The following is a 57,671-nucleotide window of genomic DNA, read 5'->3' as shown; positions in this document are numbered from 1 at the left end:
CTGTCTGCACGCTATGCGGACCATATTTTTGCACTCCATGAAGGACAGCTTGTTGCAGAAGGCCAGCCATCTAAAATTATCACCAGCTCATTGATCGAAAACATCTTCGGTCTGAACTGCACCGTCATTAACGACCCGATTTCCGGATCACCCTATGTCATTCCGATTGGACGGCATCACTCTAAATTGAGAAAGCATTCCTAACTTAAGAAAATCCCGCCATAGAACGTGAAAAAACCCACTATCTTGGGATGGTTCAGCTCTCTAGAAATAAAAGTTGCACGACATCTGCCATTCTTTTTATACTTGAGTGTCGCGAAACAAGTATAGATTGGAGATGCGTGCACTTTTACTGTATTAAGGTGTTTGCCCTGTCTTTTGAGTATGGTTCATGGTCCACCCCCACTTCCATCCTTCCCCCCTTAAATTATATTTTCTATCAATAAGCTTTATAAAGCTCATATTTTTATTCATTTTGTGAACCCCGCGGACATATGTATTTGCTCATTTGTGACACGGTGTCATTTTCAATTGACATATGACACCGTGTCATATAGAATAAAAATATAGAGATGTGACACAGTGTCACAACAGAGGTGAAAAGGATGCAAAAAGAGTTTTCTAATTTGGATCGACTAAAAAAACTGACATTAGAATTACAAAATCAAGGCGTCAAAGCATCTATTTGTAAAAAACCGTCACGAAACCACGCCATGTAAGATAGATTCTTCAGAGAGAGGAATGGAGAAATGGATGTACAAGAAGTAAGCAGCGGGAAACAAATGAAGGAATTAAAAAATGAACTGGTCCGTTTTATGATGCTGTATAAGTTTGCGTTAGATGAATTAAACACAAAGATTGATATCCTAAAACAGGAGTTCCATTACATTCACGACTACAACCCAATCGAGCATGTCACATCACGAATCAAATCTCCTGAAAGCATTATAAAAAAAGTCCATAAAAAAGGATATTCATTTACTTTGCCTCATATTAAGGAAAACATTAAAGACATCGCAGGAATACGAATAACCTGCTCGTTTATTTCTGATATCTATGAGCTCAGCAATATGCTTCAAAACCAGCAGGACATTAAGATATGTGAAGTAAAGGATTACATTAAAAACCCCAAACCGAATGGTTATCAGAGCCTCCATCTATTACTAGAAGTTCCTGTCTTTATGTCTGACAGAGTGGAAAATGTCTGTGTTGAAGTTCAAATCAGAACAATTGCTATGGATTTTTGGGCCAGCCTGGAGCACAAAATTTACTACAAATATAACAAAGAAGTTCCTCAGAAATTAGTTGATGAGCTGAAGGAAGCAGCCCTCTCAGCTGCACAACTGGACCGAAAGATGGAAGGCATTCAAAAAGAAATGAATCAGCTGAAAGACACCGTTAGCACAGAAGAGGATTTGCAGGAGCTGTTAATTGATAAAGAACGATTCTTCCTGCCTCCTGACTTTTTCAGCACAGGATTTATAAAGTAATGCACAAACACTACGTGTAAAAAGCAAAGGAGAATGGTATTGCCAAAATTAACATTTTATAATTTATCCGATGATAAAAAACAAACATTGATTGACTCAGCAAAAAAGGAATTCTCAAGAGCTCCTTTATCAGAAGCCTCAATCTCAAATATCATTAAATCTGCCGGCATCTCCCGCGGGAGCTTTTATCAGTACTTTGAAGACAAAGAGGATGTCTTTTTTTATTTGTTAAATGAGCAAACAAAACAAAGAAAATCAGATTTTTTACTGTCGCTGGCTGAGAATAACGGAGACTTGTTTGGTTCGATGGTTACTTTATTTACATCCGTGCTGCAAAATGAGGAAGACAGCAATTTTTTAAAAAATTCTTTTTTAAATATGACACACAAAATAGAAAACTCCTTTGCAGGAATGATCAGTGACAGCGACCGGACAGAGAATTTCAAAAAACTGAACGCATTAATCAATAAAGATAATCTCAATGTTGAAAATGATAAAGAACTGTATCATCTTCTGCAAATTGTCATTGCGGTGACTTTTCGCAGCATCGTTGAGAAGTTTTCGCGTGATCTGTCTTTCGAAGAAGCGCTAAGCAATTATCAAATGGAAATTCATCTCTTGAAGAAAGGTCTTTGCCGAAATGAATACTAGCAAGCAATCAAAAATAAAACATAGTAAATTATCCCCTGCGGCTATTGTTAAGCGGGGAATCGCCATTAGCATCGGGGCTTTATTAATGGCCGTGGGGCTTGAAATCTTTCTCGTTCCAAACCAGGTTATTGATGGAGGAATTACCGGTATCTCTATAATGCTTTCGCACATAACCGGATTGAAGCTTGGAATTGTTCTCTTTGTTTTGAACCTTCCATTTGTTTATATTGGATACAAACAAATTGGTAAAACCTTTGCCATATCTACTATATTGGGGATATTTCTGCTATCAATTTTTACCGTAGTGCTGCATCCGGTTCCTGCTTTTACCGATGACATACTGCTGGCCACATTTTTTGGCGGTATGGTACTGGGACTGGGGATTGGCCTGGTCATCCGGTACGGCGGTGCGCTGGATGGCACAGAAATATTGGCCATCTTAATTAATAAAAAAGTGCCGTTCTCTGTAGGCGAAATTGTCATGTTCTTTAACCTGTTTATCTTAAGCGCGGCAGGATTTGTGTTTAGCTGGGACCGCGCAATGTATTCCATATTGGCGTACGTTGTTGCCTCCAAATCAATTGACGCTGTTGTTCAGGGAATGGAGCAGTCAAAATCAGCCTGGATTATCAGTGACGAATACCAGGAAATTGGAGATGCCATCAATGCAAGACTTGGAAGAGGCGTTACCTATTTTCACGGTGAGGGCGCTTACTCGGGTGACACAAAGAAAGTAGTATTTTGTATCGTCACCCGGTTGGAAGAAGCAAAACTGAAATCTCTCGTAGATGAACTCGATCCAACAGCCTTTTTAGCAGTCGCAGACATTACCGAGGTGCGCGGAGGAAGATTTAAGAAAAAGGACATCCATTAATTTAATCAAACAATGTATGGTTAACATCTGGATCTTTTCCTCTATTAAAAGCATCTTTTACCTGAATATATCTCTAATCGGACGGCATCACAGCAAAAGGTAAAAGCTCTTCTAACAAAAGAAAATCCCCTGTATATCGTGAAAAGGAGCACTCCTTTTACGATCTATGGGGGATTTTTTAATAAAGCTTTGTTAAAATTTAATGTTGTTTTTTACTATGATGAAAGGACTTCCACATATTTGGAAGTCCTTTTCGTTGTTATTAGTGACTTCTTAAACTAACGCACCCGTTACTTTAAGTACCTTTAGGGGTTCCTGTATCAAAACGCTGAAAACATACGTTAAGCAAACTTCGTGATTTCTTCTCACTTCGAAATTAGAACGGTGTCGAATGAAATTTCTTTTTAAAAAGAGGTTTTTAAGTTCTTAATAAAGAATTCAATTAAAAAGGGATTCAAATTAGGGATGAGTGTTTTGACGTTGTCGATGGGGTTGTTCATTCCTTCTACTGCTTTAGGAAACACTGTAGTGCCGTTAGGTCCAGGAGAGTGGGATATATTAGGGACAAAATCAATTACATTAGGGAATGGTACGGTAACAATATATGATTCTAAACTTTGGTCAGGCGGTGGGGATTATAGATTATATATAACCGGGGCGGATCCCTTGAATGTAATTTCAATAATGGTTTATGAAATGGATGGTGAAAGTAGTAGCTTTGTGGACGGTATTATTAAGAATGGAAACGGAAATGGCGAATTTAAATTTAGTACTCGAAATTTTACCGATGGAGACAATGGTAAAGCAGAATTAAAGTTTCAGATTTCTGGTTCATTACAGCCATCTGATAATATTATTGTTTATTTTAAAGATTGATAAAGCTTAATTTTGAATATTTTTCGGAAGCACTTTAACTGAGAAATTATATTTAGAAAGCTCACTTTTATCTAAAACTTCTTTTGAAATTGTTTTAATTTCTTCTTCTTTTGTTGCGTCTCTATTTACTTTAGGGATATCAATTATAAACACCCAACCATTTTCTACGTTATATTGAATGGCTGTGCTTCCAAGAATTTTATAGTTATTGGCTGTTAACTTATCAGTGATTTGGTTAAAAACCTTTGATTTATTCATCTGTTCCATTTTAAGTTGAATTTCCTCTACTTCTTTAGAGCTTGTTAGTTGTTGTTGAGCAGTGGCGTTATTATTTAATTGGTTTAAAAAATAAAATGTGCTAACTATCACTAATAAACTGATTAAACAAATAAAGATTAGGTTTTTTCTCATACTTGATCACTCCTCTAATACAATTATCAAATAGGATATGTAAATTTTTATCAGGCATGCTATGATCAAGAAAAAGTGTATTAGGGGTTCCGGTATTAAAGCACGTAGAAGCTTTTTAATCCCATCTTAAACAGAATAGGTTCATTGGAGCGGATACAGGGACTCCTGCGTGATGAAGCGGGAAGGGTGAGACCAGGCAGATGCGCTAGCATCAATAGGGCTCACCTCCCGCCACGCGGAAAGCCTCCGCCTGCAGCGCAAATGAACCGGTCCCTCTCTCTTACAAACCTAAGAACGTATATTTTGCTGGTGCAAGAACCTTTTTAATCCCACCTTAAACAGAATAGGTTCATTGGAGCGGAAGGCGGGGACTCCTGCGTGATAAAGCGGGAAGGGTGAGACACTGCAGATGCGGCAGCATCCAAGGGGCTCACCTCCCGCCACGCGGAAAGCCTCCGCCTGCAGCGGAAATGAACCGGTCCCAGTACAGAAGATCACACAGACCCTTTCAAACCGGAAAGCTTAGCAATAATTTCTTCAATCACAATAAAGAAAACCGTTCTTGTTTTTTCAAACGGAAGCAGCTCTGCGTCCTGATCGAATTTAGATAGATGAAAAATATAGTCAGCTGCAGACTCAAGCGTATTTACATACTCTTCAAGCACCAGCATATTCGTTGAACCCTTTTCCTTGGCTTTTTTAAATAAGGACTCAAAGGAAGAAAATTTCCCAGTCACAGAAAGAACGATAAGAAGGGTTTGTTCATCCATCAAGCGTTCTGCAAAATCCTCGCTTTGCGTAACCGTCACCTTTTGATCCGAGACAGCAGCAAGCTTGTACGCAAAATATTCAGCACTGATAAACGAAGGACCGAGACCAAACAAAATGATTTTATCGTATTGCTGGAAAATCGAAACGAAATCATTCACGATCTGCGGATCAAAATTTTCAAGGTAATGCGCCAGACGTTCGATTTCATTTGATTTCTTCTGCTTTTCCAAATTGATCTGCTGCCCGCTGAAGTATAATTTGTATTGCTTAAAATTCGTAAAGCCTAATTTACGGACCATTTTTGACACTTTAGAAGCTGATACCCCGCATAGTTGAGCGGCTTCAATTATTTTAAGTGTCTCGTTTGAGGACACAGCCTTTGACAGCTTGCTGTGCACCTCCTGCTCAAGCGCAGTTAGCTGATCTGTCACGAGTTTAATCATCCTTATCCCCCTTTCATTGGTTTTATAAAAAAGAGGCTGCTTTTCACCCAAAAATGAAGTGAAAAGCACAGCCTTAAAAATGGGTCCCTTATTTAAAAATCGGATACGTAAGCTTTAAAATCGGATCTGTATGGGTTCTTACCTGTTTGATGACCTTATTGTTCAGTTCTTTATAAAACGCATGGTTATTCGGTGCAGGAGAAAACGTCCGCTCTGTTTTCACCATTTTTTCAATGGCTTCATCAAAGCTTTTGTAAATAGACAGATGTGTCGAAACGCAGATCGCTGCGCCTAAGCACGCACTGCTGCTCCCCACCCGTCTGTGAACGGGCAGTCCGAATGAATCAGCGATAATCTGCATCAGGACGTCACTGTTTGAACCGCCGCCGATGACAATAACTTCATCCAGATCCAGGTTGATTTCCTCTGTCATCTCTTCAATATTGTTTTTAATATTAAAGGCGATTGCTTCGAGAATGGACCGGTAGATATGATAGCGTGTGTGGCGCTGGTCAAAGCCGATCATCAAGCCTTTTCGATACGGTTGATCCGGTGAAGCCAGCCAGTCCAGAATGGTGATCAACCCGTCGCTTCCAGGCGGCACTTCCTGCGCTTTTTGATTAAGGAAGTCCTCTTCTGAGATTCCCCGCCTCCATGCTTCATTCACCACTTCTTCTCCGATCAGCTTCTTAAACCAGCTGACCGTCCAAAGCCCACGTCTGATTCCATTGGATTCGTAGACATACTTAAACGGAATGGATGCGAACGTTGGAAAGAAGTTTTTCGCATTCTCCGCGTAGTCATCTCTCAGGATCATCGATGAAATAAACGTTCCTAATGAGATCATGATCGATTGAGCCTGATTGACGCCTGAACCGAGTACTTCTACCGCTTTATCATTGGATGTCGCGACAACCGGGATGCCTTCTGTCAAGCCGAATTCTTCAGCAAGCTCTTTGCGGATCGACCCCAGCTTTTCCCCCGGCTTCACCAGATGAAACAGCATGTCTCTTGTCAGACCGTTTGCTCTTACTACTTCATCATCCTCTGACCAATCCAGTGTTTCACGGTCAATCGGCCAGTGGATTTCACAATTTCCGGCTGCATCATTCTTTTCGCCGGTTAATTTTAAGCCTAAATAGCCAGAAGTAGTCGTCACATATTTTACCTGGTCATCCTGATGATCATACGGCTCGGATAACCTGGCATCCATCCAGCTGATCACTGGATGGGCCAGATTTCCGTCTTCCTTCAAGAGCACTCTGCAGCAGCGAATCGAGCATAACCCGATGCCTTCAATGGCTTTTTTGTCTCCTGTAAAATGGTCCAGGCAATTTTTCATCGCGTCATAGACACTGTCCCACAGATCATCCTCGGGGTGAATGACGACTCCAGGCTCAGGCGTCAGCGGTTCTTTTAAAGTGCGTGAACCGAATGCTACTTCCTTGCCTTCCCGATCAAAAATAGCCACTTTGGTGCTTTGGGAGCCGTTATCGATCCCCATCATATATCGATTGCTCAAAATTCTCTCCTCCTGACTAGCCGCGGATGTATTTCTTCACTTCATTTGGCTGAGGAAAGATGGTTCCGTGGTTCATAATGGCGTTTGGATCAAACGCTTCTTTCAGCTTTTCAAGCATATAGTAAGCAGAGCCGTGCTCCTCTTTTGTCCATTCTGAACGATATTTGCCGATTCCGTGATGGTGACACATAGAACCGCCTAATTTCAGCGTCTCTTCAATGATGATCTGGTGAATCGGGTGGTGATAGATTCGCAGCTCATCTTCAGGTGCACAGTTAATCGTGTAATTGTAGACAAAGTACATATTCGTGCCGTTCAGGTAGCTGTGAGAAGAGTGTCCGCCAAGCATTGTTAAATCCTCTGCACGGTCAAATTCATTTTTGATCCGGTCCATGACATTATGATAGATTTTCACCACGTTTTCCCAATCAGCCGATACTTCCGTTGTAAAGCCATCGTGTGTATTGTGATCGCGCATGTCCTGAATTTCCTTCTCAATTCTGCTTTCATCCCAGTTCAAATTATTGAACCATGTTTCAATTAAAGAAGAATCCACTTTTTCAATGACGCCTTCTGCGAATTTCTCCACAGCCTCATCAATTCCTGCATTCGTTGCTTTCACAATGCCTTCAGGACCTTCTGTTGTAAAAATCAGTACACATTTATCTTTGTAGAAATGTTCAAAATGCTGTCTTGCATCTTCTTCTGAATACACGCGTGCAACGGATGGACGGTACCCGTTTACCATCACTTCTCTTAAGATCTTGATGCCTGTTTCAACATCCTTGATCAAATAACCATGAAAATCGTTGTTTTCAGGTGCGTATTTAAATATTTTAACCGTTACTTCCGTGATATAGCAAAGGGAGCCTTCGTTTCCGATCGCAATATGCCGGATGTCAGGACCACCTGATCTTCTTGGTACATTTTTAATTTTTGAGATCTGTCCTTCCGGAAATACGCACTCCAGGCCGACTACCATATCTTCAATTGCTCCATAAAGCGTTGAAAATTGGCCGATGCTTCGGGTAGCAACAAGTCCGCCAAGCTGTGCGACCGGCTTGGATTGAGGAGAATGCCCTGTCGTATAGCCAAGTTTGCGCAGCTCGTCTTCTAGCTTTTGCAGCTTCACGCCGGTTTGAACGGTTGCCTGCATATTGTACGTGTCGAGCTTAATGATTTCATTCATTTTTGAGCCGTCAATGACGATCGACGTCTCTTTCCAGTTTTCAAGACCGCCCTCTGTACCTGTTTTTCCGCTTCTTGGAATCACATTGATGTCTTTGTCATTACAGAACATAAGAATCGATTTTACTTCTTCGGTTGATAGCGGGTACACAATGGCAATCGGTGCTGGAACCGTCAGTACTTTTTTGGTTTTTGCATATTTTTTATAGCGATCCGCGGAAGCATCGTACAGCGCCTCGTCATTTGTTTCAATCTGCTCCTCTGAAAGAAGTGCTTTTAACTCTTCTAAAATCTGTGCATTCATTGGTCATTCTCCTTTTAAACGTATTTAATATGTACTCTTCCATCTATCGAACTAAAAATCCGCCGTCTACATTGATTAAAGTACCGTTCACATAATTTGACGCATCGCTTGATAGAAAGACAATAGTGCCCATTAAATCCACAATATTTCCCCACCGGTTGGCTGGAATATGATCAAGCACCCGTTGATTGCTCACCATATTGGCTCTTGTTTCCTTCGTGACATCTGTTGCAAAGTAACCTGGCGCAATGCCATTCACTTGGATATTGTATTGAGCCAGCTCATCACAATACGCCTTCGTGAATCCCGCTAATCCGTGCTTAGTTGAGGCATAGGCTGGCGACCACTGTCCGCCAAGATAAGAAAATAACGAGCAGGAATTGATAATCTTTCCGCTTTTTTGCTCGATCATGGTTTTGGCCACTTCATGGGCTAATTCAAACGGAGCAGTCAGGTTGACCGAAACCATTTTGTCCCACTGAAGTCTCGTAAACCGGGTGACATCTTTTTCATTCAAGCTAATGCCAGCATTATTAATCAAAATGTCGATGCGGCCAAAGAGACCCAAGCAATCTTCCACAATCTGCTTGCACACACCTTCTTCAGTGATGTCGCCAATCATCAAGTGGTACTTGACGCCCTCTGCTTCTACCAGTTTTCTAGTCTGATCGTCGTCTTCTCCCATGCTGACGGCAAAAATATTCGCTCCGGCTTTCGCTAGTGCGAGTGCGTATCCCTGACCCAGCCCGGAATTTCCGCCGGTAATGATGGCCGCTTTGCCGTCCAGTCGAAAGAAATCCATCGTAAAATCAGTCATTTTGCTGTATTCAAAACTCATTCTTTCCTGTCCCTCCTTTCGCAATCATTCATTACGTACAGTCTAATTCCTAAAAAATCAGAATGCAACGAATAAGGGAGAAATTTCTGTTATTGTTCTATTAATTTATTGTAAAGAGGAAAATTTTACTCTTGATCTGTTCAAAAGGACGGTTCATTTCCGTGTCAGTCGGATGCTTTCCGTGGGGTGGGAGGTGAGCCACTTCGATGCTGCCGCATCTTCACTGTCTCACCCTTCTCGCTTGCTCCCACTGGAGTCACCGCCTTCCACTCCACTGAACCTGTTTTTATAGTAGGAGAGTTAAAATCTGCACAAAAAAACTGTCCCTGCGAAAAATGGATCGCAAGGACAGTCATTTTTTATTGTAATTATACCCGGTCAAATTCATCCGGATCGGCAAACATGCGCTGATCCTGGTTCAGGGTGCTGATTTTGTCCATGTCTTCCTGTGAAAGTTCAAAATCAAATACATCTGCATTTTGCGCGATCCGCTTAGGGTTTACGGATTTTGGAATGGTGACGACGCCGGTTTGGATATCCCAGCGGATAATGACCTGGGCGGTTGATTTGTTGTGTTTCTCAGCAATTTCAACCAATATCGGATTCTCCAGCAGTCCTCCCTGCATTAATGGGGACCAGGCTTCAAGCTGGATGCTGTGCTTTTTACAGAAATCATGCAGTTCACGCTGGTTAAATTGCGGATGGTATTCCACCTGATTGACCATGGGCACGATGTCACATTTAGCGATGATGTCTTCCAGATGATGCGGTTTAAAGTTGCTGACGCCAATCGCACGGACGCGGCCTTCTTTGTAGAGGGTTTCAAGCGCTTGCCATGTTTCAACATATTTCCCCTGTGACGGGAGCGGCCAGTGAATTAAATAAAGGTCTAAATAATCTAAGCCGAGCTTCTCCATGCTCTCATCAAATGCAGCAAGGGTGGCTTCATAGCCATGATTGGAATTCCACACTTTCGTGGTGATAAATAATTCTTCTCTCGGCACATTGGATTCAGCAATCGCCTGACCGACGCCTACTTCGTTGCCATAGATGGCTGCCGTATCAATGCTTCTGTACCCGGTTTCAAGAGCTGCCTTAACCGAATTCACAACCTCTTCTCCGTCCTTTACCTTGAAGACGCCAAAACCAAGCCATGGCATCTTAATGCCGTTGTGCAATGTCGTTGTTTCCTGAATGCTTCCCATACGAATCTCTCCTTATTTTTAAAGATATTGTTTTACATTCTCTCTCCATTTTTGAACAGGTTCCCAGTTTAAGAGCTTCTTCGCTTTTTTATTGTTTAATAGAGGCTCAAAGCGGGATAAATCCTCCCGGAAATCTTTTACCTCAGGAAAACAGGTCTCCATCAGTTTTCTGCTTTCAATATCCATGCTTGTCTCGTCCGCCCCAATATTCAGTGCAACAGAGCCGAGTCCCTCTGCTTCGACAGCTAACCGGTAGGCGGTGGCTGCATCGCGTGTATCAATATAGCTCCACAAAATCGTTTTGCGCTGCTCAGGCTCGTGGATGAACGAAGGGAAATTTTTATACATTTCAGGAGAAATCACATTTCCCAGCCGGAAGGATACAACCTGCATCCCCGTTCGCTGATGAATCATATCCGCTGTTTTTTCATTCACAATTTTCGATAAGCCATAGCTTTCTTCCGGCAGCTGCGGGTGTTCCTCATCGATTGGTACATATTGAGGGGCTAAATTCTGTTTTGAAAAACAAATCCCATAGGAGGACTCGCTTGAAGAAATAACGGCTTTTTTAATACCGAGATTTCCTGCCGCTTCTAAAATGTTGTAGGTCGACATGACGTTATTTTGAAAGGTGACTTCATTCGGATGAGAATAGGCCACAGGGATCGCTGCAAGATGAACCACTGCATCCGCTCCAGAAAGCACCCCGTACACTTCTCCAAGATTCGTCAGGTCTGTGATGACGGTTTTGCAAAGCGCTTCTTTAGGATGCACTCTGTCTGCATTCACCACTTCATAGCCATGATCTAAAAATTCCTGTATAACTGCTGAACCGAGTAAACCGCTTCCACCTGTAATTACTGCTTTTTTCATGATCAACCCTCCATCTGGTGCTTCCTTTATTCTGCCAAATACGCTCTCTTAGTTTATTCGGTAAACTAAGCATAGGGCAAACTTTTTTAATTTTCAAGTAATTGGATTTATGTATGTGGAATCGATCGTGCGTGAAACATGTCCAGCCCATAAAAAAAGGCATTACTGCACTCAGTAACACCCTCTCTGCTATTAATCTCTTTGTCTCGCAACCTGTGTGTCGCGGATGTTTTTCTGGATCGTAATCGCGGCAAATAAGCACAGAACAAATGCCATAGCGTAAAATCCTTTTTCACTTAAAATAATGCTTCCTGCGTTATAAAGACCGATTGCCATCAACGCGATCGCTGTTACAACGGCAAACCAGCTGAGGCCATAGTAAATACCTGAAACCGGGATATCCTCTTCCTTATCCCGCACCGCTTTTTGCAGGGAAACCGCTGCATACAGTCCGAAGATCAGTACAGCAAAGTAATACCCCTTTTCATTAAGCTCCATTGCAGCATTAAACAGCCCGATTAAATAAGCGGATAAGCCAATAATAAGCGCAGCCCAGCTTGCCCCTTTAAACGCGGCGGTCGGTTCTCCTTCTTTACGTTCCACCTTGTTTTTCGGCCTCTTTTCCTCATCATGATTCAAAAACGCCTGTTCATTCACATCAGCCATTTAGTCACTCTCCCTTCCTGTTGCATGCTATCCTCCACTATTATAGCAATTATTGTAAGAATCAGGACATTCGAATGATATTTTTATTATATTTTTACAGTCATACCAGGAACTACGATTGATATGCACCTGTCTTTAAAAACAAAGCAGAATAGAAATTTAATAAAAATTCGGAATTTATGGTTTTAACACGCTATATCTGAGACAATGGACGAATAACGTTTTGGAAGGAGACCCTATTATGAAGGCATCAACTGTTTTAATTACCGGGATTGGGGGTCCTACAGCACAAGGCATTCTTTATTCGCTTCAGGGCTTGGATGACGTCAGAATCATTGGCGCTGACAGGCGGGAGATGACGACCGGCAACCAATTTTGTGATAAAACATATCAAATTTCCCGCTATACAGCTACTGATCATTATATGAAGGACCTGGAAGAGATTATTGAAAAAGAAGAAGTGGACGTGCTTTTTCCTTCTCTTCACGAGGAATTAAATCTTGCAGAACAATTTGAATCATTATCCATCCCCGTAGCCATACCGGATAGTGAGTATTTTAACGATCTCCTGGATAAAGAGGCGCTATACAAGCGAATGGCATCTCTTCAATTACATGAATACATCCCCTTTTATAAAGGCTTTGACTCCAATCAGGAATTTTCCGCCATTATGAACAAACATTTTCTCTCAACGAAGCGGGTTATTGTAAAGGAGGTTACGGGATACGGAGCAATGGGGCTCAGAATCGTAACCGACAGAGAAGGCTTTATGCAGGCACTGAAAAAAGGAGAGGCAAAGGTCGTTTCCTATGACGATTATCTGGAAATGAACTTCTCAACGCGAAGAATTGCCATGCCTTATTTTTCCGGTGCAGAGTATAGTGTCGACGTTTATATAGCAGATGGAAAGACGGTTGTTGAAATCCCGCGTGAACGAACAGGCGTGTCAAACGGCATTGTTCTTGAAGGGAAAGTTCTCTATATGCCCGAGCTGATGAAGGCAGCCAAAGATATTGGAGAAAAGCTGGTTGACAACGGATTCTTTAATCTGCAGTTCATGGAAACAGATGATGGCTTTAAGCTGACGGATCTAAACCCGAGATTCTGCGGCAGCCAGGTAATGAGTCTTGGGGCAAATGTGAATTTCCCATATTTATTTATTCAGCACCAGGTATACGGGGAGACGTTAAATGCAGCACCGGTCTGGAATGTTAAAATGATGCGCTATCGGATGCCCATGTTTGTAAAGGAATAAAAATGAAAAAAACAGTTTTGTTTATCATGCTCCTTACCATGGGGTCAAAACTAATCGGATTTCTGCGGGACATCCTGCTTTCGTATTATTACGGAGTTTCCGGCATTAGTGATGCGTATTTAATTGCCATTTTAATTCCGACAGTTATTTTTGGCCTGCTGGCAAAAGCCATTTCAACAGGATATATCCCTTTATATACCAGAATTGACCAAAATGAAGGTCCGGATGCTTCCAGGCTGTTTACGAATCATGTCCTGAATCTGCTACTGGTTATCTCCACCTTTCTCGTTTTACTTGGACTCGTCTTTACCAAGGCACTTGTTCTGTTGTTTGCTGCCGGGTTCGAGGGAGAAACACTGGAAATTGCGGTATGGTTCACGAGGATTACGATTGCCGGGATTTATTTCACTTCCATCATTCGATTACTCTCAGCTTATTTAAATGTGAAGAAGCTTTTCATTGTCCCCACCTTAATCGGGCTGCCGATGAATGCGGTTTTAATCTTATCCATTATCGTCAGCCATGAAACGGGCTATATTGTGCTGCTCGCTGCGGGAAATTTAACAGCGCTCTTCATTCAGGCTGGGATTATTGTATTTTTCGCATTAAAAAAAGGGTTTCGCTGGCAGGCGGTCTTTAAAGTGCGTGACCCGCATTTAAAGCAAATGACGCTGCTTGCTCTCCCGATTATGCTCGGCACCGCCGTTTCCCAGATTAATAAGCTTGTTGACCGGTCCCTTGCTTCCTCTATTACAGAAGGCGGGGTTTCAGCTCTTTACTATGCCAACACGCTGAACGCCTTTATCCTCGGTGTTTTCGTTGTTTCGATCGCTACCGTCATGTATCCGTCCATTTCCAAAATGGCGGCAGGCAGCGATCATGTCCGCTTCAAGGAGTCTGTGATCAGCGGTTTAAATGGCGTAGGTCTCTTTGTCATTCCCGCAACAGTCGGCGCCTTTCTTTTTTCAGAAGAAATTGTCGTGCTGCTTTTTGGCCGGGGAGCCTTTGATGCAGAAGCGGTCACCATGACTTCCGGCGCTTTTTTCTTTTACGCTGTCGGACTCATCGGCTATGGCTTCAGGGAAATCCTGTCTCGCGCTTTTTACGCGATGCAGGATACAAAGACCCCTGCACTAAATGCGGCGATTGCCGTATCCATTAATATCGTATTAAATTTTATATTATCGTCTTTCATGGGGATCAATGGATTGGCGCTGGCAACCAGCATTGCTGCCTTTATTACGACCTTTCTGCTGTACCGGAAGCTGCGGAGCCACACAGGATCCCTCTTTACCTATGAGGCTGTCCGCTCAAATGTGAAGATCCTGACAGCCTCTCTGGTTATGGGAAGTGCTGCGTACCTCATATCTCCTTTTATCATGGAGGCTTTAGGTGAAACAATAGGCGTTCTGCTGACCATCCTCCTTGCAGCCGGCATTTATTTAGGTATGATCCTGCTTTTTAAGGTAAAAGAGGCGCAAAGTTTAGTTCAATTGGCTGTAAATAAGCGCAAATGAGAAATAACAGAACATAGAAGCAGGCTGAGACACAATTGTCTCAGCCTGAACATGTTAGTTCATCCGTTCATCCTTTTCACTCTGCAACCTTACTCCAACGTAAAGGAAGCCAGACTCGCACTCCCCGTACCGCTAAACGTGAAGTATAACGCCTGTTTGCCGTCCGGAATGATAAGGTCGGCCGCATATTCTGTCCAGACATTGGTAAAGTCCACCGGAATTCGCCCGTGCACCGGTCCGTTCCAGGAGGTTTTGACTTCGAAGCTACCGCGGCAATAGCCCCGAACCTCAATTTTCACTTTTTGAATACCCCTGCAATCGAAATATTTAAACCCGGCAGTTGCTTCATTCTGCATATTGGCAATATACCCTCTTTCTTCGTCTCCATCTTTCCCGTCCTGGGTAATCTTCGGAAATCTCCCGTTCATCCACGCACCAAAGGTTCCTGAATACACTTCTTCCTCTTTTGTGAAAAGGCTGCACGCAAGATGTGCGGGATACTCTCCCCGTCCGGCAAGCGGGCCTCCGTTTGGTCCGGAAGACGTCATTTCTACCTGAGGAATCGTTCTATCGGTGAGAAACTCTATCGGCTCGATGCAGCCCTGACGGCTAAAGCTCGTCCCATTCGTATGCCTGTGGTAAAAGACATACCACCCGCCATTTACTTCAACGATGCTGCCGTGGTTATTACCGCCATAATACATCGGCTGCGCGGCAGGTTTATACGTCTCGATATGAAGATCGTTATTGCTTACAATGACGCCCTGGTAAACAAAATCCCTCGTCGGATGCTTGCTTGTCGCATAGCACAGCTCATACATCACGATTGAGGAATAAATGAAATAATACGTGTCGCCTTTTTTTCGCATAGAAGGTGCTTCAAAAAATTCATGTACCTCAAAGCTGCTTCCTTTACTGTAGGGCTCACTCGGTGCAATAAAGACCGGCTCTTCCACGATTGTCAGCATATCCGCACCCAATACCGTTGCCATCGCGCCCTTTCTTGACGTGTCGCCGGCCGCACAAAAACCGGTATAAAGATAGACATTCTCGCCTTCTGTCAGGACACCCGGATCAAACTGCGGCTGATCGCCCTCTCTTTCCCCAAGCCGTGCGCCGTTTGAATCCTGCACATAGCCGTAAAATTCGTATTTTCCTGCCGGCGTGTCACACACCGCTACGGATACAATGGACACTTTATCAAGCACATAGTAAAGATAATACCGTCCATCCAGGCCCTGCGTTACATCCGGTGCGTACAGACACATTCTTCCGTCCGGATTAAGAGGGTCATCCCTTTTTTCGTAAATGACCCCCTCAAACCGCCAGTCTCCCAGATCGTCAACCGGCGCCGACCAGCATACATAATCGTTTAAACAAAACACATGTCCATTAAAGCGGTCATGGGAGCCATAAATATACACTCTCCCTTGAAAGACATGCGGTTCCGCATCCGGAATGTACTCCCAGGACGGAAGATACGGATTTACCCCTTGTTTCATTGTCATACGTGTTTTCACTCCCTGCATTTCCGTTCTGATCGTCTTTATCGGAGGATCAGCTGATCGGTTTCAGCTTCCTGCTCGATGGTAAATGGGACCTTTTCCCCGTCACATACCAGGTCGTACTCACCAAGGAATCCTTCAAAAGTTAGGACTCCATTGTCATCGGTTTTTACGGTTAAATGTGTACTCCAGTCCCCTTTGATTCGCTTTTTCAGCACCTCATAGGCTGGTTTTGGACTGTTGTCTTTTCGGATAAATCCGGCAGGCGCACCAAGCCACGAACCATCGTCACTGAAGGACCAGGTCGTAATTGCTTGAACTAACGGATGGTGAAACAGTATTGAATACATTTCCTCTGCTTCTTTTGCCTGGCGCTCTTCAAATTCAGGTGTAGACGGCCAGTGGGAAGGCTCGTAATCGTTTAAATCAACGATCTCAGGCGGCATCAGATGCCCGGAGGTTAAGGTGTTTTCAGTAAAGTGGATCGGCAGACCGAAATGCGAAAAACGATCCAGCACTTCCTCGAGTTTTTCACGACCCCAATACCCCTGATGCTGATGGGACTGAATGCCAATCGCATCAATCTTGACCCCTGCGTTTAAACAGCCATCTATTAAAATTTCATAGTTGATCGATGTATTAAAATCATTTAATAGAAGCGTCGCGTCTGGATTATGTTCACGTGTTTTTGCAAACATTTCTTTGATGATGCCTACACGGCCAAGATCCTGACTAATTCTTGTGATGCCATTATCGTATTTATCGAAAATCGGCATAATCACTACTTCATTGATGACATCCCATGTATCAATCAGCCCTTTAAAGTCAGTCACTTCCCGCTCGATTCTCGCAAACTGCGCCTGAAGAATTTCCTCATTGCTCATTTCCAGAAGCCACGGAGCCGTTACGGTGTGCCAGCAAAGCGGATGTCCTTTTACGGCAATATTCCGCTCCTTTAACCACCGGGCTGCTGCCTGTAATTCTTTTGTGAGCGGCTTTCCTTTTTCAGGCTCGAACCTCCCCCAGTAAAACGGCAGCGTGGCCGAGTTAAACACGTCTAAAAACAAATCCAGCTTTTTTTCCTGAAACGCAAGTCGGTCTGCAGGTACGTTTTGATTGGCTACATCCACCACATCAAATATGCCGCAGCCAAACAAAAACGCATGATTCGTCTGCTTGATTTCGACTTCTTTCCCCGCAACAGGCTGTCCCGCTGCATCCACCAGCTTAATCGTCTTGTTCGCCATTCTGTGCTTCAGCTCATGAGCGTGTCCCATCCAAATCCCTCCATTTTCGCGTATGTAGTATCGTTAAAAGAGAAAGCGCTTACTTATTTCTAAATTTTAGCAATCCCGCTTTCACAAAAAAACAGGTAAACTATACAATTTGCTGTGAAAAGTATAGGAATTGTGATGGGCAGCTCTTCTAATATAAAAAACAGGCGGCTAATTCTATTAATATAGACGGCCACCTGCTGTAGGCAGATGTATTATTTTTTCAGCCTTAGCGAAAATAGATACGTTTTGTCCAACTCTCTTTTCTTCTTCTACATATAGTAAATAGAAGGAGGTGAAAATATGGATCAAAATCAAGATAGCAATCATGATAGAGTGATAGAGAAAGAGCAGGAGTGTAAGAACCACTCATTAAAACCCCACCAGGATTGTCTTGACCGCGCGTTTCGCCTTCCCGTTTTCTTAAGCACAACGAATAACTTGAACGCAAAACAACGTCAATTTCTAAACCGTCTTATTTTTGAGATGGAGAATGCTTTACTATTCCCTCGTACGGGTCCTATAACAGAGAACTATCCGGAAACGATTTTAACCAATGTACGCAGATTGGTTTCCTCAAGCTACGGAATGCTGGCAGTAAACTTCCGTCGTTTTCTCATTGAAACCATTGATACAAATGTAGGGCCTCCCCCATCAACCGAACCTTTCTGGCAGGGCTCAAGCTTTGCCCAAATCGAACCGGCAATGGCCTTTCAACGTGGCATTCCCCTTCTATTAGTACGGGAAGATGACACCGACCTAACAAATGGATTGTGGCTCGGCGGAATTCCCCCACTTAATACGTTAATCGTCTGGGATTCTGACAATCAATCTGTTGATGAATTTTTTAATAGTGTTTCCTGGAGATCAGCCTTTGCCTTTTGGGTGGCAGAAGTAAGAACGGCTTATTATATCCAAACCGAACCTGAATTCAAGTACGGATGTGACCGGTAAACAGGCACACAATTAAAAATCATTGAACCGAAAACCCCTCTATACTTCAGTATTTGAAGGATAGAGGGGTTACTTCTACATATGAGATCCTACAGGTTATAAATGAACCTGATCACCATTACTTTGAATTAACTTAAGCTCGATGCCATAAGAACTACCCGAATCAATGTGGTTGGGAATCTTAGATACATCCAGCAGCTCTGTCATGCGAATGGACCTTTTTTCATTCGCTTCCAAGGTGATCTTATGCGGGCCAGCGAGATTCATAAGCGATACCATTTTATGATTTTCTTCAACGAAATAAAAGGAATCGATAAATTCCACCTCAAACGTCACTTCTTCATTGCTCCGGTTATGCAAAACGAACGTGCATTCACCGCTTATTTGGTCTTCTTCAACCGTTTCAAAATAACATTCGCCCTCTTGATTATAAGATACCGCCTTTACCCCGGAAGCAAAGGTTTCCTGATACGCATCCATGAGAATACCCGGCAAAAAACTGAACACAATTATCACGCCAATAACGGATCGCGCGCGATATTTTTCCAAACCGCTAGCCAGACAAAATAGACACGCGATGAAAAACACGGTCCCAATTGTACCCCATACAACCATCCCATTGTGGTCTTGTACAGGAAAGTTCATCACAGTAAGAGTTCCCTGCAGTTTTCTTTCGTTTGGAATGATGAAATAGATAACGATGGAAAGGCAAAACAGGATAGCTGAAAAGACGAGGAAGAACTTGTTCTTAACCATTGGATCCCTGCTTTCTGGGGGTTTTTATTGTTATACATTATTTTGTAGGGAAAGGTTTCAGGTTTCAGTTATTTGAAAACCAATTTAATCAGCCCATGGTTCACCCCTTCTTTTTCTTTAGGTAATTTTTCATATTAATATGATATAATTATACCAAATAAAACCATTTACCAGGGAAGGATCTCCATATGCTTAAAGAAGGAATTTATGAAGAAATCATTACTGAAAAGCTTTACGAAGAGCTCAAAGGCTCTGATTTAGATTTTGATATTGGCAAGTCTCCTTTGGATGTGGAGGAAGCGCGTAAAGTACTCTCTTCCTACATCAGCTCGGTCACTAGGAGTGCATTGAAATCTGTCCGCGATGAGGAGCGGAATGATCAACAAGCTCTTCTTAAACAAATCGAGACCTGTAATGAAATTATCACCATTCTTAGCCAGCGATTAGATCAACGAGAATTTGAAAAACTAAGAATCTCTGAAGAAGGCGAAGTCCTTACCCATATCTACTCTAAGATAAATTCCATCCGAAGCATTGGAAATCAGGGAGTGATTCGTCCCATAACCCCTATATCTGAGAGTTCGTTATTCACCGGTTCCAGCTACGAGCCGAACATGCTGGGTGAGTTAAAGAAGGAAATCGTCTCCTCTGACTCTATGGATATGCTGGTCTCCTTCATTAAGTGGAGCGGTCTGCGGATTATTCTGGAGGAATTAAAGACATTTACTGAGGGTGGCGGCAGGCTTCGTGTCATCACGACTTCTTATATGGAAGCAACGGATTTCAAAGCGATTCAGGAGCTGAGCAAGCTTCCTAATACCGAGATCCGTATTTCCTATGATGTGCAGCGGACAAGACTCCACGCCAAGGCCTATCTTTTTAAAAGGGAAACAGGCTTCAGCACGGCGTACATCGGCTCTTCCAACCTATCCAACCCCGCCCTAACTTCTGGTCTTGAGTGGAATGTGAAGGTAACGGAGAAGGATTCCTTCGATGTATTAAAAAAATGTGAAGCCACCTTTGAAAGCTATTGGAATGACAGGGAATTTAAGCTGTTTAATGGAGAGAATGCGGAAGACTACCAGACTCTCAAGCTCGCCTTGGAAAAAAGCAAAGTGGCTGAGGAATCTGTTCAATATCTCTTTGACATCCAGCCTTATTTCTACCAAAAAGAGATTCTGGTAAAGCTTCAGGCAGAACGAGAAGTTCATCATCGCTATAAAAATTTATTGGTTGCCGCAACTGGTGTGGGAAAAACCATTATTTCGGCTTTCGATTACAAACGTTTCAGAAAAGCAAATGGCGGCAAAGCAAAGCTGCTTTTCGTCGCTCACCGTGAAGAAATCCTGAAACATAGTCAGAATACTTTTCGTGCGATTTTACGAGATCCAAACTTCGGGGACGTGCTTGTTGGCGCTCAACAGCCGTCCTCGCTTGATCACTTATTTGTTTCTATCCAAAGCTTTACAGCAAGGAACTTCATCAACATACAGAGAGCGGGTACTACGATTTCATTATCGTTGATGAGTTTCACCATGCAGCAGCAAGCTCTTATCAAAAGCTGCTGAACCATTATCTGCCGCAGATTCTCCTAGGACTGACCGCTACCCCTGAGAGGATGGATGGAAAAAGCATCCTCTCCTACTTTGATGATCACATCGCAGCCGAAATGCGCTTAACAGAAGCTGTTAATCAAAAGCTATTAACTCCTTTTCAATACTTCTGTGTCACTGATACCGTCGATCTCTCCAACCTGAAATGGTCGAGGGGCGGCTTCGACACCAAGCAGCTGGAAAATGCAGATGAGCGGTAGGGTGTAGTATTTCCCTATTTCTAAAAAAGTATCTCCAGAATTTATTTCATGATGTAATGGAAGTTATTATTTATACCTTCTCGTTACTATTACTTATGCTGATGCACTTTTTACAAAAATATAAATTAGCCCTCATTTATCCTTTTCCTCACTCATTCTACTTCTTATCAAATTTATTTTTAATAGAAGCTGTCACAATTGGTATGGCTGCCATCCCAACATACTTACCCGTACCCTTTACAAATTTCCCAACATTTGAGGCTCCTTTTGCTAAACAATGATTACAAACTGCACCTTCATTCTTTTTCCTACAAAAAAGACACTTTTTCATTTATTTACCTCACATTATTAATTTTTTTCCCTCTACTTCGAGAGTAATAAAACTAGAAGAATTCAATAATGAATTTTGTGAATAGTTATCGATAAATCCAATTATATTTCCTGTATTTTCATACCACATTAAATCTTCTGCATTCTTGCCTGAAACTGCAATAGAAGATAATAATTTCATTTTTGAAGAAGACTCCAGAATTAAGGACTTAGTTGGTTCAAATACTTTTAACATTGCTTTTTCACTATTAATTTGACTGTATGCCGTTGCAAGGTATATAGAAGCGTCTAAGTATGCGCGAAAACTCTCTTGAAAATTATTGTATGTATTTTCACATTCTCCATAGAACGCATTATTAAATAAATTCTTTAATAGAATTTTAAACTTACTTTTTGGAATATCTTTATTTTGATTTAGAGATTCCTTTAAATTATATTCTATTTGTGTTCTTCCGGTTTCTAAACTCTGAATAGCGTGGTGAATTAAATTTGTTCTTGATTCAGGAGATGCTTCTAAAGCATTTTCTAATTGCCTTTTACCTGAGTATACTAATCCAATTCGATCTAATTCTTGACCACGCTTAATTGAAGCGGTAATTTTCTTCACTTCAGATAATTCTTCTAATACCATTGTTAATTGCTGCTGAATAGCCATGTTCATTACGTGATTTGAAAGCCTTTGCACCTTATTTACCTTATCGGGATTTAATTCTGTTAATCTAACATTATGTATGATATTTCTATTTTTAGGTAGGGTTTTGTCAATTATATTAGATAGAATTTCCCCTGATTTAGTATGCCATAGGTCATATTCACCCGATTTCATCTTTTCAAGAATTTCTTTAGGAAATTGTGCTACATAAATTTTTTCTGGATTTATGATTTGCTTAAGTTGTTCAGTAGCTGGAACTAAGTTAGCAAGAGTTGCAACAATATCATTTGCTTTATTATTCATTGATTTTAGATGATCATTTTTAATTATTTGAGAATCAAACACGTTGTCTGATACAGAAGAATTTCTGCTCAAAAAAATTCCACTCATTATATCACCTTACTTTCCAATTTTATATTCAAGTTATCTTCGAATATAATTTCTCCTTATAAGTTAGAATATTCCTTCATTATACCAAATATCAACAATAAAAATTTATATTAATTTACAAGGTTTTATTAATATCACAATAAGCCTGGGTCAAAGCCGCTCCTTTTGTTAAAACGCTTTCCAGTTAGTAGGTTAGACATGTAGAATAACCGTGGGAATGCTCTTAAGTCATGCTTAAAAAGAGGTCTGGTGAGATGAGCCCTAATAAAAAGATTCCTTGGACCGGTATACTGCTCTCTCCAAAAACTTTCTTGTTTTTGCCCTCAGTTAAATCTTTAATTGGATATCCCGAAGCTGAAAGAAGTGCATCTAAAAGTATCGGTAAATTACTTTGAATCTCCTTAAAAGTCTTCTCCATAACTTCTCCAACTTCATGTTGTAATTTCAAATTCACTTTATAATTATACCAAAAAACCCAAATTCTAGTCGTTAATCCTAAATGCCCATTAGATAAGGAAGGTGTATTAAGAATAGAATATCTCCGGAAGAGCTGTCTCGCTAGGCCTAGGTTTTAGTCCTCTCTCCTTACTTCCGTTCAATAAATGAAATATAAAAATTCGTCCGAGTTGAGGAACAGAATATCTATACTCCTTTTCTTTCTATTTCCAAAGCATAATATTGTTTCTGAATAACTTTTTCAGGGGAAATTATAGGTATATAAATAGGTATAAAAAAGGAACTGATAAGTATGTCCGATAACCTAACTAAAGAACAAAGAACCAAAAACATGAAAGCAATAAGGTCACAATCTAAATTAGAGAATAGAGTTTCACGAGAGTTATGGCAAAAAGGAATTCGATTCAGGAAGAATGTTAGATCGCTGCCCGGAAAACCAGACATAGCTATAAAAAAATATAAAGTAGTCATTTTTATTGATTCGTGCTTCTGGCATGTCTGCCCTTCGCACGGTAACATGCCGAAATCTAATCAAGAATACTGGTTAAAGAAATTAAAGAGGAATCAGGAAAGGGACAAAGAAGTTAACGAGTATTATTTAGAGAAGGGTTGGAGGCTTTTAAGAATTTGGGAGCATGAATTTAAAAGAGACTATGTTCTTACAATAGATAAAATTATCTCTTTTATTAATGAAGCTAAAGAATCACATCCCTAATAGGACCCGGGAAGAGAAGTAATTTAATATGAACACTAGACATCAGAAGTCAGAGAAGATTATAATTAATAGTTGCTCTATTACCTCTTTTAAGCTATGCTGCTTATATTAGAAAGTTTTGTGGGAAGTGATTATAAATGAAAGATAAAATATATAATTTATTGGATTTGTTTGCAGGAGCTGGCGGATTAAGCAATGGTTTTGAACAAACGGGAAGTTTCAAGGTGGCTGGAGCAATTGAAATAAATGGTGCCGCTCAGGAAACTTACATTAAAAATCATGGAAACAATCCAGAAATAATACTTAAGGATAATAATGGTAAAAGTGACATAACTAAGATTAACTTTCAAGAAGTTAAAAACAATCTTCAGTTAGACCCTAATTCAACTGTTTTGGTAGGCGGGCCTCCATGTCAGGGGTTTTCCAATGCAAACCGCCAAAAGAATTATTTAATTTCAGGTAACAATCAGTTGGTAAAAGAATTTGTAAGGGCCATTGATGAAGTAAAACCAATAGCTTTTGTGATGGAAAACGTCAAATCTATGCAATCTTCTACACATAAGTTCTTTGTCACTAAAAGTAACGGCGATGAAAAAAGGGATTATAGTTCGATTACTCACTTGAAAACAATTACCAACGATGAAGAAGCTATCTTTAATGAAGATAGTATTGAGCTGCTAAAAACAAAAATTCTCCCTAGAAGATTATTAGAAAACATTACTACTCTAAATGATGTTCCGGAACCCATTATTAAAGATGTAGATTTATTAATAAGGTTAAGGACTATTCAACGCAGGTTCTCTAAGAATAAAAAAACTGAGTTAACGAATAAAAAAGAAATAAATGAAGTTGAAATGATCATTAAATTAATGACTAGTTACACCGCACAAAATGATACTGCTAAGAAAATAATAGAGGATACAAGACAGGTTTTAACTGTCTTAAAAACCGATCCAGTAGCTTCTGAGCAATTAATTTTACCTTTAGCTGCATTTACTGAATACAACCGATTTCTAACCCGTTGTCAGGAGTTAAAAGACGAACAAATTGAGTGCTCGAAACTAATCATTTCTGAAGAAACCGAATGGCTATTAGTTAATGCGAAAGTTTACTCTTATAACTTGGTGGATTACCTAAAAAAAGTATTTGAACACTATGGTTATTCAGTGACAAGTAATGTTTTAGACTCATCTAAATACAGAGTGCCTCAGAGAAGAAAAAGGTTTATTATGATGGGGATAAAGAATAAAGAGGTAGAACTGGAACTTCCCGGGCATTATTCTTCCGACTCCCTCACTGTTAAAGATGCTATTTTAGATCTTGAAGAAGTAGAGCCTCAACAAGAAGTTGCAGGATATAATGATAAAACTTATCCTGCCGAATACTCCGAGTCTCCCTTGACCGATTACTATCGAGATAAGCTTTTTAATACTAATACCCTGTATAATCACATAAATCCTAATAGTTCACCTCTTATCCAAAAGAGATTTGAGGAAATCCGAAGAACTAACGGGAAAAATTTTCACAGCTTATCCGATGAACTAAAATCCAGCTATAGTGATGCGTCAAGAACTCAGAACACCGTATACTTGAGACTGAACTACAATGAACCTTCTCCCACTGTAGTAAATGTTCGAAAATCAATGTGGCAGCATCCAAGAAAGGCCAGAGCACTTAGTGTTAGGGAAGCAGCTCGCCTGCAGTCTTTCCAAGATTCTTTTAGATTCTATGGACGTAAAGATGAACAATATCAGCAAGTAGGAAATGCTGTCCCTCCTTTATTAGCAAAAGGCATAGCATCTACTCTTTTAAAATATCTAGATAAATTACAGCAAAAAGACAGCTCCAATTAGGTAGCTGTCTTTTTTATCCGGATTTTAACATAACAATATTTAGGGATTTGTACTACAATAATAATATAAGTATAAAGTCCGAATTTTATAATTAAACATCATGTTATTCAGTAAGGAGATTTTTTATGGAAACTATTTTAACCCAGCCTTCTGCTGGTCCTGTAATTAATGCTCTAAGAGCATTGGGATATAACTCAAAAACTGCGCTTGCAGACATTGTTGATAACTCTATAGATGCACAAGCATCCTCTGTAGAATTAAATTTCAAATATAATTATGGCAATGGTTACATACAAATTTTAGACAATGGACACGGAATGAACTCAGAAGAAATTCAAACAGCAATGTCAATCGGTTCTAAAGATCCCCGCAACCAAAGAAAAAACAAAGAGCTCGGCAGGTTTGGAATGGGGCTTAAGACAGCTGCCTTCTCTCTTGGTAAGCGTTTAAGCGTAATTAGCAAACAAGATGGGCACTTTGTAGAGCGGTGCTGGGATCTGGATCATGTCTCAGCAACCAATAGTTGGGAACTATTTACTGCAATCCCTGAGGAAGTAAAACGACACATGTCTTCTATTGAGAGCAATTCAGGAACAATAGTCTTTATCGATAAGCTTGACCGTTTTATGAGGACTGGAAAAAACCCTATTCTAGAAGACAGTTTCTATAAGAAAATCGACAGAATATACAAGCATTTAGCATTTGTTTTTCACAGCTTGATTTCCGACAGCCTTAATATTAGTATAAACGGCACGCTCATAGAAGGCTGGAATCCCTTCTTAACCGACCATGACTATACAAATCCATTGAGACCTAGAGCATTAAGAGATACAGCAGGATTAGTAAAGGTAAGTACATACGTTTTACCTCATGCTTCATATCTTAATCAAACTGAATACCAAAATGCCGGAGGTCTAAAAGGCTGGAATGATCATCAGGGTTTTTATGTTTACAGAGAAAATAGACTGTTACACTTTGGAAATTGGCTGGATTTATTCCCCAAAGACCAGGCTTCTCAGTTAGCTCGAGTTAGGATTGATATAACAAACAAATCAGATGATTTATGGCAAGTAGATATTAAGAAGTCAACAGTTAATCCTCCTGATTTTATAAAGAACCAGTTGAAAATTATCGCAAAGGAAGCACGGGAATATTCTAAGCAAGTGTTTTATTTTAGAACACAAAGCAGTTCCGGAGACACTAATATCCGGAGCAATGTTAATACATGGCGTCAAGAAGATATCGAGGACGGTTCTTCTTTCAAGCTTAACCGATCACACCCACTGCTTCAAAAAATAATGAGAAATGTTCCTGATGAAACTTTAAAAGATTTGAAAATGTTCTTAAAGCTTGTTGAACTCGGATCACCAGCTAATATAGTTATAGTTCCAAAAGTTGAAGAAGAGGTGCTTCAGCCTATCACTGATAGTGATAAAGATTTACTTATAAATCTAGCAAAAATGTATCAACAGCTTGTGGAATCAAATAATCCAGATGAATTAATCAATGTGATTCTGATGACTCCTTCAATGGAGCGTTTTAATCGAACTACTATAAAGACGGTATTAGAGGAGAGTATTTATGATAAATCAGATAAAGGAACAATACTTTAATCACTTTAAAGCCCAATATAACTTATTTAAATCAATAAGTTCTGACCTTACTAAAGAAGAGCTATTTGAAAGAACATGTGCTGTTATGGATAATCATTTCATAGAAGAGGTAGAGCCTAGGTTTATAGAAAACTGGAAGTTGGAACTGCAGATTCAATATGGAAACGGCGGTTTAGTTTATAAGCCTTCATCACTAGTATTAAGAGTTAAAGACCCCTCCCCTTGGTATGACACTGGAAGAAGAGGCAATCGTTTTTTCTGGAGTCGGTACCAGCAATACTTAGTTCAAAGAAAGAATTGGAGTCAAGATATTATAGATGTAATTGACGAAACAACTGATGAAATCTTACGTACATTAGGTAATCCAAGAGGGGAAGAACCTTTTGACGTCAGAGGTCTGGTACTTGGATATGTACAATCAGGAAAGACAGCTAATTTTACAGGCCTGATTAATAAAGCTTTTGATGAAGGTTATAAGTTAACTATTGTATTATCGGGAATCCATAATGACTTACGTGCTCAGACGCAGCTTCGGTTAGAGGAAGAAGTTATAGGAAAATCAAATAAAGGGGTAGGATCAATTGCAGCAAACGATCCTCAGCATTTTATACAGTCTCTAACTTCCATAGACAATGATATAACTGACCTTCCTCAGCAAATATCCTATAATTTAAGCGGCAGCAAAACACTCCTTGTTGTTAAAAAGAATAAAGATGTTCTTGAACGTTTAATTTCATTGTTAACGAGTCTTATTAAGCAAGCTGGAGAGTTAATTAATATTCCTGTCATTGTTATTGACGACGAGGCTGATCAGGCTTCAATTGATACAAGTGATAAAAACAAAGGTGAAGATCCTAAAACTATTAATCGTTTAATCAGAGAAACCCTTATGCTCTTCAAACAAAAGGCCTATGTAGGATACACGGCTACCCCATTTGCAAACCTGCTGATAGGAGCCCATACAGAAACTAATGACCACGGTCAAGATTTATACCCAAAAGATTTTTTGGTTGGACTTCCAAAGCCAGATAATTACTGCGGGCCGGATGAGTTTTTTAACGCAGCTGAGAACGCGGATGATAACAGACCATCCTTAATAATCGATATTGAAGACGAAGATGAAAAGTTGTTTAAAAGTATAAAAAAGAAAGATGAATATTATAAAGTTGAAAGTGTTCCACCCAAATTAAAAGAAGCTCTCCTTTCTTTTTTAATTACCGTTTCGATCAGAAACCTGAGAGGCCATGAAAACCAGCATAATTCTATGTTAATTCATACCTCCAGGTTCACTCTAGTACAGAAGTCTTTAAAAGAGGTTATTAAGGAAGAGTTTGACACTATAGTTAATAATGTGCGGTTCAACCCATCAAGTTCTGATGTCGATCAGATAAAGACACTTTATATGGAGGAGTTCGTTCGGAAAACCGAAAAGTGGAATAGTGCCACAAATACTAACTATGAAACTTTTGATTGGGTTTCTGTTTATGCCGTAATGAAAAAGATTGCTACCAGAATTGATGTAATGGAATTAAACGGAGACAGTAAAGACACTCTCGAATATCATAAATATAAAGAAAAAGGATTAAATGTTATTGCTGTAGGCGGAGATAAACTCTCTAGAGGACTGACATTGGAAGGTCTATCAATCAGTTACTATTATAGAAACACACTGATGTATGATACCTTAATGCAAATGGGACGCTGGTTTGGTTACCGTAAACCTTATTTAGACTTATGCCGTATTTATACCTCCATTGAGATAGCGTCCAATTTTGAACACTTAGCCGTTGCCATGTATCAGCTTAGAGATGAATTTGATAAAATGCGGAATGAAGATTTATCGCCAAGTGACTATGCTGTAAAAATGTTATCTCATCCTAAAATGATGTTGACCAGTAATCTAAAAATGAAAAATGCAAGGGCTGCTTATCAAAACTACAGCGATAAACTCCATCAGACTAGATTGCTATCCAAGGAGAAAACCTCGTTTCTGAATAATATGAAGACTACTACAGAACTAGTAACTAGCGTATATCCGAACTTGAAGCTTCAAGAGGATAAAGATAAAAAAACAAACACAAAGTATCATGTCGCGTCAGATGTGGATGTAGCCATTATTACCGATTTCTTAAGAGACTTTCAGACTTATGAGGGATCAACTAAGTCTTCTTCAGAAAGTATTATCGAATATATAAAACTTCTGAACTCTCAAGAATACGATGAGTTGAAAAAATGGAAAGTAATTGTCGTAGAGGGTGTGCCGAGTAGAGAAAGGTATAACCAGCCTGTTAATCTTGGACCATTATCACTTTCCTATACAGTTACTCGTGGAGCCCAAGCTGAGAATGTTCCAAACGACCGAGTGGATGTAAAAGCAATCGTGGCAGCAAAACAACAGTACTTTGACGAAAACAAAAAAAGCGGAAGTATCTCTGCACCTAAATTGTTTATTTATCCGTTAAATCCTAATGCAGAGGTATTCAGCAAAGTTCAAAATGTGGGTTTTGATAGTAATTTGGTACCTATTGGTTTTGCAGTAGCATTTCCAAAGACCCGTCAAGATATTAGTGATGAGGTCTATTTAAAAAATAAGTCTGTAAGTGAAAAGAGTGACTTTTAGTGAATACACTTGTAATAGATACTTTTAATCAGATTCTAACGCAAAAACAAAACGAAGATAAATCAGAACTTATACCGATGGTTCCATTGTTTCATGAACAAGCAATCGTATTTTGCGGGATTGATAATGCGTCCGAGAGCAGATACTTTTTCATAGAGATTCCCGATGGTCCATGGGAAGATGAACAAATGAAATCCTTGCCTAAGTGGCATGGTTTACAAATAAAAATGGAACATCACGATACATTTGGACCTTTAAATGATAGGTATTTCATTGAGTTCATACAGGCTGACCCTGATACTGGAGACCTTTTTGAAACTATAATGCAGAACCTATTTGACCACGTAATCACTCGAGACCCTGACGAACCATTATTTACAGTTATCTATAAAGTGCTCGAAAAATGGAGAAGCTTTTTCCGACGTGGAGGATATAAAAAATTAAATGAAGATCAGCAGAGAGGATTATTCGGCGAGTTATGGTTTATGAGGAAATGGATAGAAAATAATCCAGACAGACCTCCCCTTCTATTAGAAAGCTGGGGAGGACCTCTTAGTGATAGAGTTGACTTTCGCACGAACGGTTTCGGTGTAGAAATAAAGACAGTTAGAGACCAGATTAACAAAAGAGTTCGTATTTCTAATGAAAAACAGTTGAGAATAACAGATGCTGTCCCGGAAATTTATTTATACGTGTGTTATTTAGAGGAGAGCCGAAATATAGGCCATACACTTCAGGATTTAGTAGACGAACTAAGAATCCATTTCTATTTATTCTCACTTCAGCTCCGGCTCAAATTTGATGACTTGCTTAGAAGTTCTGGCTTCAGTGATAATGAGTATACTGATTTATATTTGAATGTACTAGAAGAAGAAACGTATACAGTAGATAACCGTTTTCCTATGATACCAGTTGAATCTTTACCAAAAGGTATTTCTCATGTCTCTTATTCGATAGACTTATCTCATTGTGAAGATTCAAAAATAGACAGCACAAACATCTTTAACTTAACTGGACGGTGACCATTATGGCCAAGCATGAACTACAATCATTCTACGAAGATTTCATGAATGACTTAGAAAATGAAATTTCAAGAACTTCACCGTATGAAGCTTTTCTTGAAGAATATCTGAAATATATGGAATCCTCATCTTCACCAATTTATGTAGAATACTATAGACCAAATCTAAATATTCAAGTCGACGCTTATTCATATGAGGATAGTGAACGCGAGTTAAACTTATTTATTATTGATTTTGATGAATTTATGGATCAGCCCGAAGAAATCACAATGACCTCTCTAAGGGAATTAGCAAATAAAGCAAAAAAATTCTATACCCAATATAAAAATCTTCCTATTGATCCATCTCATTCAATAAATGATTTATTAGCGCTCCTTAAAGATAACAATAATTTAGTAGAGCGCCTAAATATAACTATATTAACTAATAGGTACTATCGCACTAATAAACCGATAGACATCTCCCTGTCCAAGGATGTTGCTATTGATGTTCAAGTCTGGGATATTGACAGGCTTTATCAAATTATTTCTGCTGATCAAGACTCAACCAGCATCCTTATTAATTTCCAAGAAGAATTCAATCAATCTTTTGAACTAATGAAAGTGCCTCAACCACAGAACCAATTGGCTTCACCTAACAATTTTGATTGCTACATTGGTTTTATTTCTGCCGAACTTTTAGCAAGAGCATACGAAAAGTGGGGACCTAAGTTAGTTGAACGAAATGTCCGATCATTTTTACAAGCCAGAGGTGCTACCAATAAAGGTATTAGAGACACTTTAAAGGATGATAACGAGAAAGATTTATTTGTTGTTTACAATAACGGCATCTCCAGTGTCGCGCGTTCTGGCAGCTTAGATCACTCCTCATCTAGTTTTAATCTTTATAAGATTAATTCTCTTGAAGGCTGGCAAATAGTCAACGGTGGACAAACAACCGCATCTATTCATAGTGCCTACAAGTCAGGAATTGATTTAAGCGAAGTATTCGTTCAGACTAAGTTAACTATTCTTCATACTTCTAATACAGACAGTTCTATGATTGCTGAAGAAAATATGGTGGCTAAAATTTCTAAATATGCTAATACACAAAATAAAATTAACCAGTCAGACTTACTAGCTAATACGCGTTATATGTCCTCTCTAGAGCATTTCTCAAGGACTATATGGATTCCAGCTCAGGATAAAAGAAAAGCTGAATCAAAATGGTACTTTGAGAGAGCTCGCGGCCAGTATATGGTAGATCTAAATAGAAGGAACCGAGGAAAAGAACAAACAGAATTCAAGAAAGAATTTCCAAAGGAACTCCTTCTAAATAAAGTAGACTTAGCGAAAAACTTTATGTCTTGGGAAGGCTTCCCTCATATCTCCAGTAAAGGCGGCGAGGCTGCTTTTACTAAATTCATGGACTTCAATAAATCATTTTGGAAGTATGAACGAAACAATGATAATCAGTTAGAGGAATTAGAGGAGATGACCTCATCCATGTACAAAATGTTAATTGCGAGGGTTATTATTAACAGGAAAGTACAAGAGCTTGTTAACTCCATGGGATTAAAGGGTTACAAAGCTAACGTTATCTACTACTCTACAGCAATGTTAAATCAATTATATGGCGAGAGAATTAATTTAGAAGAGGTTTGGAACAAACAATCTCTTTCTGATAGATGGGATAATGTCATTAAAGAAATCGCCCAAAAGACACTTGAGTTTCTTAGGGATTCAGCTGGGGAACAAAACGTTACTCAGTGGGCTAAGAAGGAAGATTGCTGGAAGCAGTATGTAAGGGATTGTAAGCAACAGTTGAGGTATATTGTATAAGTATTTTATCACACTAACCTAAAGTGCTTGTAACATCGATGATAAGCATTATTTAAACGTAAGCGTCAAATAGCGCCCACCTGTTTTTCAGGGGGCGCTTATTCTATACTTCATTTACTTTTATTTGGAACGTAACATTCCTGTGGTAGACTGGTCGACCAGGGGGACGGTTCTCCCGCTTCCCCATTGAGTAGAATGGTAAGGTTCTCCTTGATGGGCCTAAGTGCGGTTTAATACTTTTTATATTTATATCTACAAATCTAAATTTGTTTAGATACATACTCATAGAAATCTTCAAATAAGAAAATGTTTATTTGATACTTAGAGTTAAAAGTATTATCTAAATAATTTGGATTTTTATTAACCAAATATAGCTCTACTGAATCAAATCCTCCTCCTAAAATCCCCTCAAAAATAGCTCTATGTTTTAGTAAAAACAAACGTCGTTCATTCATTTTTATCATATGTTCTTTAGCTTTTGATAAACTTTGGGATAACCCATATAAACTATTATCTATATCTCTATTTTTTAATTCCATTAAGTGTAAGGTATTATTCTTTATGTAAAAAAAATCTATTTCCTGTGAAATTGAATGGTTTGATTTAAATAATTCTTTACATTCTTCAAATTTATTTAAATCAAAATTCACATCTCCTATAATATCTTCTTTTTCCAAAAGTGACTTTAACCTTTTTAAATCATATTCATCATAATTTCTTTCCACTAATCTTTTAGTCTTTTTATCTAACCCTTTGTTTAAATGGTTTTTTAAAATCCTCTGTCTAAAATACTGTGCTGATTCTACAAAAGTATAAAAAGGTAAAATATAATAATCTTTAACTTCTATAAGTGGAGTTCTAAATAATCTATTATCATCACTAAAGGTAGATTTTATAAAATTTGTTTTTGAACATTTTTTTAAAACTAAATCATCTAACATGAATCTAATAGCAACTTTATCTCTACCAGTTTTACGATAGATATCCTCTACTAAAGCTTCCTTTTCTATAAATGAAATTATAGTTCTGGTTTCTAAGAACTTTTCATTATATTCATAAATATACTCTTCTAAAATAAACGGAGAATACCCTCTTCTCGCTTCAAAAGATTGATAAACTTCTTCTAACTCTTTATTATAAAGATTCTTTTTAAAAGCCCCTGTAGATTTGAAATATTTTCTGATTTTACTTTCATATGATTCCTCAATTTTTAATATTCCATCTTCAATACTCATAATGCCGCCATTCTCATATAAATATTCAATGTATTTCTTCTTTTGTTCAACATTTAGAAGTAAATTCGTTACATATAAAAGATCTTTTATATTTAGTATGCTATTTGATATTTCTTTAAAGTCAATTTCACTGTTCAATACATAATGAATTAAATATTCAAAAACTTTTTTATCGGCACCAAAAAAAAACCTTAAATCACTTATTTTAAATCTCTCAATAATATGTAATGTTTCTGAAATAAGGTTCATTCTATTTTTATCTATATAACCATCAGAACTCCATTCATAGGATTGCATGCAAATATAACTTATCGTATTTGCATATGCCACAAAAATTTTTATTAGCTCTTCTCTAGAAAAATTAACTAGTATATTTCTTATTGAATAACCATATTGATTCGAAAGACTATTTAATATTGCATAAGCATCTATTTTGTTAGGTAAACTCTTAGAATCAGATAGATACAACTGTTTCATCGTTTCTTTTTCCAGCTCAATTAATTCTATATCCATATCAATAGTCATTATGGATTCCATATTCAATATTCTTTCATACTTTTGAGCAATTTTAGCTACTTCTAAATAGATATTTTGATTTTCTGATAGTGCTGTAAGATTAAGCGCTCTTGAATACAAAAAATTAAAATATTCACCCATATGTTTTTCCAGAGAGATGTTTTTCATATTGTTATAATCCATATTTCTTTGCCAATGAGGTATTCCTTCTGTAAATTTTTCAAAAGATAGAACATTATTAAAATCAGTCATGTAATATATCTCTCCTATCTTGGGGACTATGTAGAAATTAAAATTTCATCAAACTCTTTTACAATATACATTTTTATTTGTCTCTTCTCTATTAGCCAACTAAAATAAATTAGCTTAAGCTCCGTTATTAAAAATTTTCTTTAGTATATGTTGTGCCTTATCCCAATCTATCTGCAAATTCTTGCTCCTATGCAATCAAAAACAAACCATCAACTACAATAAAACGACTGTAATCGATGGTTTATTAATGACCGCACTTACTTATGGTATGGCTCCCCCCGATTAATCCGAAACCCCCGATAAACCTGCTCCAGCAGCACAAGCTTCATTAACTGATGCGGAAAAGTCATCTTAGAAAAAGAAAGCGCAAAGTCACTTCTTTTTGTAACGTCCTCACTTAAACCCAGCGATCCACCTATAACAAAGGCAATTTTGCTTTTGCCGTACGTGGCGAGCTGGTCCATTTGTTTGGCGAGTTCTTCTGAAGTAAGCTGTTTGCCTTTGATCTCCAGGGTGATGACGTGGGTGTCCGGAGTGATTTTGCTGAGGATGCGTTCACCTTCTTTTTGTTTGACGATTTGCATGTCTGCTTCGCTCAGATTTTCGGGTGCTTTTTCGTCCGGTACTTCGATGAGGTCGATGGTGGCGTATGCTCCGAGGCGCTTGGTGTATTCAGCGATGCCCTGCTTAAGGTATTTTTCCTTTAGTTTTCCGACGGTTATGATTGAGATTTTCATGTGGTTCCTCCGATTAACTTGATGCTTTTATTGTATCACTTTTCCTCTCCCTTCATTAGTTGTCATTTTTCTCCTTCCTGTTTTTTCCGTCAACACTCCACTCCATGATTCACCCATCAATATTAGGGAAACCATAAGATAAAGAGATTCAGGAGGGATACGGATGGAGAAGGCTGCTGTGGTTTGGTTTCGGAAGGATTTGCGTGTGCATGATCATGAGCCTCTTGTGCAGGCGGCAAAAAGCGGGCTGCCGGTGATTGGGCTCTATGTGTTTGATCCGAAAGAATATGAGGAAACACGATATGGCTTTAAGAAAACGGATCGGCATAGAGCGCGGTTTGTGCAGGATAGTGTGGAGGATTTGCGACGGAATCTGGAGACGATTGGGGTGCAGCTTTTAATTCGTCATGAGGATCCGGCTGACGCGTTTTCTGCTCTTTCCCAAGAGATGTCGATTCAATCGGTTTATCTCCACGAGGATATTGCGAGTGAGGAACAGGCGGTTGAGGAGTCGGTGCGGAAGGTGCTGCCGGATGCTTCATTTACCGTTTCACACGGACGCAATCTGATTCATCCGGATGATCTTCCCTTTGCGATTGAGGAGCTGCCGCAGACCTTTTCTCAATACCGGAAAAAGCTGGAGAAGGCTGGGATCCCGATACGAACGGCGATGCCTGCTCCCCTTCATGTAACCGGTGTTTCCCTGCCGGAGTCGCTTCCGCTTGGTGAGTGCCCGTCTTTGTCAGACCTTGGACTGGAGGAGTTAACGCGTGCTCCCCGCTATACAGGCGGTTCTTCTCAGGCAAAGGAACGGCTGACGGATTATTTTTTCACGAAAGACCGACTGAAGGTCTACAAAGAAACGCGGAATGGCATGCTGGCGGAGGATGATTCTTCGAAGTTTTCTCCGTGGCTTGCGCATGGCTGTCTGTCACCGAGAGTTGTGTATGAGCAAATTAAACGGTATGAAAAAGAGCGCGTGGAAAATGGCTCGACGTATTGGCTGTATGTGGAGCTGTTATGGAGAGATTATTTTCACCTCGTTCACCGTAAATTTGGCAACAGGCTGTTTTTCGCTTCCGGTCTCCGGGACTTTTCCGTTCCGTGGGAGCAGGACGAGTCACTGACTCAGGCCTGGATTCAGGGAAAAACCGGATATCCTCTTGTGGATGCTGCGATGCGGGAGTTAAAAGAAACCGGATTTATGTCAAACCGCGCCCGGCAGAATGCTGCGAGCTTTTTTACGAAAAACCTCGGGCTGGATTGGCGGATTGGCGCTGCCTGGTTTGAATCACAGCTGGTGGATTTTGATGTAGCAAGCAATTACGGCAACTGGCTGTATAGCGCAGGAGTTGGAAACGATCCGATTCAGTTCAGAACCTTTAACGTAGAAAAGCAGGCGGTGGATTACGACCCGGAAGGCGATTACCTGAAGCACTGGCTGCCCGAGCTTCGCCGCGTGCCGGTTCCCTGGATTCATGCTACCCGTGAGATGGGGCTGATTGAGCAGGAGGAGTACGGAGTGACGCTTGGGGAGGACTATCCCCTGCCAATCATTGACCTTCATGAAGCCATGCGGGAAAGAAGAGAAAAGATGAAGCAGGCAATGGGGAAAACATAAACAAATTAAACACATTATATGATGCGAAAGTCCTTCTTCTGTGATATGCTTTTTTTACCATATGAGAAGAAGGGCGGTGCTTTCATGCGCGACGTTTTTATCCCATTAGCGGTCTATATGCTGCCGGCATTTATCTTGTTTTACATGGCGGTGGATGTATTTTGGCGCAACCCGAAAAAGGTGGAGCACCGCTTAGTCAGTCTCTCGATTCTGTGCTACGGCATGCTGTTTTTATCTGAATATGTCAGGCATCTCTTGCCGATCGAATACAGCCCGGCTCTTGTGACCTACTGGTTTGGCAATGCGGGCATTATGATTTTGTCGCTGTTTACTCACTTTATCTTTAAGGCTTCTCTGCTGTATAAGAAATTACCTGCTTTTTTGTATCCTTCTATCTTTTACCTGCCGCTTGTCCCGATTCTTCTCACGTATCTATTCCAGGAAAACTTCATGAACAGCCAAGAATTTGTTCAGGTGGGCATGTGGAAATACCCTGAATTCAACACAGCTTATCTTGTGACACTGACTGTCTCAAATTTGTTCCATTTATTTGTTATCTTCCTGCTTTATTACGCCCGAACGAAAGCCCGTGTAGCTATTCAGCAAAAGGTGCTTTCTCTTTTGATTTACGCAGCTTCCTTTGTGCTAGTATGGGATGTCATTTTTGGCTACGCTTCCTTTAGAGGAACGATCCCTCCTTATCCTTACATTTACGGGGCGTTTGCCTGGGCGGTGGCGTTAAGCTACGCGCTGCGAAAATTTGATTTTCTGACTTCCTCCCATAAACGGTTTGAGACACTGTACAATCTTAACCCGGCTGCGATTGTACTGATTGACCGGTATGGATTAATCGAAAGCGCCAACCCCGCTGCCCGCCTTCTGCTTGAAGAAGGTCAGGTAAACCAGCTTTCTTTCCAGCACTTTATTCCGGTTAAACGTCAGAAGGAATGGATTCAACACCTGCAGCATTCTTTCAGCAAGGAAGAGAAATTCACGAATTACGAAACAAAAATCATTACAGCATCCGGCGCGGAAAAGTATGTGGTGATGGACGGGGATTTTATTTTCATCGACCAGCATCTGCACTCCATGCTGATCATCCGGGATATTGATTCCACGAAAGAAGATGAAAAAACGATTCGCTTTTTAGCGTATCACGATTCCCTTACGCATCTCGCCAACCGCCGCTCATTTTACGATCAGGGCGAAAAAGCGATACGGGAATACCAGCAGCTCGCTGTTGTGCTGATTGATCTGGACGGTTTTAAAGGCGTGAATGACACGTACGGGCACCAGGTTGGGGATGCATTTTTAGTGCATGTGGCGCAGCTGTTAAAGCACTCCATGAAAAAATCAGGACTTGCTTCACGGGTGGGAGGAGACGAATTCTTTTTATACATGCCTCTCGCCTATGAAAATGAAGCGGAGGTCTACCTGGACAATTTGCTTGCAGCGTTTGAGCAGGAGCCTTTTCTGGCAGAAAACATTGATATTCCGATTTCTGTTTCCATCGGTGTCAGCCTTTCCCCCTTACATGGCAACCAGCTTGAAGCCCTCATTCATAAGGCGGACCTGGCAATGTATGAGATCAAGCACAACGGGAAAAACGGCTACCGGATTTATAACGAAACGATGGAAACCAAGCCCCTTGTTCTGTAATCAACGAGAATAAATGATCATTAAAAAAGGACTCCATTCGAGTCCTTTTTTGCTCTATATTCATTTCTCACCGATTAGTAGTGCGTTTAGATCCTTTAAGTAACGAGATTTGCTAATACTAGCTCTGTACCTGAAAATACTTAACTCACCAAGTCATCTAAACGAATGATCTCGCACCCTTTACTTTCATAATAGTCGATCATGCCATCGATCTTCTTTTTATCATAGCTGGTGATGCAATCTGATAGTACACTCACCTCGTAGCCTGATTTGCGTAAGTTATAGCAGGTTGACTTAACGCAAGCAGTCGCATCTGCTCCCGTGATATAGAAGTCGCCTATTTCATTTACCCTAATAAAGTCTGCGAATTCCTCACTGGTTAAGGCGTTTCCTTTGTATTTTGTAAAAACATTCTGGGATACCAGCTTCAGATCTGGAGCTAACTCGGCACCCCGCGTGTCTGTTTTAAACGTTCTCGTACCCGGTGACAAATTCTCATGCCGTATATACACAACATGAAGATGATTTTCGACTGCCCACTCAATTGATCGGTTGATATTATCAATGATCTCTTTGTAATTCTTTGTGATGTCATTTTGAATATCGATTACGACTAACGCTTTTTTCTCCATCCTACTTCCTCCTATTAAATCAATTCCACTGAATGAGCGAACGCATTACTAAATGAATAATTTACCTTTTACTTCTATTTACTTAATTTAATACAGCCTGTTCAACGATTCGCATACATTCCCCAACAATGGAGTCGGGCTGAGGTACGCCTGGATCCTGATTGACCATCACGACGACTCCCGTCTGCTTTTCAGGATTGAATCTGACCTGGCTTTGAAACCCTACTCCCCATCCGTTAGATACAATCTGTACACCATTTTCGCTATCGGCACGAAATACCCCAAGCCCCGCTGCAGGCTCACAGCCAAATGAGCTCAGCATCTTTCTTACTGTTGCTTGGGAGAAAACATCAGATAAGCCATTCCATGCTTTTGTTAATTCAATACATAATTTACCTAAATCTTCAGATGATGTCCATACACCAGCGCCCGATTCATTTGGGTACACTGCTCTTTTTCCCTCAACGATCTCTCCTGTTTTGTGATGCCCGGAAGCCATAGGCAGTCCCTCTGGCATCGCAGACCACAGAAAGGTGTTCTTCATCCCGACCGGCTCCAAAACGAGCGAGGTTAAGACGGACGAGAAGGATCGTCCTGTAACATCCGGAATCACCTGTTCAGCGACAGCGTAGCCTGTGTCCGAATAAGAAAATTGAGTTTCAGGCTCGTACGAAACCGCAGCGGGTTTTGCATGATAAGGCGTTTTTCCGGAAAGCAGGTCAAGATTACCCGGAACATGTTCTCCGCTTTGAATCGGTCCATAGCTTCCGGGAGGATCAATAAAGCCTCCCTGGTGTGCAAGAAGATTTTGAAGCGTGACCTTTTGCGCGTCAGTCCATTCATGATCCGGAATCTTATAAGCTACTAAATAATTATTTACAGGCCGCTCCAGCTGAACCACTCCCTGCTCGACAAGACGCATCACAAGGGCTGCCGTAATGAACTTGCTGATGGAGCACGCATGGAAAAGATCCTGTGCCTCCACCGGTTCCCCGCCCGCTTCTCTTACGCCCAGCTGAGCCTGCCAGAACTCACTACCGGTAAAAGCACTGATCGATAAACCGGGCACTTTCCACGTTTTCATTTTTTCTTCGATTTCCTGCAAGACGTTTTCTCTATTACTCATGCACTCTCCTCCACTCTGACTTTTCCAATACATAGTGGTGATGAGGTTCGTCATCAATCATCTGAATCCCCTTAAAAACAAATCCGCATTTTTCGATTACCTTCGTTGAGGAAATATTACGTGGAAGCGCGATGGCATTTAGCATGTCTGTATTGGTTTTGGTATATAAAAAATGGATCAGACCTTGTGCCGCTATTGTCGCATAGCCTTTTCCCTGAAAACGCTCAGAGATCGCATACACAATTTCCCGGTTTGACTCAGGCAACTCCTCTTTTATCCCGGTACAGCACCAGCCAATGCATTCGTCAGTTGCCTTGATGAAAATGCCAGTTTCAAAAAGTGCTCTCCTATGTCCCCTTGAATAGCAGCTTCATGAAAAGCTTTATTTGCCGGTATTTCATAGTGAGTCAGCCATTCCTCTCTTTGTTCTCTGGTGGAAGACCAATCCGGCAGAAACTCACTGATGGCCGGCTGGCTGGCGATGCTGGAAATACTCTCGGCATCTTCAATTGCAAATTCCTTAAGGTAGAGGGCTCCGCAATCAATTTTAAATACATTCCGTTCTGTCTTGTTTTCCATTTATTTTCCGCCTTGGTATGTAATTTAAAAGCAAACACATGATATACTTAGGTTACCATACTTTACTAAATATTCCTAATCTTCTTTCGCTATATTTTCTTTATCCTTGCAAGGCAAATTCAGCTTTATAGGAGGAAAATACATGGCATTACTTGCCGCTATTCTCAGTGCATTTGGGATCTGGATTTATTTTCGCTTTAATGTGAAATCGATGAATCTGCAAAATCTTTTAATGGCGAAAGGATGGGAAGGTGTGGCCCAGGAAGAGTCACGATCCATTCGCTGCTCCTATTGCAACAATGTGATTAGAAGAGGCCACACGACGCCTTATTGTACGAAGTGTAAAAAGTTTATGTGATTCCAAAGCTTACGTTATGTACTTGAATAGTGTAAGCATTATAAAATAGGTTCTATATAATACTAAATAAGGTATCGTTGAAATTGACGAGACCTTTTTTTATATTCTTGTAGCACATTTAGTATGTAAACGAAGAAAGGACAGTAACAATGAATTGGAAAGACGATAGCGTAGAACGGGAAAAAATGAAATTCTCAACTAAAATGGGCTGTCTGTTTATCCCAGTCGCTTTAGGGATTGCAGTTATCTCAATAGTCGCCTGGTATCTTATATCCTCTCAAGAAACACAGTTAGAAATCAGTCATTCTCCAAATCATCTAAACTCAATCGAGATTGTTATGATACACGATTTTCCCGACCCGACTATTAGCATTAACTACGATGATCAAAGCGTGATGAAAACTCAGATACCGGATAAAACAACGGTCGAATGGAAAAACGATTATCAAGCGATCGTCACCCTGACAAAACAAGGACAAGAACCAGATATTATCGATATAGAGTTTGCTGCAACTCCAGACACAGAGTGATAAGTCGATAAGAAAACCAATCGTTAGGGAACCTTAAAAATTGTGGCGAGTCCCCAAAAGGCAAAGCTTGAGGAGGTCTAAGCGCTGTCCCTATGGAAAACGTCAACCGGAAGCAAACCGGTCAAAGAGCTGAGACATATCCGTCTCAAGCTCTTTTTTTATTTAAGAATCAAAATGGAAAGCTAGCTTGACATCTCGTAAGTTGTAGGATACATTTCAATTATGGAAAGTTAACTTTCCGTAAGGAGGGTACATGGGTGAACAACCGTTTAGAAGAAATACGCAAAAAGCATGGAATTAAACAGGAAGAATTAGCACGAGCGCTTGAAGTGTCCAGACAGACGATCGGTTCTCTGGAGAATGGACGCTATAATCCATCGATCCTGTTAGCCTTTAAGATTGCCCGTTACTTTGAATTGAACATAGAAGAAATTTTTATTTATGAGGAGGAGGAAAAAGAATGAAGAAAATTCATATGGCATATTTACTTGCCGCTGTTGGCGTAGGCCTGCTGGCAGTGGGTGTGTACTTCATTAAAACCTTGGACGATCTGCAAGGGTTGCTCGCAGCATTGCCTTATCTTTCAGTTGGACTTGGCTGTGTAATTTTTGGTCACGGGATGGGAGAAATCGTCCTTCAACACGCCAGCAGCAGAGCTCCCGAGGCCGCAAAGGACCTGGAGATTGAAAAGAAAGATGAGCGCAACATCGCTATTGCTAATCGGGCCAAAGCAAAAGCCTATGACATGATGATCTTTTTAATCAGCGCATTATTATTCGCCGTTGCCCTCATGGGAATCGATCTAATGCTATTATTGCTTTTTGCTTTCACCTATTTTTTCGTCATTATGTATACGACCTATTACCGGTATAAATTCTATAAAGAAATGTAAAAGAGCAGCAAAAAACGCTTGGATCGGAGAACCCAAGCGTTTTGTTTACAATCCCCTATACTCAAACCAGTCAAAATAAGCCACAGTAGCGCTTTTCTCTCCATTCGAGCTGGCATACAGTCCCATCTGCGTGCCGACAAATCCTCCTGCCACATCCGTACTCAGGATTCTTCCATCCACTTGCTGAATGAGGGGCGCATAGCTTGAAGGATTCTCGCCATACCAAAAGCTTAAATCCTGCCCCCTTCCTTCGACCTTCAGATAAAGTTTCTCTGAATGAACCGGTTGTTCTTTCAGCACTTCTTCTTCTCCCGCCTCACATTTTATTAGCAGGATGACATTTTCCCCGCCTTTTTTGGTGTGCACAAACCGAAAATGGAATTCATTGCTTTGAAGGAGCACAATCCCTGCTTCTTCGTTGTCACTCTCCGGTGCAAACTCCAGGACGGTTGAGGCTTGAAAGTGAAAATGTTGCTGTCTTCTTCCGACAAAGCTGGGATTGACGAGTTCGGTCAACTTCTCTGGTCTAAGCATCAGGCTTAAAAAGCCCGGCCTGCTGGTTAAGCTGTAAAACTCTTCTTTAGGTGTGCGGAGAAAATTCCAGTGAAGAGCAAGCTTATCCTCCTCAAAATGGTCACAGACTGAAGAAGCAGGCTGTGAGACTTCTTGCTGGGGCAGCTCCGGGATGGGATAGGACATTTCCAATTTCCCTGTGCCCGGACTCATGATCGGCCAGCCATCCTCCCATTGAATCGGCATCAAATACGTTTCTCTTCCCAGGTTTCGATAATAGCCGCCGTTAATCCGGGAAGCCAGACCGACAGCCCACCATTCGCCGTTTTGCGTTTCGACCATGTCGCAATGTCCGACATTCACGACAGGGTAGTCTTTTCCTAAATGTCTGTGCGTCAAAATTGGATTTCCAGGATTTCCGGTGTAAGGACCTGTGATTTCCTTACTGCGTGCGATGGATACGGCGTGATGGTGTCCGGTTCCCGCTTCAGAAATCAAAAGATAATACATTCCATTTATTTTATATAGATGAGGGCCTTCAGGCCAAATGACCTCCCGTAACGCGCCCCTCCATAGGCCGTATGAGTCTCCGACCAATTTCATTGTGTCGAGATCCAATTCATGAAGCCATATTTCCCAGTTCCCGCTGTATGCCTCTCCCTCAGGGGCCGGTCTTGTTCCGCAGTAATAAGCTTTGCCGTCGTCATCAAAAAATAAAGACGGATCAATCCCTGGTGAGTCTAGGTAGTACGGATCTGACCAGGGTCCTGCAGGGTCAGTCGCTGTCACTACGAAGTTTCCTCCCCGCCCTACATTCGTGGTAATCATATAAAAAACACCTTGATTGAAGCGAATGGTCGGGGCAAAAATTCCCTCTGACTGCTTTTGCCCCTCTAAAGGAAGCTGAGAGGGTCGGTCTAAGACATGACCGATCTGTTTCCAGTTCACCAGATCCTTGCTGTGAAAGATGGGTACGCCGGGAAAATAAGCAAAGGATGACGTAACCAGATAATAGTCGTCCTTTACTCTGCAAATAGATGGATCCGGATAAAATCCCGGCAAAATCGGATTTTGAAATGTTTTCATGTATGTACTCTCCTATCCCCGTTGAGATGGCTTTTTGCTTTCAAATCGGAAGTAATCAAACTCAACAAAACCGCCGGAAATGGCAGTGGCAAAGTGAAACAGGGCAAACCGGTAGCCCATAAAGTGATCGAGTTTATACGTTAACTGAAGAGGTTGTCCTATTGGATGCCATTCCGCTTCATCCAGACTATAAAAGAAATAGGCTTTGCCTGCCGCATGTTGAAAATCAAACTCAACCTTTAAATAAACCCGATTCTGATCAACAGGCACCGAGGCGATTTCCTCTTCCCTTCCTGAGCTTGCATTGACCATGACAATGGATTTTGAGCTCCCAGCTGCTTTTACGCCTGCATAGCCATAATCCTTTTGAAAGGCAGCAAGACCGGCGACGTCCCCCTCTTTCATATGGGCTGTTTCGATTGCGATCTGACCTGAGCATGCCGGCCCGAGTGTTCGTTGAGTTAATGTATTTTGAGCCTGCTCCAGATTTGAGCTGATTTCTCCGGAGGTTAACCTTAAGTATCCTGGACGATCAAGTAAAGACCAATTCGTATGTAGAGGATGATGGTTCCATTGCCAGGCGAGATGAAGAACATCGGTGCCTGAATCAAATTCGTCTGATTGGATGATCGGGCTGGTCCCATTTTTTACTTCAAGAGGAACAGGCAGCCGTGCAGGAATCCTTCCGTTGTCACCAAACACCGGCCACCCGTCTACCCATTCAACCGGGATGAGACAGGGCGTGCGGCCAACGGGGCCGTGATCGCGAAACAGCATTCCATGCCAATTTCCTTCAGGGGTATCAATAATCCCGCCCTGAGCGATGCCAGCCGGGTCATTCACTGCGACTCTGCCTTCATAGACACCGTCAATGCTTTCTGCACGGTGCACCAGCTGGGTTCTCGGACCATTTTTAGGCCATGTGATCGTAAAAATATAATAGTACCCGTTTCGTTTGTGAATATGGGCTCCTTCGGCTGGGAGCCCCACGTCTTCTTTTGTACTTGCGGCTAAACTCGCGTCTTTGATCATGATTTTGTTTAAGCCGCCCTCTTTAATCGCTGCGGCATCTTCTGTCAGCTCAATTACCTTCAGATCGCCGGTGCCGTATACCATATAGACCCGGTCATCGTCGTCAAAAAGCAGGGACATATCATGATAATACTCATCCAGCACAGAGCGCTTCCAAGGGCCTTGTTCAATATTTTGCGTTTGAAAAAGATACGTTTTCCCGGTAGACAGAGATCCCGCTGCTACGTAAAAGCTGCCCTTATGATGACGGAGGCTGCTGGCCCATGACCCTTTGCCGTACTCGTTTTTCCCATTTACAAGCTTCTGCTCATCCTGGCAGTCAAGCACATCGTATGTATAATTGACGATTTCCCAATGAAGAAGATCCGTAGATTTCATAATGGGGATTCCAGGGTTCATGTGCATCGTGGTACTCGACATATAATAGATTTCTCCGACTCTAATGACATCCGGATCCGGAACATCTGCCCAGATAATCGGATTTACATAAAATCGCGGCTCCTGTTCGCTTGTCATGAAACTCCCCCTCGCCTTTGATTGCGCGTCAGCTGCTGATTAAAGACTTCAGCAGGCTGATCGCTTCTTCTTTTTCTTCACTGTATGCCGGAATAAACGCTGCCAGCGGCTCTTCGAGTGTCCAGCCCATTTCTTTTATAAAGGACGAATCGTTATCTACGGGCACTGCATAGACGTGGATCTCTTCTGTATCGGGATCCTCCCCTTTAAGCTCATCCGGTGCACCTTCTTCCAGTGAGGAAGCCTCAGCCACTTCGTTTAACGGGGTGAATGCAGCGGGATCAATCAGGTATTTCACATCTTTTAACGGCACAAAAAACAAATCCCCGTTTCGCCCTGCCAATTCAATGACGATTTTTTCATGGTGATACGGGTAAAATTCCAGCTGAGAGGATGTGCCCTCTCCCGTATTTTCTTCAATAATCGCCTGTGCCTCTTCTTCTGCTCCTGCAGGGATTTCCGAGAAAAACAACAGCTGTACTTTTTCATTGCTTTGGCTGCAGCCGCTTGAAAGTGCCGTCATGAGAGCCAGCATCAAAACAAAACCATAGCGTTTCATGTGCCTCACCCTTCACTTTCCCGCATTTTTTGACTCTATTACTCTATCTGTTTACCAATTTCCAAAAGGACTCTTTAGGCTGAAGATCCTGATCAAACAGCAGCGGCCAGTTTTTCCTTCCTTGAACGGGAAAATCATCAAGCCAGGTGTAGTTGTCTGCCACGCCCCAGAAGGTAACAGAAGAAATGACGTCTGAATATTCTCTGAAGCATTCAAAAAATTGGTGGTATCGTTCCATTTGTTGCTGAGTCATTTTGGCTGTCATTGCAGTTAAATCGGTTCGCTTATCATCAAATGCAAAGACCGAGACGTCCATTTCAGTAATATGAAGCTTTAAGCCCAAGGATGCGTAGCGCTCTATGGCCGCTCTTATATGATCAAGCGTAGGATGGTGCAAGCTCCAATGCGCCTGAAGGCCAATTCCATGAATCGGCACATCTTTTTCGAGTAAATCTTTTACCGTCGTATAAATTTTTTCTCTTTTTTCCGGATCGGATTCATTGTAATCGTTGTAGAACAGTTCAGCATCCCGATCTGCCAGATGGGCGTATTCAAACGCTTTCTCCATGAAGTCATCTCCAATGATCGCTTGCCAGTTTGACTCTCTCAGCCGGCTGGCTCCGCTGTCAGTCACCGCTTCATTGACCACATCCCAGCTTTGAATCTGTCCTTTATATCTTCCAACGACGGTATCGATGTGCTCTTTCATCCGATCCAATACCAGCTGTCTGTCTGCCCTGCCGCCATTTTTGTTTTGAAAGACCCACTGGGGTGTTTGGTTATGCCAGACGAGTGTGTGCCCTCTTACCGTTTTTCCGTTTTGTTTGGCAAACGCCATGAGTTCATCGGCCTGCTCAAACGTAAAACGTCCTTCTTCCGGCTGCAGGTTTTCAAATTTCATATTGTTTTCTGATGTAAGACTAGTAAAATGCGTGTTAATAAACTCTTTCTGTGACTGAAGCGTCATAGGATTTACTGCCGCTCCTATTAAAAAATCATTTTCAAAGACGTTGAATAAAGCTGGGATTTCCCTTTGGTCTGCACGTTTGGTCATCTTTGTCACTCCTTCAGAATGTGTTTCTTACCTCCTTATTTCACTGCTCCCAATGTCATCCCTTTTACAAAGTATTTTTGCAGGAATGGGTAGACGCAAATGATCGGAAGACTCGCGACGATGGTCATGGTGGCTTGAATGGATTTAGGTGTAACGGTATTGTCCGCATGCTCTCCGCTTGCCAGAGCAGAATTCCAGTCCCCGTTAGAGGTTGCTGTATTTTGTAGAACCTTCATCAGCTCGTATTGCAGGGTGGTCAGGCTTTCGTTGCTGGAATTATATAAGAATACGTCAAACCATTGGTTCCATTGCCCGACGGCAAGAAATAACGACACCGTAGCAATCACGGGCAGAGATAGAGGGAGCACGATTTGAAAAAACACCCTGAAATCTCCAGCACCATCAATCCTTGCCTGTTCAAAAATACTTTTCGGGATCCCTTCGATAAATGAGCGCATGATAATCAGATTAAAGGCACTGATTAATCCAGGGAAAATGTAGACCCAAAACGTTCCGATTAATTCTAAATCTCTCATTAACAGATACGTAGGAATCAACCCGCCGTTAAAATACATCGTCATAATAAATATAATGGTGATGGACTTTTTAAACATAAATTTTTCCTGCGCGATGGCGTAGGCGACCATTGCGGTACATAGCACACCAATCACCGTGCCAATCACCGTTCTGGCTACCGAGATAAAAATCCCCTGAATAATGGAAGCCTGGCTGAATACATATTCATAGTTGTTCCAGGTAAATTCCCTTGGCCATAAATAAATGCCGCCCCGCACTGAATCCGTAGCAGAGTTCAATGAAAGTGCGATTTGGTTTAAAAATGGATAGAGCATGATGACACAAAGAAAGATCATAAAGGTGATGTTGCAGATATCAAAAATTAAATCCTCTCTTGTTCTAAGTAATTTATTTCTTTTTTTCGCTTTCATTCTATTGTGCACCCCCTAGTACAAACCGCCTTGCCCCATTTTTTTCGCAAGAGAATTTGCTGCGATCAAAAAGATTAAACTAATCACGGTTTTGAATATGCCCGCTGCTGTGGCTAACGAAAAGTTAAACATGGATATGCCGTAATTAATCACAAAGACATCAATGTTTTCCGAGTACTCCATGTTCTGTCCATTTCCTAATAAATATTGCGCTTCAAATCCGGCTTCAATGATGTACCCAATATTCATAATTAATAGGACGACAATGACCGACTTCATCCCGGGTATCGTAATGTATTTAATTCGCTGCAGCCGGGACGCGCCGTCAATTTTCGCAGCCTCATACTGCTCCTGGTCGATCATCGAGATGGCAGCTAAATAGATAATGGTATTCCAGCCGACATTTTTCCAGATATCTGAAGCAGCCAGGATCCCCCAAAAGTACTCGCCGACCCCAAGCCATAGAATTTCTGTGTCAATAATGTTCAGTGCCAGTAAAATTTCGTTAATGATGCCGTCCATGGATAAAACAGACGAAACAAGTGCGGCAGCAACCACCCATGAAAGAAAATGCGGCAGATAGCTGATGGTTTGTACCACTCGCTTAAATTTAATATTCATTAACTCATTGATTAAAACAGCTAAACCAATCGCGGTCACAAAGCCTAAAACGAGGTTGATCAAGCTTTGAGCAAGCGTGTTTCGCAGCACCCACAGGAAACGCTCACTTTCAAAAAGGAAAAGGAAATGCTTGAATCCTACCCATTCCTGTTCTGTGAAAGGACGGGCAGGTTTAAAATCCTGAAAGGCCATGGTCCAGCCCCAAACAGGCAGATACTTAAAGAGAAGCACCCAAAGGACAAAAGGGACGGTCATTAATAATAGAGCTCGTTGACTTTTACATTTTTTCAGAAAGGGTTTTAATCCCTTTTCCTGTTCCTGGTGCAGGGTTCTGGGAGCAGATGTATTTGAGTGGGCTTGCACGAAATTCCCTCCAATCCATTGATTTCTTTGATTGCGTGTTCAGCAGGCGTTGTAAGAGCCGCATGTAAAAGAAAAAGGCTGAACTTCTTCTGCAGATCATTCAGCCTTTTCTTCATTTATGTGTGCTCTACTCGATAAGCTCAGCTTCTCTTTTTACGGATGCCTCGATGACATCTTCGTACGCTTCGTACGGCAGTTCGTCAAAGGAATCCTTAAAGCTGTCCCACTCCGCATCAAATTCGGATGGACTGGCAAGGATAATATCCGGATAGGAGCGTTTGATCAGGTCGCGTGACTGCTGGTCATACAGCTGTGCTTCAGACCCGGTCTCGATACGTGCATCCCAGAACGGAAACCACGGTGCAGGATCCGGCTCTGTAAATAAATCCGTAAACATTTCAATGTCATAGGCCTCTAAGAATTCTTTATCCGTTTCATCATAGGCCATCTGGGCAACCTCAGGCTGAACATTCGGATCAACGGAATTTCCGTCATCAAACGTACCGCTCATGATCGGCCAGTACCAGCCAAGAGCTGTAAAGCCGAATTCATCGGCAAATTCTCTATTGGCCACTTCTGCAATTTGTTCCTCTGTTCGATAGAAACGGCCTTCCTCATTCACTTCATACGTTTCGCCTTCAATCCCCCAGGTAATTAATTTTTGGGAATCAATTTTCGCCATATGATCTAAGAACTTGATAATTCTAACCTGATCTTCCTCAGACGTACCGGAAGTTAATCCCGTTCCAGGAGAAGTCACATAAGAGACCGGATTCAAATATTGGTCTTTGATTCCTTCTTCAAATACAATTGGGAATCCCATAAAGTCATTGTACGGATCATCGTCCTGTTCAAGCGTCTCCAGCGCTGCTTCTGATTCCCACCATGGTCCGAACCATCCTACTACACGGCCTGATGAAATTTTAGCTAAGTATTCATCAAAGTTTTGTGTAAATGATTCCCGATCAAAAAGCCCTTTGTCGTTTAATTCATTTAACTTTCCAAGCCATTCCTTTGTTATGTCTTTGTTATGAGGAACAGATACTTCAAGTGTTTCTTTATCGACAATAATGCCCTCTGGCTCACCGGATAAGAAGGATGGCGGATCAAAAAGCTGTCCGACATGCCAGTCATATTGCAGCAGCGTATACGGAATCGTGTCGGCGCCGTCTTCTGTCGTCGGGTTTGCTTTTGCATATTCTTCTATAATGTCAAAATACTCATCTACTGTTTTAGGATGCGGATAGCCAAGCTCTTTTAACGCATCTCTTTTTATATAAAAAGCGGACTGGTTAATATTTGGCGGCTTAATATAGCCGTTTGAAACACCGGATGGCAGAATGTAAATATTGCCGTCCTCCTGTTTCATTTTCTCCCAGATTGGATCATACAGCTTTCTAAGATTTGGAGCGTGCTCTTCGATCAGATCATTCAGCGGGACAAATCCCCCGGCATCAATGACATCATTTGTTGCATTTTGGGCGTTCAGTAAATCAGGGTATTCACCGCTTGCGATCATGGTACCGATTTTTTGATTGCTGTCACCGACAATATGTTCAATATCAAAGTTGACGCCTGTTTCCTCTTCGAACATTTTTCCAATTTTCGTATCTGCTGTGTTAACATCTTTTCCAGTGGATGAGGCGTTAAAGAAGCTGTACGTAAATACATCACCATCTCCAGAACTTTCTTCATTTGAACATGCCGCTGTAAAGATCATCAATGCCGACAGAGAAACAGCTAAAAAACCTGACTTCCTTTTGATCAATTCGATTCCCCCTTATTATTTATATCTAATACACCCCTGCTTTGTAAGCCCTTTCATTGTATCTTACATCGTGATGTGAATTGACCATGCAAAGTATAGCTTTTACTTTGTAAACTTTAGAAGCTTGATTGTCGAAAAAAAAAACAATGCATGCCTTTTTACGTCGGCATGCACTGGCGGTTAGGATTTACTAGAGTCATCATATCCCCGCTCCAACCTTACCTTTCACACGGCAAAATGAGCGAGATCGTGGTTCCTACTCCCTTCGTGCTTGCAATGGTAAATTTAAAATTGTCCCCATAATGAAGCTTTAAACGGCAGTAGACGTTTTTAATTCCTACATGATCCCCGATGTTTTCCGTTTCTTCGAGTGAGTGCATAAGCTCTTTATATTCTTCTTTTTCCATTCCCTGGCCTGTATCTGTAATCTCACAGATCAGTTGATCCTGATTGCTTTTTATAGAAATATAGATGGTTCCTTTTCCTTTAATGGGCTCTATGCCGTGAATACTGGCATTTTCCACGAACGGAATGAGTGACATATTCGGTAATAGACAGTCATAGGCATCCGGGTCTACATCGATTTGATAGCTCATTTTGTCGTCAAAACGGTAATGCTGGATTTCAAGGAAGCATTTGATTAAATAGATTTCTTCCTCAACCTTCACCCAATCTCTTCCCCAAATGAAGGATTTCCGAAGCATACTAGCGATATTGTGAATGATATTCGCTGTTTCGTCCTCTTTTTTCAGAAGGCTCCTCATGCGGATTGTTTCAAGGACATTAAACAGGAAATGGGGATTAATTTGACTTTGCAGCGCGCTTAATTGGGCCTGCTTGCGTTTTAATTCCAGGCTCTTTTTTTGAATATCGGCTACATACACGTCGTTAATGAGCTTTTTAATTTTAAACGCCATTCGGTTAAAGGCTTTTGTCAGCTCCCCAATTTCATCCCCATGCTTCACTTCATTGATGAGCTCGAAATTCTGGTCCTCTACTTTTCTCATATGCTTTAAGATCAGGAAGATCCTATGATGCAGGGAGCTTGTAATGTAAATAATAATAAGCGATGGGAAGATTAAATTTATGAGCGCTAAATAAAAGATGAAGTTACGTGAGTTTTCCACTTCTTCAAGCAGCACATGCTCCTCCGCCACACCGACTACTCTCCAATTATTCAGGTACTGCAGATTGAAAGCCTCTTCAAACGCAATCGTCTCATCAGTTCCTTCCTCCGGTGCAAATTTGTAATGACCCTCAGACCAATTCACATCCGGATTGGTGGTGTATTCAATAAATCCTTCTCCATCCAGCAAATAAATATCTCCGGGAAACGTAACATCGCTAAAAATATTGTACATAAGATCCCGGTCCAAGCGTATTTCCAGGATTTTTTGATTGGAATCAATGGTGGTATAATTGTCCATTTCTCTAATTAAACTGAATGAATCGAGTAATCCGGATTCCCCGATTCTGCGTGTTAAAATAGGGTATGAATTGCGGTTAAGCTCAGAATCTTTATACCATTGGGAATCTCTGACCGGACCATCGATTTGCTTGATACCGCCTGCGTAAATCACTGTTTCATTATCCGTATACAGATTAATGGAATGAACGGGTGAGTAAAGCGAAACTTCCTTGCTGATTTTGTCATAGTAGTCGTGATAGGCATGGATAAATTGAGTGGTGGAGTCGTAGCTTGTGTCCAGAAACGTATACAATTCATAGTCTGTGTAGAGCATAGAAGAAATACCCACTGCATCATCTATGGCTACCAGAAAATTATCAGACATTCTTTCGACGGAAAGGGCCAGATCATTCTCTTTTTGCGTCTTCACATTCGTAGACGTGACCTGGTAAAACAAAATATGTGTTAATGTGATCGGAATAAAAACGGAGAAAATATAAATGATTAATAGTTTATGCCGAAGCCCAATATTATTAAAAGTAAATAATTTCATTTTAACCCCATTTTCAGCCTTGTATTATAGTTTTTTTCGATATTGAGTCGGCGTCATCCCGGTAGCCTTTTCAAATTGTGTGACAAAGTAGTCCGCATTGGAAAAACCGACACTTTCCGCTACCTGGAAAATCCGCATATCTGTTTGTCTCAGTTTTTTCTTGGCTTCACTAATTCGCACCTGTAAGATATAATCCTTAAAATACATGCCATATGTTTTTTTAAACAATTGTCCTAAATAGACCGGGTTTAAAAAGAATTTATTGGCAATCGTCTTTAAGGTAAGATCCGACTGGTAATTCGTATCTACATACTTTTTAATGCGACGGATATTTACCGCTCCGTATTCTTTATTCATTTGATTCAGCATCGCTGCTGCTTCGAGCAGAAACGCTGCAAACATTTTTTTTATTTCGCTCAGTGTGCGGGGAAAATTATCCCAGTTCAGCATCATTTGCAGGGAGGCTAATTTTTTCTCGTCCCCCTCCATTGACCGTACCGTTCTGACAACCTCATGAATCACACGATTAATAGACGTTCTGACCGCATCCTTCGCAAATGCCTTAGACTCAAACTGCTCAAACATTATCTGGGCTGTTTTATTAATCTCATCGGTATTATTTTCTTCTATTTGCTCCATCAGAAGCTGGTAGAAAGATTGATCCAGTTCAATATAGTTTACAGAGGATTTTCCGGTGTCTTCGTACGTGATGATCTTATCTGATTTTTCTAAAAATTTAAATTGCAAAGCTTTCATGGCTGTGTCATAGGATTCCTTAATTCCGCTCGCATGATCTACGACCTTCCCCACATAAATGGTAACAGCTGTTTTTAGGCAGGCAGAAAGCTGATCCTGAAGGTTTTCAGAAAACGCATGAATATCCCCTCTGAATCTCCGGAGATCTTCACCTTTCACCAGCATCCCGATTCGGTTATTGCCATGTTCACGAAATAAAGCCGTCGATCTTAGCTCTTCTCCGTATATCACCTTATTGATGATTTCACGTGATTTGATTGTATTTACCACGATATTGTTGATTTCAATAATAATATAGGCCATTCCTTTTGTTAGGTTGCCCGTTAAATTCAGCATGCTTGCATCCAACTGATCCTGATCAAGCCCGCCTGTGATTAACTCATTGAACACAGCTTCTGCAAGAGTTTGCTCCCTGTTTTGTTTAAGCTTCAGCTTTCCGGCCTGCCCCTTCGCAACTTTTTTAAGCGTTTCCTCAATTTCTCCTTTATCCACCGGTTTTAGGATAAAATCATGCACCCCATATTTCACGGCTTTTTGTGCATATTTAAAATCACTGTAGCCCGTAATAATGATAAAGTCAGGAACGGAATGGTTTAATTCCAATGCTGATTTTATGAGTGTAAGACCATCCACTACAGGCATTTTGATATCCGTTATGACTAAGTCAGGTGTATTTTCACGAATGTACTCCAAAGCATCTTCGCCGTTATCCGCTTCGGCGCACACTTCAAAACCGCAGCTTTTCCAATCTATGAGATTGATTAACCCTTTTCGAACATACCGGTCATCGTCTACTAAAAATACTTTATACGCCACTGCAGGTTCCCTCCATTTCAAAAAGGCACCGGAGCATTCAACAAAACCCTTGTGCAGAAAAATTGTATTCAACTCACACCTGTCAAAGATTAATTGATGCCAGGTGTTGCATATTGTTTGTTTTCAAGTCTGCGAAAAGCAGCCAGCGTGCAGCTCATGAGGAGTAACGAAACTGTACTTGCAGTAATGAAGGGGGTTAACCCAGGAATCGTGTTCAGGAGAAAATATAACAGAATAAATCCAAGTATTATCACGATAGTCACTAGCGGATTAACCATCCCGATTAAAACAGCATGCCTGAAGTACTGGAAAAAGCTTAAATCGTAATGAACATAAACGGGGATAAGATAAAGCAATGAGATGATATAGACGAAAATAATAAAAAGTAATCCTGTAAAAAATACATAGTAAGAAAGCCCCTCAATCCCTTGAACAAATACAAAATTCAAATACAGGATGAACCCCGCCAGCAGGATGATGAACCCCATCGCATTTGATTTTAAAAATTCTTTTTTGTAGGTTAAAGCAAATGTCTTAAAGATGTCTTTTCCGGCCGCATTGTTTATCAGCAAGTCCCGTACCACTGTAAACATGGCGACGGTTGCCGGCAAGATTCCAAACACTACTAATCCTAAAAGAACACTGCCCATCCATAATAGATTGATAAAAGCAATCCACATAATCCATTCTAATATAAAGTACAGCTTCGCTATGTTAAGAACGTTGTCCTTTCCCATCTAACGCCCCTCCCTGTCCTTCTTTATACGTTTTTCTGGGTCTGCTTCTAAGATAAGAACAAAATGTAAGCACTTACAATTATATCTTTTAGCGATAAAATCTATTACCCTGTAAAATATAGATTTACTTTGAAATCTATAGCACTTTTCATTCTCCCCTTTTTAAAATTGGACACGCGTATGTAAATCATGTAGTTTAGCATACCATTCACCTAATAGGAGGTAAAGGAGTGAAAAATTAGTATGTTAATATAAATTAAAGTGGTTATAAGCGGTCCTTATAATAAAAACAGCTCATATATTGAGGAGATTATAATGAAAATAGAGTTATTACACAATCATCCCGATAAAATAACAGAGGTTTCAACAATGATTTACAAGGAATTTGTTTTAAAAACGAATAGCAAAATGACATACGAAGAGGTCGTTCAGCATTTTTCAGCTGTCAGTGATCACACCTTTCCAGTGACGCTTTTTGCGCTGGAGAAGGGGGCTTGTTTAGGAACGGTTTCCCTTGTTGAAAACGATTTAGCACGCAGGCCTGCTTACAAACCCTGGCTTGCATCCCTATATACCAAGCCTGAATACCGCAGCAAGGGAGTCGGCCAAAGATTAACCGCCGAAACAATCACAATGGCAAAAAAATTAGGTTTTAAGGAGATTTATTTACGAACAGAAGAAGCATCAGATTATTATCGAAAAAGAGGCTGGACGTGGGTTGAAACGGTTTCTGATGAGAAATACGAGAAGATTGATGTGTTCAAGGTTGATACTTCTAAATCAAATTCGCTTTGAAAAATAAAAAGAACCGTGGACAACTATGTCTCAGGTTCTTTGACCGGTTCATGTTCATTCAGTGGTGAAGTTTAAATTTACGGGAAACCAGTCCACTTTTTCAGCTCTTACGAACCAACTTTAAATGCTTTTTGCAGCACACCCAGCGCATCGGTTATAACAGCTTCTATATAATTTAAGTTAATGGAAATCAGTTCTTCTGCTTCATTGACGGTATAAAGGCGGATGGCAATGCCTTCCTGAACTGCTTTTTCCGCTTCTTCTGTTTTCATAAAGGACAGCTGACAGTGAAGATCCGATTTTAGCGAAAGCGCCTTTGTGACGGCTTCTTCGGTCTGTTCGCTGATCAAATAAGCAAGCTTGACAGAAGCATCGAGTTCTCTTAACCGTTTGAGCGTTTCAATATTAAAAGAAGAGAGTACGATGCGGTCCTGCAAGGCGTATTCACTGATTAAATCAAGCACTGCCTGCTCTATGCCGGGGTATGGATCATCTTCTGTTTTAAGCTCGATATTCAGCTCAAGCTCAGTCGCCTGGATCCATTGAAGCACTTCTTCAAGTGTCGGAATTTTTTCATCTTTGCAGGCTTCATTGTACCAGCTTCCTGCATCTAAACTTCGGAGCTGCTGCAGGGTCAAACCTGCCACAGTGCCTCTCCCATTGGTGGTCCGGGTCACGGTGCGATCGTGAATTACTACTACATAGCCGTCCCTGCTCATGCGGACATCGAGTTCTATTCCGTCTGCCCCCTCACGTAAGGCCTGACGAAAAGCCGCCATTGTATTCTCAGGGCACATGGTACACGATCCTCGGTGGGCAAACAGCTTCACATTTGTCATCTTGATCCTCCTCAAAGGTAAGTACGTGCGCGAATGATGTAAAATAAGCCATAAAAACGTGCGTATTCACTCGTTCTATGGCTTTCCTGGTCACCTTATTTTTGGGGCTGCACGCTTTTGCGTCCTAGTTTAACCTTACTGAATAATTGTTAAGAGAGCATAAACCTACTGTAAAGGATTTATAAGTTTGCACATTAAAAAGCCTTTGCAGGGCTTCTCTCCGCAAAGACTTTTACAATTATTCTTTAGTGAAATACCGGTGAAGGACCTGCTTCAATGAGTGGTCAAACTCCATGCACCCGTCGAGCGAAAATTGGTTGAGTACTTTCGCGGTATTGGGTTTTATTCCAATAATCTTTATTTTTTTCCCGGTCATAAGATGAAGCGTTTTTAATAACAGAACAAACTTCTCCATGCCCTTCACTTCTACTTCACCCACTGCTGTAAAATCAATGAGAATGTCCTCGTACTCTCCTGAAAAAACAGACTGAAGGCAGCTTTGGGAAATGATATG

General features: G+C 40.9%; 50 protein-coding genes and 2 pseudogenes (2 of these 52 cut by a window edge). 22 read left to right on the top strand and 30 right to left on the bottom strand.

What is annotated here, in order from left to right:
- The 5 genes from ACQCT8_RS14275 to ACQCT8_RS14255 all read left to right on the top strand — a co-directional run.
- On the top strand, positions 1–204 hold the 3' portion of the coding sequence (locus tag ACQCT8_RS14275; RefSeq protein WP_426872078.1) for an ABC transporter ATP-binding protein. Its footprint begins 612 nt before the window's first position; 204 of the gene's 816 nt are visible here — the last part of the coding sequence; the start codon falls outside the window, past its left edge; its stop codon occupies positions 202–204.
- A gap of 545 nt (positions 205–749) precedes the next feature.
- Positions 750–1,490: a GTP pyrophosphokinase gene (locus tag ACQCT8_RS14270; RefSeq protein WP_426872076.1), complete on the top strand. Its 741-nt coding sequence runs from the start codon at positions 750–752 to the stop codon at positions 1,488–1,490.
- A gap of 39 nt (positions 1,491–1,529) precedes the next feature.
- On the top strand, positions 1,530–2,141 hold the full coding sequence (locus ACQCT8_RS14265; protein ID WP_426872074.1) for a TetR/AcrR family transcriptional regulator: 612 nt from the start codon (positions 1,530–1,532) through the stop codon (positions 2,139–2,141).
- The gene (locus ACQCT8_RS14260; RefSeq protein WP_426872072.1) at positions 2,131–3,015 is read left to right on the top strand and encodes a YitT family protein; all 885 of its coding nucleotides are present in this window, start codon (positions 2,131–2,133) and stop codon (positions 3,013–3,015) included. Before ACQCT8_RS14265 ends, ACQCT8_RS14260 begins: the two co-directional genes overlap by 11 nt.
- Positions 3,016–3,489: 474 nt before the next feature.
- On the top strand, positions 3,490–3,891 hold the full coding sequence (locus ACQCT8_RS14255) for a hypothetical protein (protein WP_426872070.1): 402 nt from the start codon (positions 3,490–3,492) through the stop codon (positions 3,889–3,891).
- A 6-nt stretch (positions 3,892–3,897) separates the two neighbouring features.
- Here the strand turns inward: ACQCT8_RS14255 and ACQCT8_RS14250 are convergent, their stop codons facing one another.
- The 8 genes from ACQCT8_RS14250 to yiaA form a co-directional block, all read right to left on the bottom strand.
- Positions 3,898–4,302 carry a hypothetical protein gene (locus ACQCT8_RS14250; protein WP_426872069.1) on the bottom strand — a complete coding sequence of 135 codons (405 nt, stop codon included), beginning with the start codon at positions 4,300–4,302 and terminating at the stop codon, positions 3,898–3,900.
- A 494-nt stretch (positions 4,303–4,796) separates the two neighbouring features.
- On the bottom strand, positions 4,797–5,516 hold the full coding sequence (locus ACQCT8_RS14245; protein ID WP_426872067.1) for a MurR/RpiR family transcriptional regulator: 720 nt from the start codon (positions 5,514–5,516) through the stop codon (positions 4,797–4,799).
- Between the two features lie 88 nt (positions 5,517–5,604).
- The gene (locus tag ACQCT8_RS14240; protein WP_426872065.1) at positions 5,605–7,038 is read right to left on the bottom strand and encodes an FGGY-family carbohydrate kinase; all 1,434 of its coding nucleotides are present in this window, start codon (positions 7,036–7,038) and stop codon (positions 5,605–5,607) included.
- A 16-nt stretch (positions 7,039–7,054) separates the two neighbouring features.
- Complete coding sequence (locus ACQCT8_RS14235; RefSeq protein WP_426872063.1) at positions 7,055–8,530, bottom strand: FAD-binding oxidoreductase; 1,476 nt, start codon at positions 8,528–8,530, stop codon at positions 7,055–7,057.
- A gap of 43 nt (positions 8,531–8,573) precedes the next feature.
- Positions 8,574–9,368 (bottom strand): SDR family NAD(P)-dependent oxidoreductase, encoded by a 795-nt coding sequence (locus ACQCT8_RS14230; protein ID WP_426872061.1) that lies wholly within the window; start codon positions 9,366–9,368, stop codon positions 8,574–8,576.
- Between the two features lie 368 nt (positions 9,369–9,736).
- Complete coding sequence (locus ACQCT8_RS14225; protein WP_426872059.1) at positions 9,737–10,573, bottom strand: aldo/keto reductase; 837 nt, start codon at positions 10,571–10,573, stop codon at positions 9,737–9,739.
- Between the two features lie 18 nt (positions 10,574–10,591).
- Positions 10,592–11,446 carry an NAD-dependent epimerase/dehydratase family protein gene (locus ACQCT8_RS14220; protein WP_426872057.1) on the bottom strand — a complete coding sequence of 285 codons (855 nt, stop codon included), beginning with the start codon at positions 11,444–11,446 and terminating at the stop codon, positions 10,592–10,594.
- Between the two features lie 192 nt (positions 11,447–11,638).
- Positions 11,639–12,112 (bottom strand): inner membrane protein YiaA, encoded by a 474-nt coding sequence (yiaA, locus tag ACQCT8_RS14215; protein ID WP_426872056.1) that lies wholly within the window; start codon positions 12,110–12,112, stop codon positions 11,639–11,641.
- A 241-nt stretch (positions 12,113–12,353) separates the two neighbouring features.
- Between yiaA and ACQCT8_RS14210 the strand changes: the two genes are divergently transcribed.
- Positions 12,354–13,367, top strand: a complete 1,014-nt coding sequence (locus tag ACQCT8_RS14210) for an ATP-grasp domain-containing protein (protein WP_426872054.1) — start codon at positions 12,354–12,356, stop codon at positions 13,365–13,367.
- 2 nt (positions 13,368–13,369) lie between these two features.
- A complete protein-coding gene (gene murJ / locus ACQCT8_RS14205) occupies positions 13,370–14,884 on the top strand; it encodes a murein biosynthesis integral membrane protein MurJ (protein WP_426872052.1) in 1,515 nt (504 codons plus the stop codon).
- Positions 14,885–14,973: 89 nt separating this feature from the next.
- Here the strand turns inward: murJ and ACQCT8_RS14200 are convergent, their stop codons facing one another.
- Together ACQCT8_RS14200 and ACQCT8_RS14195 are read right to left on the bottom strand one after the other, a co-directional pair.
- On the bottom strand, positions 14,974–16,392 hold the full coding sequence (locus ACQCT8_RS14200) for a family 43 glycosylhydrolase (protein ID WP_426872050.1): 1,419 nt from the start codon (positions 16,390–16,392) through the stop codon (positions 14,974–14,976).
- Positions 16,393–16,430: 38 nt separating this feature from the next.
- Positions 16,431–17,666 carry an endo-1,4-beta-xylanase gene (locus ACQCT8_RS14195; protein WP_426872048.1) on the bottom strand — a complete coding sequence of 412 codons (1,236 nt, stop codon included), beginning with the start codon at positions 17,664–17,666 and terminating at the stop codon, positions 16,431–16,433.
- Between the two features lie 300 nt (positions 17,667–17,966).
- Between ACQCT8_RS14195 and ACQCT8_RS14190 the strand changes: the two genes are divergently transcribed.
- On the top strand, positions 17,967–18,617 hold the full coding sequence (locus tag ACQCT8_RS14190; RefSeq protein ID WP_426872046.1) for a hypothetical protein: 651 nt from the start codon (positions 17,967–17,969) through the stop codon (positions 18,615–18,617).
- A gap of 96 nt (positions 18,618–18,713) precedes the next feature.
- Here ACQCT8_RS14190 and ACQCT8_RS14185 read toward each other — a convergent pair whose 3' ends face one another.
- On the bottom strand, positions 18,714–19,373 hold the full coding sequence (locus ACQCT8_RS14185) for a hypothetical protein (RefSeq protein WP_426872045.1): 660 nt from the start codon (positions 19,371–19,373) through the stop codon (positions 18,714–18,716).
- A 188-nt stretch (positions 19,374–19,561) separates the two neighbouring features.
- Between ACQCT8_RS14185 and ACQCT8_RS14180 the strand changes: the two are divergent.
- Positions 19,562–21,171: pseudogene (locus ACQCT8_RS14180) on the top strand (DEAD/DEAH box helicase family protein); the annotation flags it as partial.
- Positions 21,172–21,343: 172 nt separating this feature from the next.
- On the opposite strand, the gene ACQCT8_RS14175 reads toward ACQCT8_RS14180, so the two are convergent.
- Together ACQCT8_RS14175 and ACQCT8_RS14170 are read right to left on the bottom strand one after the other, a co-directional pair.
- Positions 21,344–21,517, bottom strand: a complete 174-nt coding sequence (locus ACQCT8_RS14175; RefSeq protein ID WP_426872044.1) for a hypothetical protein — start codon at positions 21,515–21,517, stop codon at positions 21,344–21,346.
- A 9-nt stretch (positions 21,518–21,526) separates the two neighbouring features.
- On the bottom strand, positions 21,527–22,558 hold the full coding sequence (locus tag ACQCT8_RS14170; RefSeq protein ID WP_426872043.1) for a hypothetical protein: 1,032 nt from the start codon (positions 22,556–22,558) through the stop codon (positions 21,527–21,529).
- 748 nt (positions 22,559–23,306) lie between these two features.
- On the opposite strand from ACQCT8_RS14170, the gene ACQCT8_RS14165 reads away from it, so the two are divergent.
- The 6 genes from ACQCT8_RS14165 to ACQCT8_RS14140 all read left to right on the top strand — a co-directional run bounded on the left by ACQCT8_RS14165 (position 23,307) and on the right by ACQCT8_RS14140 (position 32,657).
- A complete protein-coding gene (locus tag ACQCT8_RS14165; RefSeq protein WP_426872042.1) occupies positions 23,307–23,729 on the top strand; it encodes a very short patch repair endonuclease in 423 nt (140 codons plus the stop codon).
- 137 nt (positions 23,730–23,866) lie between these two features.
- A complete protein-coding gene (locus ACQCT8_RS14160; protein WP_426872041.1) occupies positions 23,867–25,582 on the top strand; it encodes a DNA cytosine methyltransferase in 1,716 nt (571 codons plus the stop codon).
- A gap of 125 nt (positions 25,583–25,707) precedes the next feature.
- Entirely contained in the window at positions 25,708–27,195 is a 1,488-nt protein-coding gene (locus tag ACQCT8_RS14155; RefSeq protein ID WP_426872040.1) for an ATP-binding protein, read from the top strand.
- Positions 27,164–29,815 (top strand): Z1 domain-containing protein, encoded by a 2,652-nt coding sequence (locus tag ACQCT8_RS14150; RefSeq protein WP_426872039.1) that lies wholly within the window; start codon positions 27,164–27,166, stop codon positions 29,813–29,815. The genes ACQCT8_RS14155 and ACQCT8_RS14150 overlap by 32 nt, the downstream gene beginning before the upstream one ends.
- The gene (locus ACQCT8_RS14145) at positions 29,815–30,837 is read left to right on the top strand and encodes a PD-(D/E)XK motif protein (protein WP_426872038.1); all 1,023 of its coding nucleotides are present in this window, start codon (positions 29,815–29,817) and stop codon (positions 30,835–30,837) included. Before ACQCT8_RS14150 ends, ACQCT8_RS14145 begins: the two co-directional genes overlap by 1 nt.
- A 5-nt stretch (positions 30,838–30,842) precedes the next feature.
- The gene (locus ACQCT8_RS14140) at positions 30,843–32,657 is read left to right on the top strand and encodes an AIPR family protein (RefSeq protein WP_426872037.1); all 1,815 of its coding nucleotides are present in this window, start codon (positions 30,843–30,845) and stop codon (positions 32,655–32,657) included.
- A 260-nt stretch (positions 32,658–32,917) separates the two neighbouring features.
- Here the strand turns inward: ACQCT8_RS14140 and ACQCT8_RS14135 are convergent, their stop codons facing one another.
- Together ACQCT8_RS14135 and rlmH are read right to left on the bottom strand one after the other, a co-directional pair.
- Positions 32,918–34,660, bottom strand: coding sequence for a hypothetical protein (locus ACQCT8_RS14135; RefSeq protein WP_426872036.1), 1,743 nt, complete (start codon positions 34,658–34,660; stop codon positions 32,918–32,920).
- 257 nt (positions 34,661–34,917) lie between these two features.
- Positions 34,918–35,397 carry a 23S rRNA (pseudouridine(1915)-N(3))-methyltransferase RlmH gene (rlmH, locus tag ACQCT8_RS14130; RefSeq protein WP_426872035.1) on the bottom strand — a complete coding sequence of 160 codons (480 nt, stop codon included), beginning with the start codon at positions 35,395–35,397 and terminating at the stop codon, positions 34,918–34,920.
- A gap of 163 nt (positions 35,398–35,560) precedes the next feature.
- On the opposite strand from rlmH, the gene ACQCT8_RS14125 reads away from it, so the two are divergent.
- Positions 35,561–37,018 (top strand): DASH family cryptochrome, encoded by a 1,458-nt coding sequence (locus ACQCT8_RS14125; protein WP_426872034.1) that lies wholly within the window; start codon positions 35,561–35,563, stop codon positions 37,016–37,018.
- A gap of 84 nt (positions 37,019–37,102) precedes the next feature.
- Entirely contained in the window at positions 37,103–38,677 is a 1,575-nt protein-coding gene (locus tag ACQCT8_RS14120; RefSeq protein ID WP_426872033.1) for a diguanylate cyclase domain-containing protein, read from the top strand.
- A gap of 140 nt (positions 38,678–38,817) precedes the next feature.
- On the opposite strand, the gene ACQCT8_RS14115 is transcribed toward ACQCT8_RS14120, so the two are convergent.
- The 3 genes and pseudogenes from ACQCT8_RS14115 to ACQCT8_RS14105 form a co-directional block, all read right to left on the bottom strand.
- Positions 38,818–39,309, bottom strand: coding sequence for a cysteine hydrolase family protein (locus ACQCT8_RS14115; protein WP_426872032.1), 492 nt, complete (start codon positions 39,307–39,309; stop codon positions 38,818–38,820).
- 82 nt (positions 39,310–39,391) lie between these two features.
- Complete coding sequence (locus ACQCT8_RS14110) at positions 39,392–40,435, bottom strand: serine hydrolase domain-containing protein (protein WP_426872031.1); 1,044 nt, start codon at positions 40,433–40,435, stop codon at positions 39,392–39,394.
- Positions 40,428–41,014, bottom strand: a pseudogene (locus ACQCT8_RS14105) (GNAT family N-acetyltransferase). Before ACQCT8_RS14105 ends, ACQCT8_RS14110 begins: the two are co-directional and overlap by 8 nt.
- 142 nt (positions 41,015–41,156) lie before the next feature.
- On the opposite strand from ACQCT8_RS14105, the gene ACQCT8_RS14100 reads away from it, so the two are divergent.
- The 4 genes from ACQCT8_RS14100 (at position 41,157) to ACQCT8_RS14085 (ending at position 42,794) form a co-directional block, all read left to right on the top strand.
- Positions 41,157–41,372 (top strand): hypothetical protein, encoded by a 216-nt coding sequence (locus ACQCT8_RS14100; RefSeq protein WP_426872030.1) that lies wholly within the window; start codon positions 41,157–41,159, stop codon positions 41,370–41,372.
- Positions 41,373–41,521: 149 nt separating this feature from the next.
- Positions 41,522–41,902, top strand: a complete 381-nt coding sequence (locus ACQCT8_RS14095) for a hypothetical protein (RefSeq protein WP_426872029.1) — start codon at positions 41,522–41,524, stop codon at positions 41,900–41,902.
- Between the two features lie 257 nt (positions 41,903–42,159).
- Complete coding sequence (locus tag ACQCT8_RS14090; RefSeq protein WP_041054271.1) at positions 42,160–42,366, top strand: helix-turn-helix transcriptional regulator; 207 nt, start codon at positions 42,160–42,162, stop codon at positions 42,364–42,366.
- The gene (locus ACQCT8_RS14085) at positions 42,363–42,794 is read left to right on the top strand and encodes a hypothetical protein (protein WP_426872028.1); all 432 of its coding nucleotides are present in this window, start codon (positions 42,363–42,365) and stop codon (positions 42,792–42,794) included. The genes ACQCT8_RS14090 and ACQCT8_RS14085 overlap by 4 nt, the downstream gene beginning before the upstream one ends.
- Positions 42,795–42,839: 45 nt before the next feature.
- Here the strand turns inward: ACQCT8_RS14085 and ACQCT8_RS14080 are convergent, their stop codons facing one another.
- From ACQCT8_RS14080 to ACQCT8_RS14035, 10 genes are all read right to left on the bottom strand, one after another.
- Positions 42,840–44,393 carry a glycoside hydrolase family 43 protein gene (locus ACQCT8_RS14080; RefSeq protein WP_426872027.1) on the bottom strand — a complete coding sequence of 518 codons (1,554 nt, stop codon included), beginning with the start codon at positions 44,391–44,393 and terminating at the stop codon, positions 42,840–42,842.
- A gap of 12 nt (positions 44,394–44,405) precedes the next feature.
- Complete coding sequence (locus tag ACQCT8_RS14075) at positions 44,406–45,941, bottom strand: glycoside hydrolase family 43 protein (protein WP_426872026.1); 1,536 nt, start codon at positions 45,939–45,941, stop codon at positions 44,406–44,408.
- Between the two features lie 28 nt (positions 45,942–45,969).
- Positions 45,970–46,500, bottom strand: coding sequence for a hypothetical protein (locus tag ACQCT8_RS14070; protein WP_426872025.1), 531 nt, complete (start codon positions 46,498–46,500; stop codon positions 45,970–45,972).
- 43 nt (positions 46,501–46,543) lie between these two features.
- Positions 46,544–47,554, bottom strand: coding sequence for an endo-1,4-beta-xylanase (locus tag ACQCT8_RS14065; RefSeq protein WP_426872024.1), 1,011 nt, complete (start codon positions 47,552–47,554; stop codon positions 46,544–46,546).
- A gap of 35 nt (positions 47,555–47,589) precedes the next feature.
- Complete coding sequence (locus tag ACQCT8_RS14060) at positions 47,590–48,501, bottom strand: carbohydrate ABC transporter permease (protein WP_426872023.1); 912 nt, start codon at positions 48,499–48,501, stop codon at positions 47,590–47,592.
- A 15-nt stretch (positions 48,502–48,516) separates the two neighbouring features.
- Positions 48,517–49,377 carry an ABC transporter permease gene (locus tag ACQCT8_RS14055; protein ID WP_426872233.1) on the bottom strand — a complete coding sequence of 287 codons (861 nt, stop codon included), beginning with the start codon at positions 49,375–49,377 and terminating at the stop codon, positions 48,517–48,519.
- 235 nt (positions 49,378–49,612) lie between these two features.
- The gene (locus ACQCT8_RS14050) at positions 49,613–51,253 is read right to left on the bottom strand and encodes an extracellular solute-binding protein (protein WP_426872022.1); all 1,641 of its coding nucleotides are present in this window, start codon (positions 51,251–51,253) and stop codon (positions 49,613–49,615) included.
- A 218-nt stretch (positions 51,254–51,471) separates the two neighbouring features.
- Complete coding sequence (locus ACQCT8_RS14045; RefSeq protein WP_426872021.1) at positions 51,472–53,214, bottom strand: sensor histidine kinase; 1,743 nt, start codon at positions 53,212–53,214, stop codon at positions 51,472–51,474.
- A 24-nt stretch (positions 53,215–53,238) separates the two neighbouring features.
- Positions 53,239–54,786, bottom strand: coding sequence for a response regulator (locus ACQCT8_RS14040; protein WP_426872020.1), 1,548 nt, complete (start codon positions 54,784–54,786; stop codon positions 53,239–53,241).
- Between the two features lie 89 nt (positions 54,787–54,875).
- Positions 54,876–55,523, bottom strand: a complete 648-nt coding sequence (locus tag ACQCT8_RS14035) for a YesL family protein (RefSeq protein ID WP_426872019.1) — start codon at positions 55,521–55,523, stop codon at positions 54,876–54,878.
- Between the two features lie 315 nt (positions 55,524–55,838).
- On the opposite strand from ACQCT8_RS14035, the gene ACQCT8_RS14030 reads away from it, so the two are divergent.
- Entirely contained in the window at positions 55,839–56,318 is a 480-nt protein-coding gene (locus ACQCT8_RS14030; RefSeq protein ID WP_426872018.1) for a GNAT family N-acetyltransferase, read from the top strand.
- A gap of 107 nt (positions 56,319–56,425) precedes the next feature.
- On the opposite strand, the gene ACQCT8_RS14025 is transcribed toward ACQCT8_RS14030, so the two are convergent.
- Both ACQCT8_RS14025 and ACQCT8_RS14020 read right to left on the bottom strand, forming a co-directional pair.
- Positions 56,426–57,157, bottom strand: a complete 732-nt coding sequence (locus tag ACQCT8_RS14025) for a glycerophosphodiester phosphodiesterase (RefSeq protein WP_426872017.1) — start codon at positions 57,155–57,157, stop codon at positions 56,426–56,428.
- A gap of 238 nt (positions 57,158–57,395) precedes the next feature.
- Positions 57,396–57,671 carry the final stretch of an STAS domain-containing protein gene (locus tag ACQCT8_RS14020; protein WP_426872016.1) on the bottom strand. The gene runs 519 nt beyond the window's last position, so the window shows 276 of its 795 coding nt (coding positions 520–795); its start codon lies beyond the right edge, outside the window — the gene reads right to left on this strand; the stop codon is at positions 57,396–57,398.

Origin of the sequence: Jeotgalibacillus proteolyticus, assembly GCF_050107735.1 — a bacterium.
Lineage (GTDB): Bacteria > Bacillota > Bacilli > Bacillales > Jeotgalibacillaceae > Jeotgalibacillus > Jeotgalibacillus proteolyticus_A.
The sequence above is the reverse complement of the archived record's forward strand: the minus strand, read 5'-3'. Positions and strand labels throughout refer to the sequence as shown.

Coding starts and splice junctions, on each gene's coding strand:
- ACQCT8_RS14270 (WP_426872076.1), top strand. CDS start 750: ATGGATGTACAAGAAGTAAGCAGCGGGAAACAAATGAAGGAATTAAAA.
- ACQCT8_RS14260 (WP_426872072.1), top strand. CDS start 2,131: ATGAATACTAGCAAGCAATCAAAAATAAAACATAGTAAATTATCCCCT.
- ACQCT8_RS14250 (WP_426872069.1), bottom strand. CDS start 4,302: ATGAGAAAAAACCTAATCTTTATTTGTTTAATCAGTTTATTAGTGATA.
- ACQCT8_RS14245 (WP_426872067.1), bottom strand. CDS start 5,516: ATGATTAAACTCGTGACAGATCAGCTAACTGCGCTTGAGCAGGAGGTG.
- ACQCT8_RS14235 (WP_426872063.1), bottom strand. CDS start 8,530: ATGAATGCACAGATTTTAGAAGAGTTAAAAGCACTTCTTTCAGAGGAG.
- ACQCT8_RS14230 (WP_426872061.1), bottom strand. CDS start 9,368: ATGAGTTTTGAATACAGCAAAATGACTGATTTTACGATGGATTTCTTT.
- ACQCT8_RS14225 (WP_426872059.1), bottom strand. CDS start 10,573: ATGGGAAGCATTCAGGAAACAACGACATTGCACAACGGCATTAAGATG.
- ACQCT8_RS14220 (WP_426872057.1), bottom strand. CDS start 11,446: ATGAAAAAAGCAGTAATTACAGGTGGAAGCGGTTTACTCGGTTCAGCA.
- yiaA (WP_426872056.1), bottom strand. CDS start 12,112: ATGGCTGATGTGAATGAACAGGCGTTTTTGAATCATGATGAGGAAAAG.
- ACQCT8_RS14210 (WP_426872054.1), top strand. CDS start 12,354: ATGAAGGCATCAACTGTTTTAATTACCGGGATTGGGGGTCCTACAGCA.
- murJ (WP_426872052.1), top strand. CDS start 13,370: ATGAAAAAAACAGTTTTGTTTATCATGCTCCTTACCATGGGGTCAAAA.
- ACQCT8_RS14200 (WP_426872050.1), bottom strand. CDS start 16,392: ATGACAATGAAACAAGGGGTAAATCCGTATCTTCCGTCCTGGGAGTAC.
- ACQCT8_RS14195 (WP_426872048.1), bottom strand. CDS start 17,666: ATGGGACACGCTCATGAGCTGAAGCACAGAATGGCGAACAAGACGATT.
- ACQCT8_RS14190 (WP_426872046.1), top strand. CDS start 17,967: ATGGATCAAAATCAAGATAGCAATCATGATAGAGTGATAGAGAAAGAG.
- ACQCT8_RS14185 (WP_426872045.1), bottom strand. CDS start 19,373: ATGGTTAAGAACAAGTTCTTCCTCGTCTTTTCAGCTATCCTGTTTTGC.
- ACQCT8_RS14175 (WP_426872044.1), bottom strand. CDS start 21,517: ATGAAAAAGTGTCTTTTTTGTAGGAAAAAGAATGAAGGTGCAGTTTGT.
- ACQCT8_RS14170 (WP_426872043.1), bottom strand. CDS start 22,558: ATGAGTGGAATTTTTTTGAGCAGAAATTCTTCTGTATCAGACAACGTG.
- ACQCT8_RS14165 (WP_426872042.1), top strand. CDS start 23,307: ATGTCCGATAACCTAACTAAAGAACAAAGAACCAAAAACATGAAAGCA.
- ACQCT8_RS14160 (WP_426872041.1), top strand. CDS start 23,867: ATGAAAGATAAAATATATAATTTATTGGATTTGTTTGCAGGAGCTGGC.
- ACQCT8_RS14155 (WP_426872040.1), top strand. CDS start 25,708: ATGGAAACTATTTTAACCCAGCCTTCTGCTGGTCCTGTAATTAATGCT.
- ACQCT8_RS14150 (WP_426872039.1), top strand. CDS start 27,164: ATGATAAATCAGATAAAGGAACAATACTTTAATCACTTTAAAGCCCAA.
- ACQCT8_RS14140 (WP_426872037.1), top strand. CDS start 30,843: ATGGCCAAGCATGAACTACAATCATTCTACGAAGATTTCATGAATGAC.
- ACQCT8_RS14135 (WP_426872036.1), bottom strand. CDS start 34,660: ATGACTGATTTTAATAATGTTCTATCTTTTGAAAAATTTACAGAAGGA.
- rlmH (WP_426872035.1), bottom strand. CDS start 35,397: ATGAAAATCTCAATCATAACCGTCGGAAAACTAAAGGAAAAATACCTT.
- ACQCT8_RS14125 (WP_426872034.1), top strand. CDS start 35,561: ATGGAGAAGGCTGCTGTGGTTTGGTTTCGGAAGGATTTGCGTGTGCAT.
- ACQCT8_RS14120 (WP_426872033.1), top strand. CDS start 37,103: ATGCGCGACGTTTTTATCCCATTAGCGGTCTATATGCTGCCGGCATTT.
- ACQCT8_RS14115 (WP_426872032.1), bottom strand. CDS start 39,309: ATGGAGAAAAAAGCGTTAGTCGTAATCGATATTCAAAATGACATCACA.
- ACQCT8_RS14110 (WP_426872031.1), bottom strand. CDS start 40,435: ATGAGTAATAGAGAAAACGTCTTGCAGGAAATCGAAGAAAAAATGAAA.
- ACQCT8_RS14100 (WP_426872030.1), top strand. CDS start 41,157: ATGGCATTACTTGCCGCTATTCTCAGTGCATTTGGGATCTGGATTTAT.
- ACQCT8_RS14095 (WP_426872029.1), top strand. CDS start 41,522: ATGAATTGGAAAGACGATAGCGTAGAACGGGAAAAAATGAAATTCTCA.
- ACQCT8_RS14085 (WP_426872028.1), top strand. CDS start 42,363: ATGAAGAAAATTCATATGGCATATTTACTTGCCGCTGTTGGCGTAGGC.
- ACQCT8_RS14080 (WP_426872027.1), bottom strand. CDS start 44,393: ATGAAAACATTTCAAAATCCGATTTTGCCGGGATTTTATCCGGATCCA.
- ACQCT8_RS14075 (WP_426872026.1), bottom strand. CDS start 45,941: ATGACAAGCGAACAGGAGCCGCGATTTTATGTAAATCCGATTATCTGG.
- ACQCT8_RS14070 (WP_426872025.1), bottom strand. CDS start 46,500: ATGAAACGCTATGGTTTTGTTTTGATGCTGGCTCTCATGACGGCACTT.
- ACQCT8_RS14065 (WP_426872024.1), bottom strand. CDS start 47,554: ATGACCAAACGTGCAGACCAAAGGGAAATCCCAGCTTTATTCAACGTC.
- ACQCT8_RS14060 (WP_426872023.1), bottom strand. CDS start 48,501: ATGAAAGCGAAAAAAAGAAATAAATTACTTAGAACAAGAGAGGATTTA.
- ACQCT8_RS14055 (WP_426872233.1), bottom strand. CDS start 49,377: ATGACCGTCCCTTTTGTCCTTTGGGTGCTTCTCTTTAAGTATCTGCCT.
- ACQCT8_RS14045 (WP_426872021.1), bottom strand. CDS start 53,214: ATGAAATTATTTACTTTTAATAATATTGGGCTTCGGCATAAACTATTA.
- ACQCT8_RS14035 (WP_426872019.1), bottom strand. CDS start 55,523: ATGGGAAAGGACAACGTTCTTAACATAGCGAAGCTGTACTTTATATTA.
- ACQCT8_RS14030 (WP_426872018.1), top strand. CDS start 55,839: ATGAAAATAGAGTTATTACACAATCATCCCGATAAAATAACAGAGGTT.
- ACQCT8_RS14025 (WP_426872017.1), bottom strand. CDS start 57,157: ATGACAAATGTGAAGCTGTTTGCCCACCGAGGATCGTGTACCATGTGC.